Source organism: Prosthecobacter vanneervenii (assembly GCF_014203095.1).
GTDB lineage: Bacteria > Verrucomicrobiota > Verrucomicrobiia > Verrucomicrobiales > Verrucomicrobiaceae > Prosthecobacter > Prosthecobacter vanneervenii.
Map to the genome: position 1 here is coordinate 53695 of NZ_JACHIG010000002.1, position 56027 is coordinate 109721.

The window sequence follows — 56027 nt, forward strand, 5'->3', positions numbered from 1 at the left end:
CCCCGGCGCTTCCGGCCAGCGTGCTCACCACCCCTGCCGCTGTCACCTTGCGGATCGTGTGGTTGAATTGATCCGCCACATACACGTTGCCTGCGCTGTCCACCGCAACGCTGCTGGGGTAATAAAACTCTGCGGCGCTTCCCGTGCCATCGGCGCTGCCGCTCACCCCGGCGCTTCCGGCCAGCGTGCTCACCACCCCTGCCGCTGTCACCTTGCGGATCGTGTGGTTGAATTGATCCGCCACATACACGTTGCCTGCGTTGTCCACCACCACGCCGGTGGGGGTGTTAAAACTCGCGCTGCTTGCCGTGCCATCCACGCTGCCGCTCACCTCCGCGCTGCCCGCCAGCGTGCTCACCACCCCAGCCGTTGTCACCTTGCGAATCGCGCTGTTGATATAATCTGCCACATACACATTGCCTGCACTGTCCACCGCCACGCCGCCGGGGTTGTTGAACCTCGCAGCGCTTCCCGTGCCATCCGCACTGCCCCTTGCTTCAGCGCTGCCGGCCAGCGTGCTCACCACCCCTGCGGAGGTCACCTTGCGGATCGTGCTGTTGCCACCATCCGCCACATACACGTTGCCTGCGCTGTCCACCGCCACACCGCTGGGATTGTTAAACCTCGCTGCGCTGCCTGTTCCGTCCATGCTGCCCGTTGCTTCAGTGCTGCCCGCCAGCGTGCTCACTACTCCTGCCTCTGTCACCTTGCGGATCACGGAGTTGCCACTATCTGCCACATACACGTTGCCTGCACTGTCCACTGCCACGCCGCTGGGAATGTTAAAACTCGCGGCGCTTCCCGTATCATCCACGCTGCCGATCACCCCCGCGCTGCCCGCCAGCGTGCTCACCACCCCAGCCGCTGTCACCTTGCGGATCGTGTGGTTGCCCAGATCCGCTACATAAACGTTGCCTGCGCTGTCCACTGCCACCCCGCTGGGGCTAAAGAACCTCGCGGCACTGCCTGTATCGTCTGTGCTGCCCTTTACTCCAGCACTGCCAGCCAGCGTGCTCACCACCCCTGCGGAGGTCACCTTGCGGATTGTGTGGTTGTACTTATCCGCCACATACACGTTGCCTGCGCTGTCCACTGCCACGCCAGTGGGGTTGTTAAACCTAGCGACGCTTCCCGTGCCGTCTGCACTGCCCGATTCTCCCGCGCTTCCGGCCAGCGTACTCACCACTCCTGCCGAGGTCACCTTGCGAATCGTGTGATTGAATGTATCCGCCACATACATGCTGCCTGAGCTGTCCACCGCCGTGCCAAAGGGATAGTAAAAAGAAGCCTGTGCTCCGGTGCGATCTTGCGAGCCCACGCCACCCAGGCTTCCCGCCAGGGTCGTCCAGGTGTAGCCTCCTCCATTGGGTATCTGCGCGGTGCCCCCCACGCGCGTCAGGGTGATGTCGTTGCCATCCCCACCCACATAGCTGATGCGGAGAGTAAAGGTATTGCCGCCATAAGCCGCGCTCAGCTTGGCTCCCTCGGCCAGCCCGGTGAATATCCCGCTGATCGTACTGATTCCCGTATTGTTTACCACCGTCAGCACCTGGCTTGGGCTGGGCGAAAAACCCAAGGTCACCGCGCCCAGCGAACTGCCTGTGGCAGTGTAAGTCGTCGTCGTCACAGGCACTTCAGAACCGATGGTGTATGCTGGATTAATCACAGCAGCCCGCACCACGGCGGTGGTGAGGCACAGTAATATCAGCAAACGCTGGGAGAAGGAAGTGAGACACAAAGCAATCATAGTTCGCCAAAGCAATTTTAATGAATTGCCAATTTCGCAGAAGTTATAATCAATATGGAGAAGTTTTGTGAGTTAACTCATTAAGCTGTCAATTATGAGTCACAAAACAGCACAACCCAGGTACGCCTGTTCAATATCATCATCAGCAGCACAGGCGGAATGCTGGGCATTCCGGCAGGTTGATCCCATCTGCCTCTCATGCATCTACTTCACCATCACCTCTCGCTCTATTCCAGACGACTGTGCGCAAAAGCTCCAAGCCTCCGCAGGGCAGGCCATCACCAATCTGCGCCAAGTCTTGTGAAACAACGCCGTGTCTCCAGCGAAGCTTCTTGCGTAGCCTTCGGCGGAGCGGGATCGTCCCGGTCCCACTCGCGCACGCGAAGACCAGCGCGTACGCGCTGCCACCACACCATTCCACATCCCCATGCCACGTGAGGGCATCAGGATGATCCCCTCTGTCGTAGCCCTCGCGCTAATCCTTCTTTTGCTGCGCCAGCACCTCCAGTGCCTCCTCCTTCGACTTCACGTGCAGCTTCTGGTAGATCTTCTTCATGTGCACCCGCACGGTCTCGTGGCTCAGGCCCAGGGCGGCACCCACCTCTTTGGCGTTGCCGTGCTTGGCCATGGAGCTCAGCACCTCGCGCTCACGCGTGGTCAGGTTGCGCAGCGCGCTTTTTTTCTGCGCGGGCGAAACCGAGTTGTGGCGGAATTCATCCATCAGCATCTGCGCGATCACCGGACTCAGGCTCACGCCATCCTGGATGATCTGCCGCAGCCGCTCCGCAAAAATCTCCGGGTCCGCCGTCTTCACCAGATAGCCTGAGGCGCCGCTGCGCATGGCCGCAAAGACGTCTTCAGGCTCGCTGGAGGAGGTCAGCATCACACACAGCGGTGGGGTGGGCAGCTTTTGCAGATTCGCGGTCAGTTCCACACCGCTGAGCCCCGGCAGTTCCAGATCGATGAAGAGCAGGTCCACCTCCAGAAAGCGCCTGTCTGCCACCAGCGCCTCGGCGCTCTCCCAGGCATGCACCAGCTCCACCTCGGGTGTGTTCTTCAGCAGCCCTGAGAGGTAGGCACGGTAAACGGGGTCGTCCTCCACCAGTGCGATCCGCGTAGGACTGCCTTTGGCTCGACGTGTGGCTTTATTTCTCATTGATTTTTAAAAATACTACAATCCATTCTGCAGCACATCAGAATACAGCTCGTCAGCGCATTTCTCGCACACGGTATGGGAGCTGCCTTGGCCGGTGGTCATCAGCCGCAGGTCGTCCCAGTGCATCCACCCATGCTGTGGCGTATGCACTTTGCGGCAGCAGCAGCATGTCACGGGCTGGTTGGCCACCATGGGGGTGCTGGGGAAAGACGCTGGTTGTTCATAGGACGTCGGCATCCGGCTGAAGTAGTTCTTCAAGCAGCAGCGCAACCCGTCCATGATTCCCGAGCGGCGTTCGGTCATCTCATAGGATTTCTCAAACAGCATGCCAAGGACATACCAGGAGGGATCTGCAGCCGATCCTGCATAAAGCCCAGCAAAAAGGAGGGATCTCTGCTTCCAAGGCATCAGCATGATATTGTCCTCAGGGACACTTTTTGACGCAAGCTCCAGAAGGCTCACCAGCGGAGGCTCCAGTTCCATGTCTGCATTCAGCCTGAGCATTATCTTGCAAGTGTCTGCGTGATGACGCGTCACCCATGCATGGTTGCAGCCCAGCAGTCTGCTGGCTGTGTCGAGGGCATACAGTGCGATCCAAGGCAGGCTGCCGACATTGCCAGCATCAGAGATTTGCATCTCACAAACGGAATTCGGCGCAGGTGGAATGAACATAAGACGAGAGATGTTATAAATAACATACATAACATACAGCGCACTTTGCGATCCCGGCATTGAGGTAACCTGTTTCTTTCCAAGTTTGGGTTAACTCAACCCGTGGTTAGGCAAGGGGGAGAAAAAGTATGATCTTTGCCAGCTATCTCCGCACAAGACAGGTGTGCCTAGCTGCAGGAGTATCGGCAGGAGCGTCGCAGGAATGCCTACATGACTCAAGGTGCTGCAACGTCATCCCATGCAGCGCGCATGAGGTGACCTTTGCGGTGGATGAACTTCAGCCTGAGCATGGCAGGGGGTAGTAACTGCGCCAGAAGCTATAGCTTCCGAATTTGAGTTACCCCAATTGTTTAAAGGTGATCGGGAATGTTTTATTTATTGTTATTGTGGTTTTTATGCAGCATTCCAAATCTTTGCACCTCCTTATTCCCTGCCTCGTTCCACAACGAGCATTACTGTCTTTGCTGTGCATGGCTGCTTTGAGCTCAGGGCCTGCCCAGGAGACAGGGATAAAAGCGGAAGGCTTTTCGCCCGTTGCTGAGAGCGAAGGAAATTCGCCGATCAACGACAGCGCCTTGATCAAGGTCAATTTCCCGAGCGCCCCCATCCAGGCGATCATTCCGTTCTATACCAACCTCACGCGGAAAAAGCTCATTCTGGACTCCGCGCTCAAGGGGGAGCAGCTGCGCATCATTTCCCCCGAGCCGCTGACTAAAAACGACGCGATCGCCTTCATCGAGGCCACTCTGCTGCTCAATGGCTATGCACTCATCGAGGTGGATTCCACCACGTCGAAACTGATCAACAGCGGCGCAGGCAAAAGCCCGACCTCAGATGGCCTGAGGGTGTACCATAACATCCGCGACATTCCGAACCATGAGGAAATCTGCCACTTCATCCTCGCGCTGCGGCACATCTCCGGAGACGATGCCTCCAAGGCCTTTCAGGAGGTGATCAAAATGCATCCCTATGGGGCCATGTCGGTGGTTTCAAACAACACGGCGCTGATCATCACAGAAAACAGCGCCACGATCCGCACCATCTATGAGATCGCCCAAGTCATCGATGTGCCTTCTGCATCGGTGGAGAATGAAATGATCAAGCTGGAGAGGTCTGACGTGGAGCTCGTGGCCGAAATCATCAACGAAATTTTCGGAGAACAGGAGAAAATGGGAGGCGCTGCGCCGGAGGCACGTGCGAATGCCGGGGAAAAACTGGGTGCTCCAGGCTCCGGCGGCGCGGTGGAGACTTCTGGAAATTCCGGCGGCAGCAAGGTCAAGGTTTTCCCCTACCGACGCACAAACGAACTGCTCGTGATTGGGCGGCCGGTTGACATCATCTACATCAAAGGATTGGTGGAAAAGCTAGACCGGCAAAACCACAGCACCGACTTTGTGAAGCGGCGGCTGAAGTGGCTCAAAGTGGAGGACTTCATCTCCGTGGCATACAACGCACTGGCTAAAGACACGGACATTCAGAGCGGTGACGGCGGGGCTGTAAGCGGCGGTGGCGGACGGAGAAAAACAAAGCAGCCTGGCAGTGACGCTGATGCGCTGGGAGCAGGCGCCCTGACTGGCGGCGCAAGCGATGCCTCCCGAGGACTGAACGCCATGGCCATGGGAGCCAACAACGCTGCGGGTGGGTTGAATGGAAGAAGCGGCGGCAGCAATGCGAACCGCAGCCTGCTCTCCGCACCTGAAGAGGCCGGAGCTCCGGAGTCCATGGTGGTGGGCAAGACGCTCCTGATCGCAGACCCCCAGTCCAATAGTCTTGTTGTCTCAGGATCCCCCGAGCACATCGCACGCATTGACCAGCTGCTGCAGGAGCTGGATGTCCGTCCGCAGCAGATTTATATCTCAGCGATCATCGGCCAGCTGAGCCTCGGGCAAAACTACAATTACGGCTTCGATTTCCTGAAGATGCTGGATGACTTCAGCCTGCGTCAGACCAACGGCTCCTCCAGCAGTTCCGGTCTTGTGGGCAGCACTTCCAGCACCGGCGGGCTGTCCGCCTCCAGCGCCGTCAACTTTTCATGGAACCGCCTCAACCTCTACGGGCAGATCGGCTCTCTGAGCAGCTACATCAAGATGATCGACAGCAACAATGACTTCAAGATTCTGGCCACGCCCAGCGTCTATGCCAAGAACGCGGCCAAGTCTGTCATCTCCTCGGGGCAAAAAATCGCGGTGCCTGCCCAGATCCTGTCCAACAGCGGACTTCAGGCCGGCATCGTCAACAACAGCGTCAGCGTGGACTACCGGGATGTGCTGCTGAAGCTGGAGGTGATCCCCCTCATCAATTCTGATGACGAGGTCACCCTGCGCATTGCGCAGATCAACGACAACATCGTTGGCAGCCAGACCATCTCCGGCAACACGGTGCCGACCATCGGCACGCAGCAGCTGGTGACCGAAGTGGCCATCAAGAACAATGCGACCGTCGTTTTAGGCGGCCTCATCACAGAGCGCACGAGCAAGGAGGGCAAAGGCGCCCTGGGCCTGCGCCGGATCCCTGTGCTGAAGAATTTCTTTGGCACCACCACGACTGAGCACAAGCGGGAGGAGCTGCTGATTTTCATCCAGCCGCACATCATCAAAGCCGAGGACCCCAGCGTGACGCCCAACTCCATCGAATCCAGCCGCACCACCTTGTTCAAAGACACAAGGAATTTCGGCGGAGTCATGCTGGAGGATGTGCCCAAGGCCCTGCCGTTTCGAGAATAAGAACGGCCTGGTGATCAAACGACGCCCCCACAAGAAAGCCCCTGTTTACTGACCAATGAAAAAGAGTGAAAAGCTTCTGCTGACGGTGTTTTCCTTCATGTGCCTTGTCATTGTGGGTGGAGGGGCCATCAAGTACGCCTACTCCAATTACAGGGCCATCTGCGAAGAGAATGAATCTCTCGCGGACCAGATAGCCAACATGGAGCATGCGATCTCCACCGGCGCGGAGTGGGCCGAAAAATATGCCTGGATCGAAGAGCACCTCCCGGTTTTTGCCAGCCACCAGGAAGCTTCTTCCAAACTGCTCAGCGTCATCACCGCCCGTGCGGAAAAACGGGGCCTCAGCATTGGTGGCAAGGAATTTGTGGAAGACGATAAACAGACCGGTCCGGACGGCCTGCCACTGGATGGAAAGCAAAGTTTCTTCGACTGCACCCGGGTAAAAATCACACTGACCGGTGTGGTGGAAAAAGTCTTCTTTGAATGGCTGGAAGACATCCAGCAGGCTAAGCTTTTCATTGGCGTCACGCACATTTTGATCAATCCCACCGGGACCAACAAGACCGTTAATTGCGAAGTAGAGTTCACCCAGTTCTTCCGTGAAAACGTGGGTGGCAAATGAGCTGGCTTCATCAATACAGGGGGCTTTTCAAGGGCGTTTTTGCCCACGTGCCGGTCTAAATCGACCCGCATAAAAACCGAGATCCCGTCAAAAAGAACTTCCTAAAAGCACTTCATTAAGGGGCTGTTTTTCTTATTCCAACTAAGAGAGAGGGTTCCCGAGTGATGAAATCCTGCGAGAGAAAGCGCGATGCATTGAAAACGAATAACCGCGCAACTGAATAGAGGTTCAAAATTCAGAGTTAACCCATCCAATAATTAGCACCAAAAACAAATTCACCATAAATTCCACTCAAATTAGCTACGGATAATTATCAATAAATGCAAACTAACGCAGTCATTACAAATTCATCTCCCCGCTCCAGGTGGTCAGCCTGCGGGGTGTCTTTGTTTGGCTGTGGAGCCCACTGGCTCAGGGCCACGGGCCTTTGCTATCTTGTCTTGAGTTCATTTGGCAGCTGTCTGGCCCAAGGCTTTGTCCTTTCCAAGGAACTGCCAGAAACGGACGAGGTGATCATTGCCGCCGGCGAGCAGGCCAAGCTGCTGCGGAGTCTGAAAACGCTTCCTGTGCCGGGGCCGATGAACCTCGAAGAATTTGTCAAAGACCGCCGGCAGGCGCAGATTTTGGGCAAGGCCCTTTTCTGGGACATGCAGGTGGGGAGTGACGGAGTCACCTCCTGCGCGACGTGCCATTTCCACGCTGGTGCAGACACCCGTGTCACCAATACGCTAGCACCCAGCCTGCTGCGTGTGGATGAGAGCGGCCACCCCGCCCCCGTGACTGTGGTGGATGGCGGTGCCAACCGCACGCTGAAGACATCCGACTTTCCGTTTCATCGTCTTTCCAATCCGAATGACCGGCATTCGCAGGTGCTGAGCGACTCAGCACACATTGCAGGCTCTCAAGGGGTGACCAAGGAGCGTTTTGGCGGGGTTTACCCCAGACGATCCGAGGAGGTGCGTGATCTCGTGCCGGATTCCGCTTATCAAGTGGGCGGAGTGAACACCAGGCGCGTGGCTCCCAGAAACACGCCATCGGTCATCAATGCGGTGTACTTTTTGCGCAACTTCTGGGACGGCCGCGCCCAGGACGTCTTCAACGGCGTCAATCCTTTCGGCACACGGGACCCGAATGCGTTTGTGATCCAGGCTACCACACCGGACACGATGCAGGAGGTGCAGGTGAGGCTCAGATGCTCCAGCCTGGCATCCCAGGCGGTGGGACCGCCGCTGAGTGACGTGGAGATGTCGGCTGCGGGACGCAGCTTTGCAGACATTGGCAAAAAGGTTCTGGCCCTTCGTCCGCTGGCAAAGCAGACGGTCCATGCCGAGGACAGCCTGCTTGGAGAGCTGCTGCACCCGTCTGGCAAAGGCCTGTCTATTCAGACCTACTTTGATTTGGTCAAAGCCGCCTTCCACCCAAAATGGTGGCAGGGCATGCACTGGGTGGATGCCACCTCTACAGGTGCACCTGCGGTGGTGGCTGCTCCGGCCAGCCCGGGTGCCAGACAATACAACCACGCCAGCTGGAACTTTGCCCTCTTCTTTGGCATCGCCATCCAGATGTATGAGTCCACCTTGGTGTCTAATGACGCGCCTTTTGACCGCTATGCAGAGGGAAATGACGGCGCGCTCACGCCCCAGCAGAAGTGGGGGCTGAATTTGTTCAAAGGAAAGGCCAAGTGTGTTTCCTGCCATAATGGGCCCGAATTTTCCGCAGCCACGGTTTCAAAGCTGAATGACCTCGAGATTGCCGTGGCGGGAGATCCGCTGATCAAGCTGCCTGGCACGCGGGGCGCACGCGCCAGTGTGCCAGAGAGGATCGAGCGCATGGTTTTCGCCTCGCTGCCGCCCGTGGCAGATGCCTCAGGCATGGTGAATACGACCGGACACCATGTGGTGTATGACAACGGCTTCTACAATATCGGCGTGCGGCCCACGCATGAGGATCTCGGCGTCGGCGCGAATGATCCCTTTGGCAATCCTCTTTCCGAGTCCCGCTTGTTTTACGCCGGCAGGCTGCAGGAATTGGAGCTCCCGCTGCCAATCTTCGCCGTCGACCAGCACTATGCACCTTCTGCCGATGGCTCGTTCAAAACACCGTCTCTGCGCAACGTCGAACTCACGGCTCCTTATTTTCACAATGGCGGGCAGCTCACGCTGAAGCAGGTGGTGGACTTCTACAACCGTGGCGGAGACTTCCGCGACAACAACATTGCAGATGTGCCCGTGGACATCACCGAGCTGGGGCTGACTCCGGCGGAAAAAGAGGCCATCATTGCCTTTCTGTACAGCCTGACGGACCCCCGGGTCAAATATGAGCGTGCGCCCTTTGACCACCCCCAGCTGCTCGTGCCCAATGGCCACCCCGTCAATGCCGACGGCAGCGTCCAGACAGACGCGCGTGGACAAGCGCTCACCATTTTCCAGGAAATCCCTGCCGTAGGCCGCAAGGGAGGTCCTGGCACCCCAAACTTCACCACCAAATAAACACCCATGCCTGCATCTCCCGAACGATCCATCTTTTCTGAGAAACGCCACTTTGGCCAGCATGATGCCGCCATCAAAGCGCTGCGCGCCCGTGCGCTGGAAATGATGAGCAAGGTGGTGCGCGCCAAGGGTGTCTCCAACCCAACCGCCGAGGCCCGCTACCTGGCCGAAGCCAAGATGCTCCAGACGGCGGCCGCGTGGCTTGCCTCTCTCGAATACCCTTCCGTGCGCCGCAGGACCCAAGGTCTAAAAAGCACCAGCGCAGCCTGATTCCCCCAAAATAACAACCTGTGGGGGCTAACGCGCAAGCCAACCTCAGCTAATACCACAAAAGACCACAAAATAGTTACCATAAAACACCATAAAATAATACATAACAATGCAATCAGAATCCAAGCCTCAGACAAGCCGTCGTGATTTCATCAAGGCAGGGCTCACCGCAGCAGCCGGCACATCCGTTTTTGGAATCGGCAACTCCTCCCGCGCCGATGTCCCGCTGCCCATCCCCTCAACGATTTTCAAAGGGGCCATTGAAAACACCGTGGTGCCACGCTGGACGGATGAGATGCCCCGCCACCAGTGGGTGCCGCCGCTCAGCGCCGGCACTGAGCCTGCCGAATACAATGGCGTGGGCGTGGGCAAGGTCTTCCACGGCGTGGCTCCGGAATGGGATCCAGCCGTGCGCGGCAAGGACATTCCGCAGATCCCCGAGGCAGAGTGGAGCAAGTATCCCGTGCAGTACTACCGTATGCATGCGGATGTGGAAAACATGCAGATCCTGCCCACCAAGATGGGGCTGCAGACGCCGCTGTGGCGCTGGTGCGGCCGGGGTCCGGGACTCACCGACATCACGACGCCGCAGTTCCGCTTCCGCGTGGGACAGCCTGCGATGGTCCGCGTGACCAACAACCTGCCGGAAGAAACCGGCATCCACATGCATGGCGGCCACTGGCCGAGCCATTCAGACGGCCACGCCTCCTTCTTTGTCCTTCCTGGCGAAGAGCGTGACTACTATTACCCGAACGTGCTGCCACGCAAACCCGGCACCAACATTGCCGATGTCTCCGAAAGCCCCTCCACGATGTGGTTCCACGACCACGCCCAGGACATGACGGCCATCCACGTGGCCCGCGGTATGGTCGGCACCTGCAAAGGCTTCGATGATCTGGAGCTGGGCCTCATCACACGCGGTGTGCTGCCTGGCATCAAAGGCAAGTCCGATGTGGGACCGGAATACTACAACCCGTATGATGAATATCTCACATTTACGGACCGTGTCTTCACCCAGGCCGGTGCTGCCTGGTATGACTCCAACAGCCACAACGGCTACATCGGCAATGTGGAGACGGTCAATGGTCGTGCTTATCCGAAAATGACGGTGGAGGCGCGCAAGTACCGCTTCCGTCTGCATGGAGGATCCACAGCCCGCTGGCGCCGCATCCGTGTGGCTGATGCCGCCGGAGCCACCATCAGCTACCTGCACATCGGTCATGATGCCTGGCTTTTTGACAAGGCACAAACGACACAGAGCGTGCTCATCTCCCCGGGCAAGCGAGCCGATGTCATCATCGACTTCTCCAAGTTTAAACCCGGCACCAAGCTGTACATCGAAAACATCCTCGATCAGACGGCGGGCACCGGCCCAACGGGCACGCTGGAGTCTGAAAACGTGAACGTGGTCGTCGGCAAGCCTGCCTACAGCCATCAGCTTCTGGAGTTCAACGTCGTGGCCAAAAACGCCGCCTATCCAGATGCTTCCATCATCGCCGGCACACCGCTGCGTCCGCATGAGAAGATCCTTGATTCCGACATCGTGGCCCGCCGCAGCTTCCTGTTTGAGCGCAAGAACGGCGCCTGGTCCATGAACGGCGGCTTCTACGACAAGAACGTGGCCAACGCCTGCCCGACGATCAATACGGCGGAAGAGTGGACGCTGACCAACAGTGCCGGCGGCTGGTGGCACCCCATCCACATCCACCTGGAATCCCACCAGCAGGTGGCGAATCTGACGACTGGTAAAGTGCCGCCCTACTGGGATACGCAAAAGCAGGACATCACAAAACTCGGACCCAATTCGAGCATCAAGATCCGCCTGCGCTTCCGCACCTTCAAAGGCCCGTTCGTCTTCCACTGCCACAACAACGAGCATGAAGACTTCGAGATGATGAACCAGTTCGACCCGCGCGCCGTGGGCAGCCTGCTGCCACAGCCGCCTCAGCAGTTCTTCCCGTAAGACGAATGCAAACCCCCGCTCCGCAGGGAGAGCCATCTCCCTGCGGAGCACCCTCTGCATGGCCAGCACGCCGGCCCTGCGGGGTGCCCCATGTCCTTTTTTGAGCAAGCGCCTTCGCAGCTCCTCCTCCTCCCATTCATCCGCCGCCCCGGTTCGAAGCCTTCATTGGTGAAGTTTTTCCTCCGCCCTTCGTTTCTTTCATGCCTTCCTATTCCCCACTTTTTTTCAAGCGTTTTCAGCTGCTCCTTGGCCTGATAGCTTTGACGGCGGCCATGCAGCACAAGATGCAGGCCGCGCCACTCGCTGCAGGAGATGATCTGCAAAGCGAGAACCAGCGCCTCATGCGCCGGGGCTATGGCGACAAGCTGCCAGACATCCCTCTGGTGGACCAGCACGGCAGGCACTTCCGCCTGTTTTCCGATCTCATCAAAGACAAGGCGGTCATCATCAGCTTCTTCTACACCAACTGCGAAGACGCCTGTCCCGTGACGAACAGCAAGCTGGCGCAGATGCGCAAGGAGCTGAAGAAGAGCTTTGGCCGCAGCATCCAGATCCTCTCCATCACTGTGGATTCAGCCCGGGACACTCCGGAGAAGATCGCGCGGTACGCCCGCATGCAGAAGGTGGAGACGTCAGATCCAGACATGCCGGACTGGAAGTTTCTCACTGGAGATGCCGCCGACATCCTCAAGGTGCGCGAGACGATCGGTCTCGTCTCGAATGACATCACCCGCAAAGAAGACAGCAAGCCCAGCGCCCATGGCACTGTGCTCGTGGTGGGGAATCAGTCCACTGGACGCTGGACCCTCCTTTCCGCCACGGGTCCGATGGAACAGAACATGGAGCGCCTGAAGCGCATCGCTGGCTGGACCCAGCAGGTGCGCTATGAGGAGCATCGAAAATCCGTGCTGGAGACCCGCTCTGCAGCGGCCGGGCAGCCACAGGCTGAGGCAGCTGCTGCAGTCATCCCTGCAGGCACTGCCGCCACCATCCCCGTGCTGGGAAAGCTCACAGGAGATCTCACCGGCGTGGAGCGTGCGGGCCGTGGCGTCCGTCTCTCGGAGCTGAGCGGGAAAGTGACCGTCTTGAGCCAGCTCTACACTGTCTGCCCGCATGGCTCCAAAGCCGTCATCGCCGCCATGCGCGCACTGAATGAGGAGTTCGGCGGACGTGCGGACTTCCACCAGCTTTCCATGAGCGCGGCCAGCGAGCGCGAGACGCCGGAATACTTCCGCTCGTATGCCGAGGGCATCGGCGTGGGCACCGCGGCACCCTGGTGGTTTGTCACCGTGGAGCGTCCGCATCTCCATGCCTTTGCCAAAGATCAGCTCGGTCTGGCACCCGCAAGACTGATTCCTGAAGAGGAACGCCTGAACACCTTTGATCTCTACGAGAACGACCTCCGCCTCGTGCTGCTGGACCGTCAGGGCCAGGTGCGTGGGCGCTACCAGGTCTTTCATCCTGATCCCGACATCGGAGCCACGGCTGTCGAGATGCTCCGGCGGGATGTCCGCCACCTCCTGAATGAACCCGCCGCTGCTCCGCTGCGCAACCTCGACACCGCCTCCCTACGCCCATGAAAAAGCTCCTCCTTGTTCCTGCCGCCCTGTTTTGTCTTTTGCTGAACCAGTCTGATGCTGGTGATGCTCCATTCTGCTACCAGGGAGAAGTGGCCGGCGTCGTGTGCAACGTCTGCGCCACCAATGTGAAGACGGCCCTGCTCAAGCTGGATGGCGTGCAGGACGTGAAGATCACGCTCAACAAAGAAGGTGGCAATCCACGCCTGACGATCCTCTCCCAATCCCCGGCTCTCACACGCGAGATGGCAGTGAAAGCCCTCGGCAAGGCTGCGGAACATTACGACATCCGCAGCCTGGAAAAAACCTCCAAGCGCTGAGTGCGCCACCCTCACCTCAAGACTCCACGCTCATGCAGACTCTCCAGAGATTCATCTTCCTCCTCATCTTCCTCAGCGCGCTCTTCATTGCGGCGACCATGGCTCCGGCCCAGACCAATCTTGGCTGGAACACGTTTGACTATGGCAGCACCACCACGCTGGGACCTACGATCAGCACCTTCGGCGGTGTGCTCGACATCAGCAGCCGCATTGGCATCACAGACATCTATGGCGGCGCGGGCTCCCTCGGAAACGGCACGGCTGGCAATTTGGCCTACCTGCATGACAGCAACTGGCTCGTCGGCGGCATCGGCACTTCACTCGACGGCATTCGTGGGGATCTTGGAACTGCGAGCGAGCTGGTCTTTGACTTCCACGGAGCTGCGCGCCTGGACAGCCTGGCGCTGACCATCAGCGGGCTCACTTTTGGTTCCTCTGCTTATAACGCGCAGGGCTTCAATACGAGCAGCGATGACCCCATGATGTGGTTCAACACCAGCAACGGCGTCTACAGCATCTCCGAGCAGGAAATGACATCAGCTACCAGCTTCTTCATTGATGGCACCGCCGCCGGGGCGGAAAACGGCTACGTGGACTTTGCCTACTTCACTCAAAAGATGGGGTTCGACACCACCATCACCAGTTTTGGCCTGCGTGAGACGAACGGCAACCTCTGGGTCAAGGACATCTACGTGGGTGACTTCACTGACACCTATCCCGTGCCCGAGCCAGGTTCTGCGCTGCTCATGCTCAGCAGTGCCTTGGTGCTGCTGCGCCGTCGCCGCCCTTCACACGCTTCCTCAATTTTCTCCCGACTGGCTGTTGGATGAACCCGCGAGGCGGAGGCGGGACCCGGTTTGGCCCGCCTCCGCCGCCCTCACATTTTTTCTCATAATCACATGAAAAAGCTTCATTCTCTGTTCCTGCTGCTCTTGGCGTGCACGCTGCCCGCTTATTCGCAGGTGGTGGATCCCGGTGTGCCCCTGGTCACCATCGCCGAGGGGCCGATCAAGGGGCTCGTGCGTAATGCCGATGGCACGGTGCTGATGACGATCATGGGAGTGCCCGTGATCCTGAATGCGAACACCCGAGTGCGCACCCCGATGGCGGTGCTGACTTTCAACCAGCTCATGAGCATCACCAAGATGCCGGGGCGCAATCAGCGCGGATTTATGAACGGCACCGCACTCGCCAGAGGCTTCCAGGATGCCAATGGCGTCATGACGGCTGTGGATGTGCTCGTTCAGCCGGCGGAGAATGTGGTGGTGGGCATGATCACGAAAAACTCCGGCGGCCTGTTGGAGATGAACCAGATGCCCGTGAAGTTCTGCATGGATGCCCGCATGCCCAGCCGCGGGGCCATGAACGGCTTCGCTATTCCGATTGATCTCGCGTCGGTCACTGTCGGCTCCACGGCCAGCGTCGAAGGCTACTATGACGACGCCTCCACCTTTCAGTCGATCAACCTCTACATCGACACCCTGGCGCCGCCGCTCAGCAGGGCGCCGCAGGTGGCGTTCATCGTCACCCGTGCCGTCGAAAACATTCCAAACACCAAAAAGGGAGACACCCTCGACATTCGCGGCGGGGTGACCTTCTTTCATGACAAGGCGGCGCTCACCCAGAGCATCAACCTCTACCGCATCGACAACAATGTGGCCACCTTCCTTGGCAGTGCGGTGGCCACAAGAAGTCTGGTCTATCCCGACTACGGCCTCTGGCGGTTCAATGGGACGACGTTTCCCACCGCCGATCCCGTGCTCGGCAACGCACCGACCGTCATCCGTGCTGTGAACACCAGTGCCGGAGCCAACATGGCCTTCACCGAGGACATTGTGGATGTCCGCTGAGAAAAGCAATGAATACCATGACATACCATTTTAATCCCCGACTCCTCATTCTCTTGATCCTGGCCAGCGCGGCGGTGCCACGCTCCATACTCGCTGCCTTGGGCGGCTTTGAGGCGTCAGACGGCTACCACATCAGCCTCAACGGCGGCGTCTTGTCCGACCAGGTGCTGGTCAATGCAGGGGAGTTCACTCTCAACGGATACCTGCCCACTGCGGAGTACTACAACGTCACCCTCGCAGCTCTGGCGCCGGACTTCCGCTACGGACCCGATGTGAGCCGCTACAATGCGGGCGCTTATACTGGCGGGCTGCCGAGCGACATCAAAGATAACACCGGCCTGTGGACCTCCCTCTACGGCGGCCGCATTGTGGAGGATGACTTTGCCGGCCCCTGGGACGGCTGGGGCTCTGACTATGCGGCAGCCACTTCTGTGACAGCCCACAGCGGACAGCAAAGCCTGGCGTTGCGTGCCATGGATGACCGCATCGTCTATGGCTATGCGCTGGATGCGCTGGAAAGAGCCGCCACGGCCTCATCCTACCAGCTCAGCCTGTGGCTGGATCCCTCCGCGACTGACAACACCTACACGAACAACGTCTTTGACCTGGCGCTGAACGACGCCAGCGGGGCCGCATTCATCGAGATCGGCTACACCGGCAGTGATTTTCTGCAGTATCGCCTCCATGGCCAGAGCGCATGGATCACGACGGACCTTCATTTTGGCAATCACGGCTGGTCGGAGCTCTCTCTCCTCATCAATACTGACGCTGACACTTTCAGCCTGAGCGGCCAAGGCTTTGATGATGCGCAGGGCACACTGCAGGCAGACCGGACACTGATCGCGGACGCAGCCTTGGGACTTCATCCGGGGCAGCTCAGTTCCCTCAACTGGAACCTTGAAGGCGGTTACCTTAACGCCGGCAGCACGGACTCAGCCCACTACTTCGACGACCTCAACCTGATGGCTGTTTCGGTGCCCGAGCCCGGATCTGCCCTGCTGCTGCTCCTAGCCGGACTGGGACTCCTGCGCCGCCGCCGCTGAGCCATGCCAGCGCCTCTGAATTTGGTGCCTCACACGCACCCGACATTGCAAATGCAAACCACAAAACCCAATGAAACCAAACACCTCGTTCATCCTCGCTGCAGCCGTAGTGCTTGGCAGCCAATCATCCCATCTTAGCGCCAACGCAGCTGAGGTGGAAGTGCGTCGCGCCATCACTGACCGCATCGCTCAAGCGGTGACCAACGATGCCGCTGCCACGACCGACGTCCGTCAAGCACGCGGTGCTGACAACGTTGCCGCTGCCACGACCGATGTCCGTCAGGCACGCGGTGCTGACAACGTTGCCGCTGCCACGACCGATGTCCGTCAGGCACGCGGTGCTGACAATGCTGCCGCTGCCACGACCGATGTCCGTCAAGCACGCGGTGCTGACAACGCTGCCGCTGCCCGCCAAGCACGCGGTGCCGACAACGCTGCCGCTGCCACGACCGACGTCCGCCAAGCACGCGGTGCCGACAACGCTGCTGCTGCCACGACCGACGTTCGCCAAGCACGCGGTGCTGACAACGCTGCTGCTGCCACGACCGACGTTCGCCAAGCACGCGGTGCCGACAACGCTGCTGCTGCCACGACCGACGTCCGCCAAGCACGCGGTGCTGATCACGCCTCCGACTCCCGCAGAGGACATGGTGCTGATGATGTGATTGCCACCTCCTCAGGCGCTTTGATTCCTACCATCTCAGCCTTGACGGCCCCTGCCCAGTCTGCACCCCAGACGAATGGACAGGAGGACAGGGTGTCTTTTGGCGCGGCTCAGCAGGCAGCTCAGACATCAGGCCTCGTCCCGGAAGCCGTGCACCGGAATCAAGGAGGGCAGCACATTCTAGACGTGCGTGTGAACGGCTTTGAAAAGCTGCCTGGGACGGCCACGGCCGACCTCGAAAATGGCGAAATCATCGGCAATCTGCCGAAAAAGCAGCGTCTGCGCTTTGCCCTCTATGCCAATGCCGAGCAGGCCCGGGCCGCCGCCGCGCTATGGTCCGCACCTGCCGCCGATGACAAACGCGCCGATGGTGCCGTGGCTGCAGCAGAGACCGGAATCATCACCTGGGAAGAACAGTCCAGCGCCACCGATGCTCCGGCTTCTCAGCCAAAGGGCAGCATCAATGGGCTCTTTTTGAACAGCGCCCGCATGCCAGAACTGAATGACGATTTCCTGCGTGGCAAGGTCATCCAGATCTACGGCCCTCAAGTGAAGACCTTGGACGACTCAGGCAAGCCGCTTTCCAGCACCCGGCAGGTCTACTGGACCAGCGCTCCTATCCGCTGAGCCCATTGCCGCATTCACCACCCCACCCCTCCTTGTAATGAAAGCATTCGTTTCCGTGCTGAGCCTCCTGCTGGTCCTCATGACCGCGCAGTCGGCCCGTGCCCAGGTCACGCCAGTGCCAGCGACGACTCCAGGTTACACGGAGGGCCCCATTTCCAGCATCACACTTCAGCCTGATGGGAGTGTGGTCATGACCGTCATCGGCGTGACGGTGACGGTGCCAGTAGGTACGCCTGTGCGTTCTCCATCCCGCAGCTTGACCTTGCGCCAGCTGGCCTTGCGCACACGGCTGCCGGGACGTTCACAGCCTGGATTTATCGGAGGCACTGCACTGGTCAATGGGGTGGTGGATGTCGCTGCAGGCACCTTCACAGCCACAGACATGGTTGTGGAACCTGCGGAAAATGTGCTCATCGGCGTGGTCACCCAGGCCTCGCCGTTGTGCATTCTAAACAGTGAGATCGTTCCCGGCACCGATGCCCGCATACCCTTCAGCATGGTGAATCAGTTCGGCTTTGCCATCACGGCTCCGACGATACCGTTGGGTACGAATGCCGCTGCGGAAGGTTACTATGCCAGCGGCAAGTTCCAAACATTCCTTCTGGAGCTCACTGGGGATTTCCCCTTGGTGAACCCGAACTCTCAAATCAATATCATTCGTGCACAGTGCCGGGAGCGCGGCCCCAGCACGCAACGTGGGGATGAGGTGACCATGCGCGGCTTCTACCATGCTCGAAATGGTGGCCTGCCGGAAATTCAAATCTTCCGCGTGGATGGTCTTGTGGAGACGCTGCTCGGAAACGCCACCCCCATACCGGATGCCACTCTCCCCAAGTTTGGCGTGTGGAATTTCCGCATCGACACCCCTCTCACAGCCGCCCCCGTGCTCGGAACAGCTCCTGTTAAGCTGCGGGTGGTGATGGTCGCACCCGATGGCTCCCGTGCCTCCGCCGCCATCGAACCTGACCTCACACCCAATTAGCGCCCCGCTGCTGAGGCCCGGGAATGCGCGCACATGCCCCACACTTTTCCCCCTTTCCGAAATCTTCCTCCTTCGCCACGAAGAGGGAAGATCAAGAAAACCAAACCAAACCAAACAAAAAACCCTGATCAGTAGCACACAAACAACACGCCAATCGTCAGCTCACGCAATCACGCTCTTAAACTGAAATGAAATCAAAATATCAAACATCAGCGCGCAGCTTTGCCTGCTCGCTTCTCGCCATGGGCCTCACGGCCACGGTCTTCACGACCGCCAATGCCCAGCCTGTTAACTCGGTGATCTCCACTGGCGCCAATGTCGGCCTCCAGCGCTCGGGGCCCATCGATCCCATCAACGGCTTCCCACAGTGGTATCAGGATAAGACGGGCCTGGCTCTGGAACTGCTGACGCCCAAAAGCCTGGCTGAACTGACCGCCGGCTACGATGTACTCCTGCCCACGGACACCGTGTATCCCGAAGTCTTCCCCACCTCCTGGTTTGTGGAGCACTTCTACTACATGGCCCGTTGCATCATGAACGTCCCCGTCTCTGCGGGGGCTGGCGCTCAAACTGGCCGCTGCACGGTCAGCTGTGCTCAAGAAGCCAGCTTCGCCACCGGCGTCACCAAGCCGGGCGATCAGATCGCGTTCACCCGCATCCGCATCGACTGGCGCGGAGTACCCTATGATGGCGACTACATCATCGAGACTCCCTATAGCACCACCACGTTCACCACCATCAAAGCTGGAGACCGCATCTTCAACACTGAGGATGTCGGACTGGCCCCAGCTCCGGCGGGATTCCAGCTTTCGCTCAACAGCAAAGTGGGCCCCTACCTCACGGCCTCGGCCACCCCTGGTGGTGCAGAGCTGCCTCCGGTCACCTTTGAAGGCCGCAGCTACCTGGCAGACCCGGTCGCTCTGACCAAGGTCACCGGCAGCCCCCTGGGTGCCAACCGCAACGCCTGCCGCATCTGGTATGTGGGGCCTCCGGTGAACAACGTCACGCCTGCTCCGGTCCTCCTCAGCGAATCCACAGACTTCAACCTCTTTGGCCGCGTCAAGACCGGTGCCATGCCCAGTTTGACACAGATCATCCGCGCCTCCCGCACCTTCGTCTCGGCAGCACCGGGTGATCGTCGTGTGGACGTCTGCGCCATTGCGCCTAGCACGCTCGCCAGCCGCTTGCCCGGCGCCCCCGCCTCAACGGTGGCCCAGCCTACGCTGAATGTGTACTTCGCCCCTCCGGTGAATACGAACGGGGTCCTGAGCGCTCCGGCGGTTACGCCGGCGGTGATGAACAGAAGTGGCACCCAGTACTCTTATCAGAGCGCCCAGTATGCCACACGTGCAGCCATGCCGACGGCTGTGACCGTTACCGATGGACAGGGCGGGGTCTTCACCCTTCCGGTGACTGACAACATCGTCCTCGCATCCTGCGTGTACAACTACACGACGAAGGTGCTGACCGTGAATGCAAACTCCACCGACAACGGTGCACTGCTCACCATCAACACCGTTGACGGTCCGCTGACGACCACCAAGTCGGGCTTCAACTACACCACGGGAGTGCTTCCCTTTGCTCCGTGCGATGTGATCGTGACCTCCAACCAGGGCGGCATCAATACCATCGAAACTGCCACCACCAAGAAGTAACCCCGTCCTGTAAAATCGCGGGGGGGCGTCATGCCCCCCCGCCAACAGCAGTCTTTACAATTGTTTCATTGCAATGTTCCACCGATTCTCCGCCCCGCTTTTTGCCGCATTGGCGGCCGGCGCCTTGCATGCCCAGGAGACGGAACAGCCATCGTTTGAGCCCAAGCCACTGGCAGGCTACCAGGCACTCTGGACGCGCTCCCTCTTCACCACGCATGAGGTCAAACCTAACGTGCCCACGGTCGAAAACGCCGACTGGGCAGCCAATCTGCAGCTTTCTGGCTGGTCAGAGGTGGACGGGCAGCTTTACGTTTACCTGTATCGCACGGACACCACGCAGACCTTTATCGTCAAACAAAATGAGCCCGCTGAGGCTGGGGTGATGCAGGTCGTGGAAATGGAGAATGCCGAATCTATTGTCGATGCCCGTGTGCGCGTGCAACTCAACGGGCAGGGGGCCTGGATCGCTCAGCAGAAGGAATCCGAGGTCCCGCAGCCCCCGCAGTCTTCGCCACAGCAGCCTGCTGCTCAGCAAGCCGTGGCAGGGGTGCAGGCACCTACCTCTGTGGACTCCCGCGCCGCACTTCTGCGCCCCGGAGTCGTCTTGGACGCCGGAGCCACTTTCGAAAACAGCCTGGCAAAGCCCGGTACAACGCCCTCAGCCATGGAGTCCACCACTGCCGCACAAACCAGAAATTCAGAAGACGAAAGCCGATCCAATGCGGCGGTGCTGCTGCGGCTGCGGGAACGCCACGAGCATCTTTACCGCATGTTTCCGCGGCAGGGAGGGCCGTGAGAAAAATGCTTTCCCTCCATCGGATAGGGTGAGTGATTTGGGATAACCCATCAAGCTCTTGGCATGGATCGAACAGGCGATGCCTAGTTAGGAACTACAAAATGAATGAACGAGAGCAAGACGAAAATCGGATTCAAAAGCTGGTGGTCGAGGGAGCTTGTTATCCGATGGCCATGATGCTCTGGCAGCATTTGCTGCCGGATAGCGCAAAAGTTGCAGCTTCAGGCTTGTATGGAAGCCCCCTCTCATTTTCCAGCCTTGAAGAACGTGAGGGTGATGCTGATCCTTAGAGGATTGCACCTTCTAGTGATTCATAAGCCAATCACAGGGCCCCGAAAAAAGAGGTCGAAAATTTGCCTTCATCCTGTCAACGCAATGGGACCACCACCACCGCTTTCAGGGGGACTGTAAATGAAGCCGGCTTCTTGAAGAAGCGCTCATGGCCCCAGTGAAAGTCAATTGGCGGAAGCGCTATGGCATTGGGGGCACCCTCGATATAGAGCAATCTGTAACATGATGGATGACGCAGATCATGTCGGCATGTGTTCGTGATAACTTGACCGGGCAGTTCCACGCACATGGAGTTCTGGGAAAACAGCAGTTTTTTTCGACCATACAAACTCCATGCCATGAGTAAAAGCGTCTTGATCGTTTCAGGAGGTTTCCGGTTGTTACCTGTAGCTCAGGAAGAGACATGCGCATGATGTTGATGGCTGTTGTTTTGGTAGAGCCGGAGTGGTAGAACAACAGGCTGAAGAACCTCTTAGCCGACCAAGGTCCAGACAACGCGATGCGCAATGAACTGGTGGAGGGAAAGTGGTGGCCGGCGCACAAACGCGAAGCATTCGCGCATCTGGAACGCAAGCTCAGGCTGCCGCAGCGCCAGCACCTATGCAGCAGACGGGGCCGCTGAGGTAACAACACACAGCACCACAAACATCAGGAAGTTTGGAAGCAGCTTCACCCATTCTCTGCCTGATGAGCTGCTCCATTGAGGATGCACCTCATGTGAGCTGAGGCTGGAACGAATGCCCTCTCTCTCAAATGCTTTGTAGTAACCCAATCAACATATTGTTAGATAATATAAATTTAATAACAATGATATTCTATGGTATACATTTTCAGAACAGTTGTATTGAGTGCGCTTGTAGTAACTGGGTTGCCAACCCTGGCCCCGGCGGAACGACCCATGCCGAAAAATGAAATCGGTTTCTTTCGTGACTGGCTCAAACGAAACAGTGGGAAGCACATTGCCAAACAGTCCCCTGTGACAAATGAGCAGAGCCTGGGAGCCACCCTGTACTCTGACAAGAACCTCTCGCTGCTCCGCAATCAATCCTGCGCTTCATGCCACAGTCTGCAGCCTGCCAAAGACCACATCACACATGAGCCCTTGGGCGCGGCCGGATTTGTGGACCCCGCCAATGTGGAGCTCCTGACCCCTGTGTCCAAAGGATCGGTGCCAGGCAGGTTTGGCGGACTTAACGCCCCTGCATCCGGTTATGCTGCCTTCAGCCCTGCGTTTCAGTGGGACGGCACCCAGGGACTGTTCTTCGGCGGACAGTTCTGGGATGGTCGCGCACCGGACCTCAAGACCCAGGCTGGAATGCCCTTTCTCAATCCTGTGGAAATGGCCATGCCTAGCCAGTGGGCCGTCGTCTCGCGCCTGAAAGGCAACCCCTACTACCGGCGTGCGTTTGCCACGCTCTACAAATTAGATCTGGACTCAATACCCGAGCGGGAGGGAGCTGCAGCGTCTGCCCAGGCACCTGCAGGTGTGGCGGCCGTGTTTGCAGCCCTCACGCATGCGATCGCCGAGTTTGAAAAGAGCCGTCTGTTTAACCGCTTCACCTCCAAGTTCGACTTCTATCTTGCCGGCAGGATAGAGCTGGCACCGCAGGAGGTCCGTGGGCTGAACCTCTTTACCGGCAAGGCCAAGTGCGCGGGCTGCCACGTTTCAAACCCGACCGTCGCCACCGATGGCACGCCGTTCCCGCCTCTGTTCACCGACTTTTCTTATGACAATATCGGCGCGCCAAGAAATACCCGCATTCCTGGAAACCCGGAGCCAAACCTTGGCCTCGGCGGGCGTGCGGACGTCGCTGACATCACCTTTGGTGGTGAGGTGGGAAAGCACAAGGTCATGTCCCTGAGAAACATCGCCGTCACCGCTCCGTACGGGCATAATGGTGTCTTCACCACCTTGGAGCAGATTGTGCACTTCTACAATACCCGGGACGTGCTCGGCCGGGTGGCGTCCAATCAGGCAGCAGGTTTTGGCACCGCAGGGTGGCCCGCACCCGAAGTCCCAGCCAACGTAAACGATGTCGAACTGGGAGCCCTCGGTCTCACGGACCAGGAGGAGGCAGATGTTGTGTCCTTCCTGAAGACCCTGACAGACGATTACCCGACCTGGGGCAAAGATCCCAAGATACCTGCCGGGACACCGTCTCCCTTTGCAGCCACGCCCTTTCCTCCGATGCCCTAGAGAGCGCACGTTCAGCGCCCCCCACCCAAAACAAAACAGCAGAAGGTAATTTACTCTATGAGCATGGTCGCAGGCAGTCCCTATGTTTCGATGATTTCCAAACCGTCCCAAGGCGTGGACGAGACGTGGTTCAGCGCCGTGCCATCTGCCGGAAAAACGCGGGAGCTGGCCACGGCCTTCAGACAGTTCTGGCAGCACCAGGCCAGGATGGCGCTGGAGGCCGCTGCTGAAGGCGTGGGGCGGAGTCTTCCCCAGCTGATGGAGCGTGTGGCCCAGCTGGATACCCGGCGAAGAATTTCGCCCAAGATGTTTGCGCGGCTTGCCACACTGATGGAAGCGATGTCTTTTGAGGACGGGTATGGCGTCTTTGACACCCTCCAGGCCTGGTCTGGTGACAAGCCGGAAGACTGGTGCCACGATGAGCTCCCGGTGGAGTCCGTGGCCTCCCACGCCTGGGAGGCATCTTTGCTTCGAGAAATCCGCAACACCCAGGTGGCCGGCGTGGCACCGCTGGAGTTTTTCCCCCTTCTGGAGGCAGACCTGACTCCGCATCAGAATGCTTTGACACAGGCACTCGATTTCATCCGGCAGGTTGATCAAGACATGCATGACGAAATTCGGACTCATGTGGGCCTGATCAAGCTCTTTGACGGTTCCGGCATTGAAGGACTGAGCTCTCCGAAGGCCTTTGGGGCCATCTGGTTGAAGGTGCCTGCTCCGGAAAAGGCACTCGCCTGGTTTCTGGAGCACCTGGTGCATGAATGCTCTCACCTGCACCTCAATGCGCTGATGGCTTTCGACCCTCTGCTAACCAACCCCAATGAGATCAATCGCTCGCCGTTGCGACCAGATCCGCGTCCGATGTTTCAGGTGCTGCACGCCACCTTTGTGCTTTTCCGAAACCGGCGTGTGCATGCGCGGTTGCATGCCAGGTATCCAGACCTCGGTCTAGGGGCTGAAACGGAGGAATTTGCCATGCAGTTTGAATCGGGGGTGGCCATTTTGAATGAGTACATGAAACCCACGCCCTTAGGCCAGAAACTGCTCGACTCCATGATTTCAGACGGTGTGTAGCTGGCAGACACGGGCAGTGGCGGAAACGATGGCGTTTTTCTGAGAATGCCATCGCTTCCATACCATGGTAAGGCAGGCGCTGGTCACCCTGCCGACCTTTTCAGCCGGCATTTTTAGCAGACCGTGCTCAATGCAGCAGACTTGATGCAGGTCTTTTTGCTGATGGTAAATTGATGCACGGCAACAGTCCTCGCGCACAAGTTCAAATTAGATGAGCCTTTTTTTGAAAGGCATTCCCTGGGCCAATTGCGCAAACAATTCATACTCATGCGCGCTCAATGAGTCATGAAGCTTTTCACTTTGATAATAAACTATGCAGTCATTCAAGCTTTGCATCACCTCAAGGGAAAGGTGCATTCGACCATCAATCACTGTGTGTGTGGCGTTTGCAATCTCATCGCTTGAGCAAGTTGTGGTGACGATACTTCGTGGCGCCGTCACGAAGCACTCGATCCAACCAGTAGGATGAAGAGGGGAGTCAAATCGAGTTCCGCGCTGAACTCTCCGGCCTGGAGAAGATCACCCGCTGGGTGCTTAGCTGGGGTAGCAAGGCCCAGGTGTTGGGACCACCGGAGCTCAAGACGCGGGTGCAGAAAGAGCTGAAGGCGATGGTGGGAGCCTGTGGGTAAAGCCTGCCAGCTGCATTCCAGCTGCTGCTGCGAGTCAAATAGATCAACGCAAGCCAGTTTAGCAGTGATAGCTAAAAGAAAGAGGTCCGGCATCAGCCGAACCACTTTCCAATCTTTCTTCTTCAAGCGGCTAGCCCGACATGAGTGTCGAGTAGGCCGTGAAGCGCCTCAGTGCGCTTGGGCAATTCTGCCAGGCTGCCCTCCTTCAGAGCTTCCGTAAAGGCATTGAACAGGCTCCAGACGTTTCGGCTTTCGAAGGCTGCATGCCGAGGCTCGCGCCATTCCTGCAGCACGGGCGGGATGAGGCGGTTGCTGCACACGCCCACATCGGTGGCTCGGATGACGAGATCGTGGGCCTGCGTATCGCTGATCTCTGCCTCTTTATAGGCGGCGATGCGTTTGTCCTGGTCGTGCCACTTGGCCAACAGCTGTCCGATGGAACGGGATACCAGTTGAGGGAGGTCACGGTTGATAAACCGGGTGTGTTTGCGCCCGAATTTGATCTCGCCGCTGAACGACAAATTATCACAAACCAGAACCGCAGCTCCGGCGACGATGCCGGCGGGGAAGGTCTTGTCGTGGCTGTTGCGCAGGCCGAGCACCCAGCAGTAGTCGTCGCTGGCCTTCTGAGCGTGGACTTCCATGAGCCCGAAGTAGCGCTGACCTTCGTGGGACAGCGAATGGGCCTGGGTGCCGATGCGCAGATTGGTGGTGGCCAGGGCTTTTTGCACGGTGGTGATGAGCTGATGGTGCGGAATGGGACACCAGCTTGTGGTGGAGCGCGGTGTGCGGACTTTGCCGACTTCCGAAAGATCCACGCTGTGTGCACCGCAGTGAAGAATGAGGTTGGGATGCCTGGGGGTGGTTATTGGGGACTGAGGTTCAAGATTTGCGATCATGGTGATGAAATGGGTTTGATGTTGAGAGCGTCAGCAAAAGAGACGCTCGATTCTTTGGATGACGGGCACGGCGAGCTGCTTGGCTGGCAGCTCACCTGAGCTGGTCCAGTAGCGTTCACCGGCCACCTCCCGCCACTCGACCCTGATGGTGCCGAGCGGGGTGATGATGGTGGCTCGCTTGGGATGCTCGTGCCGGTCGAAGACAATGGACGAGATGCGTTTCATAAAACGACAGGAGCCAGGCGCGCTGATGAGGCACGCCTGGCTCCTTGAGGTTGAGTGTTGGATTTACAGCTTGAGGCCTTGCAGTGAGCGCAAGGTGGAGCGGACGGAATTCAGCTCCCGTGCGCTCGTCTTCTGGTCACGGTTGATGGCCTTCAGTTTGAGTGAGAGCTCACGCAGGAGGTTGAAGCCTTCGTTGAGCTTGTCCCGGAGGAGCAAGGTCAGGTCGATGACTTCTTCCGTGGCGCTTTTGGGCTCGCCCGATGCAGGCCCTTCGGAGGTGGGATGTGTGATCATGGGTTGGGGTGGTGGTGCAGGCGGAGGAACTGGCCGGGAAGGCGGCGGGTTTACCGGTGCGGGTTGTGGGGTTGCTGGCTTCCTGGAGGAAGGGCCATCTATCCGCAGGGGCATGACGATCATCTGCCTGCCTTTGTGGTGAAAACGCAGGGGATGGATCTCCTCATTGAGGCTGATGGTGTTGAGACCGTATTCGAGCGCCTTGATCAGATAGCGACGGCACAGGAAGATGGAAACCTCCTGGCCTTCGATCTTGGCATCGAGAACTGGAACCCGAGTCCATGGAGTGTCTGGGGTGTCTCTGCCGAGAAGCATGAACTGGCCCTGCTGACACTCCAGGCCGATGGTCTGGTATTTGTCGGGGTCGTGACAAGGCATGCGCTGGATGAGCTTGATGAGCGCGTCCAGTTTGGCCGGGTCGAGAGTAACGTGGGTTCTGGCGTCACTGGGATTGGGGACCGTCACGCGCCAGTCGGGGTATTTTCCGTCGATCTGTTTGGAGATGAACCGCCAGCGCCGGCTGCTGATCTGAACGGTTGTGCCGTCCGCCTTGAGCTGCCATTCCCCGTCATTGTCAAACTCCTTCCAGCCAAGGAATTTGTTGTTGGGAATGAGGACGGAGTTCTTCAACGGCAGCGCGAAGGAGTTGGCGCTGTACAGATGCCTGCCATCGGTGCCAACGATGTAGTTGGCCTTTGGGTTGCTGGCGTCGATGAACGTACCGTTGAGAACGTAGCGTGTTTCGTCAATGCTGGCGCATTCCATCGCTTCGTGGATGGAGTGGCGCAGTTCAGATGGCAGTGGGATGGACTCGCCGGGAAGGCGAGGCGTCACGGGGAATTCCGCCAGTGGAATGAGTTTCACCTTGGATTCGCCGAGGTTGTCAGCCAGGGCGAATTTGATGACGGGGCCTCCCGGTGTGGTATCAATGAGCAGACTTTCATTGCGGTCACTGTTCTTGGTGAGCTGAACGAGCTGCTCATGAGGGATAAACACCGTCATGGCAGGTCCGGTGGAGGGTTGTTCAAGACGAACGGTGACGAAGCGGTCGAGATCGGTGCTCGTGAGAGCGACCCATCCATCGGTCGTACGCTCGACTTTAACGTATTGCAGAACGGGCAGCGTGGATCGTGAATTGATCACTTTGCCGAGTCCCACAAGGGCGGGCTTCAATTCCGCAACGGGCAGTGAGATGGGGTTCATGGGCGTGATGGTTGAGGTTGTTCGCCGGATTTTTGCGGCGGTTCCGGCGTGGTCTGGGTTTGAGGAACGACGATGATGATGTCCTGCCGCAGTTCCTTGATCGCTGGTTGCGAAGAGGAATGGGGGCAGGCGGTGCCTGCGAGGACGAGCAACACGCAGGCTGCCAGCCGGATGAAATAAACAATGTGCTTCATGAGTGTGTACTTTGGGGGTTGTACGCAAACAAGCCCAGGCACCGGTAAAGATGCCTGGGCTTGCGCGTGGGTTGTGGTTCTATGCCTCCGCCTCAGTTTTGTATTTGAGCTGGGCGGTGGTGCATTCGGCGGCGCGAATGTCGGGACGCGGCCCCAGGTAAACCGGCTGGTAGATGCTGCCGGATTCCTTGAACGCGTACAGGTAACGACACTCCACCACGGTTCCCGGTTCAGGAACATCGTGGTTGGATGGAATGGTGACGTTGCCAGCGGGGCGCACTTTCTCGCCGTCGAACAAGATCAAGGAGACGCTGCGCTTGCCGTTCAACTTGGTGACGATGAACGAGGCGGTCTCGTGGAACTTGTATTTAAACTGGCTGCCGCCGCTGTTGGGACGTCCGGGTGTGTACGGCGCGTCCTTGTGTTTGAACACCACGCCTTCTTTGCCTTCCTGCTTGAACCGCTGGAGCTGGCCAGCCGTTTCAGATGGGAACATCACCTGAACCAAGCGGATGTGCGGATGATCGAAGACGTTGAGCATGTTGCGCATCCGCAAATAGCGCACCGCGAAGCCCAAAGGACGCATGTCCTCGGGGCCGATGGTGAGCAAATCGAAGGCATGGAAGGTGTCTCCCACGGCTTCACCATCGAGGATGAAGTCGCGGGGATATTGGGCGGCTTCGTGGGCGATGGGTTCGGGGACGGCCGTGGGAAATCCCAGGCGGTTGATACCGGTGATCTGATCGCCGGCTTTTTTGATCAGCAACCGGCGTCCGTCGAGTTTCTCCTGCATCCAGTAGTCCGGATTGAGCAGCATCTGGTCGAGTTGCTGCTCATGGAGGGGATTGAGCAGCTGACAGTGAATGCCGGTGTGCTTGTTGGGGGACTCCGGTGGTGGGGTAACGGCACCGGCGACTCCAGGCTTGTAGCCCTTCGCCATTTTCTCCCGGATCAATTTGTCGTAGATGCCCTTGGCAATTGGGTAGGCGACCGGCGTCTGCGTTTTGCTGCCGGTGTTAAGGGTGGTGCCGCGACGGCCATACGCGAAGTGCACGTGGTAGCCGTCATCTTTTTGGGAAATGCTGGCTTGGTACACTTTGTCTGAAGGGCCTTCGCGGAAATACAAAGTGATGCTTTCCATGGGGTGAATTTCCTTTCTTGAAATGAAAAGAGCCGGACGATCCTGCGATCATCCGGCTCTGGGGTTGGGGTTTTGAGACGTGGGTGCCGCGTCAGTAGTTGTAGGGATCCCGGCGTTGCTGATGGCGCAGGCGCATCGACAGAATGGATTTCGCGATGGAAACCAATCCGGCGATGAGCCCCACGACCAGCAGCACTGAGAGCGGCACCAGGACGAAATTGGACGTCGATTTGCTGATGAGGTCGATCCAGAGGTTGAATCGTTCCAAGGCCAGCGTGACCAGAGGTGCCACCAGCAAGGCGGGCACCGCGATGCCGATGGCAAGGCGCAGGTTGAACTTCAGCCACTCCCGCAGGGTTCCCTGCGGTGAGAGCCAGTATTCAGCCCGGCGGCAGGTGAAGCTGATCACCTCGGCCGAGCGCTCAATGGCGCTGAGGTTCGGCAGTTCTTCGTCGATGACGGGTTCGCTGAGCGGTTCAGGCTGCCAGCGTCGAATGACGATCTGGCGGGCCTGTTTCGCCCAGGTGGTGGCGGGCACCGTTGGGAGCTGCTGGGGCAGCGGTGGGTGGGACTGTTCGTCCCAGTCGGGTTCTTCCATCATAATGTTGGCGTGTTTTGGCCCCGAGGGCGGTTCCGATGACAAATAACAGCACGCAGCCCACGGCGAGAGTGCCGGTGGCGATCTCCCAGCGTGTGGTGACGGCGTGCTGTTCCGAGAGGCGATCTTCCAGGCTGACAATTTTGGCCCGGTATTCCGGGCCGAGATCAGGCGGTGGATCGTCGAAGAACCAGCCTGCATGCATGTTCGGTGCGAACAGCATCAGCAGGCCGGTGATGAGGATGAGATGTTTCATGGTGGGTGTGGGGATGGGCCACAGGCCGGCGCCCGGGCTGAGCGCCGACATGCAGCAGGGTTAACTCCATAGTCGGCATTCGTTGAAGAACTCGCAGCTTGAGCAGTGCATCCCAGGCGAAGGGATGAAGTCGCGGCGCTGCAATCCTTCGAGGTAGGCTTCCATTTGCCGGAACAGCCGGGTTTCCTGGCCTGGGCTCATGGGAGGCAGTGTGGTAATGACCACCTTGGGGTTCTTGAGTTTGACCAGGTGATGCAGCTGCATGCCTGCTTCCTGTGCGCCGGTGTTGTGCCGGTACAGGATGGCGTAGCTGCAGGTTTGGATTTCCGTGGTGTGGGAGACCTTGTCGGCATTGGGAGTGGTGGCGCTGGTCTTGTAGTCGATAATCTGGCGTTGCTGCACCAGATCGAGGATGCCGATGAGACGGGGCAGCCCATGCTGCTGCAAATCGGCCTCTACCGGGACTTCCACGGCGTCAGGTTTGATGGCGGCAGGGAGGTGGCTTTCACGCAGGTAGGTATCGAGCAGACGCCAACCGGTGGTTTTGTCGGCCTCTTCCTCCCCGGGTTCCCATGCTACCGATCCTTCGGTGTTGTCCGCCCAGGCTGTCTGGTAGGTCTCGTGGACCACCTTGAGCGAGAGCGGCTGCTGCACCCAGCGTGCCTTGTTCCAGGCCTTCAACACGGCGTGAACCGCATTGCCGAGATGGAGCGAGGCTGTCTTGGGCTTTTTGAGCTTGAGCACGTAGCGGAAGTAGAACTTCAACCGGCATTGCAGGAACAGCGACAGCCGTGAAGCTGACACGGTTGCCTGCAATGCGGTGAGGACGTCCTGCTCGCTGCGCTCAGGTGATGAGGCAGCGAGCGTGTTCATGCGGCTTGGGCGTTGGTGGGTTGCTGCTGCCAGCGGGTCTGGCGTGGAGTGGGCTTCCCCGCCAGGACGAGCAGATCCTCGATCAACTGGGAAGCCTGCATCTTGTTGAGCTGCTTGACGCCGATGCCGAAAAGCTGCTGGGACAGCTCCTCCGCCACCTGCTTGGTGATGCCGGGGTTTTCATTGACGATGCGCAGGATGAAGCCGCGCTGACCGTCGGTGCAGTTCCAGCGGTCGGCGTTGGGTGGTGCAGATGGGTGACCACTGCCATTGACCGGCTGGGCACGTCCTTTTTGCTGGGGCGCTGGACGGCTGTTGCCGTTGGTGTTGGCAGTCGGGACGAAGCCAGGTTGTTGGATTTCCTGATCGACGGACTGCTGCAGGAGCTGGTAGAGCTTCTGCACTTCGGCTTCGACCTGGGTGATGTCGTTGAGTTCGACTTCAACCGAAGCGCTGAAGCTGTGGCTGCTGTACTGGGGCAGCCCGAGTTTTTTGCTGTAGTTGGCGCTGAGTTTGATGGCCATGGTGGTGTTTCTCCTGATGTGGGGTGGGTGTGCTTGGGTGGATGAAGAAGCCGCCACATGACCCGGAAACAAAACACCCGGCCTCTCGTGGGAGGGAACCGGGTGAATGAAGTGGGATGCTGTGACGACGTGGTGCGGCTAGCTGGTGGTGCCAGCCTCCTGAATGCGGCCCTGAGCCGGGACGCTCATCTGCGTGGCAGCGATGCTCCAGCCCTGAGTGTTTTGCAGGGATGAGGTGAGCAGATCGTTGACCAGTCGCGTCATGGGACGGCGGAGCCGTCGGCCTTCATGATACAAAGCGCAGACGATGACCCGGTCGATGCAGGGCGAATAATGGGTTCGCCGTGGCATGGTGGGTGGATGAGTGAGCCAAGAATAAACCCCGGTCGCTCAAGTTTTTATAACGCGGAAAAGCGGGGAATTGCAGTCCCTTCAGAATTCAAAAACTAGTGTTCGAATTTGATTGAGTCATGGAGACGCACGCACAGTCAAAAAAGTGTGTACATATTGCGTACACTCAAAAAAAGAAGCCCCGCCTTTGGGGCGGGGCTTTTGTCTTTAACTCACTCAGAATGAAGGTGGTGGGCAGGGCTGGATTCGAACCAGCGTAGGCGTAAGCCAGCAGATTTACAGTCTGCCCCCTTTGACCGCTCGGGTACCTACCCATTCTCCTTTCGAAGTGGGCCGCGATTATGGTGTGTGGTTGAGGCTTTGCAAACGCTTTGTTCCTCTCTTTTGCATTCTTCTTCCATCTTCTCTTCAGCGGCGGCGTTTGCCACGCTGTGCGCGGCTGTGCTTAACGATGGGATGACTGGCGTGCAGCACCTTGAATCCACCAGTTTCGACCACCTTTTCCATCTGCGCAAAGGTCTCGGTGAGGAGGTTTTCATACGGGAGCTGGCGGTTGGCCACCAGCCAGAGATGGCCTTCCGGACGCAGGGCCTGCGCGGCGGCGGCGATGAACTTGAGCCCGATGAGGGGATCGGCCTCCTTGCCCTCGTGGAAGGGCGGGTTCATGACGACGGCATCAAACTTGGTGCGGTCAAATCCTGCAGTGATGTCCTGCCAGTGCGGCGCGGCCTTGGTGCGTGTGGGCACCAGGCCGAGATTGCGCCGCGCACACTCAAAGCAGTCGGCATCGGCATCGTAGATGTCGAGGGAGTCGATGTCGTGACAGTGCCGCAGGAGATGATCGCTCAGGAAGCCCCAGCTGCAGCCAAAGTCAGCCACGTTTCCGGAGAGCGTGAGAGGCAGGTGCTTGGCCAGAAGGGCGGAGCCTTCGTCGATGCGGTCCCAGTTGAAGAGCCCTGGGCGCGACCAGAAGCGGCCTTCCAGGATGCGGCGCATGGCGGCACCTTGGCGCCAGCGCTCCAGCATGTCGGCTTTCCAAGGTCTGGCTTCGTCCTTGGTGGCCCAGAAGACACGGCTGTGGTGCTTGGAAAGAGTGTCGGCATGTCCGGCCACCTCGCGCAGGTGCTGCTCGCAGCGTTTGCTGCCGGCGTCATTATGCACGGCGGCCATGAGCACGCCGCCAGGGGCCAGGTGGTCATGCGCACGGGCGAGATCGGCCACCATGAGATCGCGTTGCGGATCTGGGAGCACGAGCACGAGGTCAAAGAGGCCATGCGCCTCGCGCTCCACGCGATGGCCTGCGGCCTGGAGCTGATTGGCAAAGGGCTTCCAGGTCTGCTGACAGACGAGGCGGCCCTCAAAGTGCTCTAGCGCGGGATGCGCCTGCGCACGGAGGAAAAGCACACGCCCCTCAGTGCTGATGTCTGGAGTAACGTCGAGGGCGAAGATGAGGGCGTCGAGAGCGTGGGACATGCAGGAAAGTGAAACGAAATATCAAAGCGCCCACCGCAGCAGATGCGGCGCGGTGAGGGAGGAGATTTGCAGCAAAACGAGGCCGATGACCACAGCGACGATGCCGATGATGAGCACCTCGAGCACCTTGACCGTGATAAGCGAGACACGAGAGACGCCGACGTCTTCGAGGGTGGCGAATTCACGCGCACGCAGCCGGAAAGAGAGCGCAAAGACCAGCGCAGTGACGAGCAGTGCAGCCGTGGCAGTGAGGAGGAGCGCGCTGGCGGCAAAGCCCTCCAGCCGCACCAGTTGCGTGAGCAGCGCCTCCATCTCATCTCGCGGGCGGATGAGCTGCTGCTCTTTGGACCGGGCGTAGCGGCCTGCCAGCAGGGCCTCGGCCTTGGCATCCTGCGGCAGCACGATGATGGCGCTGATGGGATAGGTGGAGACATCGCCATGAAAATGGAAGGAGGCGATGTTTTTGTCCGTGACCTCATTGAACATGCGCACGGCGGCATTTCCCACGATGTTGCCATCTTCCTCTTTCTTCAGCACCACGGACTGGTCCTTTTGCAGGTCGTCATGCCCATGCGAGCGGCCCTCGATGAGCCAGGCGGTTTTCAGGTCCACAAAGACAGCCTCGTCATCCGGTGTGCCGCTGGGGGCCAGAATGCCAGTGATGCGCATCTTCAGCGGATACACGCCCGCCATGTCAAAGGCCTGCTCGGGCGAGGAGAAAACATGACCGCCGGGCTGCAGGCCGCGCTGCTTTGCGACGGTGGCTCCGAGCACGCAATCTCCCAGGCGGCTGAGTTGTTTCCCGGCAGAGAGGTGCAGACCGCGAAAGGTGAAGTACTCCAGCTCGGTGCCCACGATGGGCGCCCCCTGCGCCTGAAAGCGCACATGCAGCGGGATGGCGGCAGCCGAGTGATTTTGACGCAGCTCGGTCAGCACACCCACAGGCAGAGGCAGGAGATTCTCGCGCTTGAAATAGAGCGCGGTCATCATGAGGTCCAGCGCACTACCTCGCGTGCCCACGATCTGCGGCGTGGCGGCGGCACGGGCGCGCAGCTCCTGCTGGGCGTGGGAGATGAGCACGCGCAGGCACAGCGGCAGGGCAAAGACGAGGCCCAGAGCCCCCGCGAGCAGCGCACTCTGCAGGCGGTGACGCAGCACGTAGCGCGCAGCCAGATGGAGTGCAGCTCTCATGCGGCGGGCAGATCCTCCATGCGCAGGGTTTGGTCAAAGAGCGGCAGCAGATTGGGATCATGCGTGACCATGACGAGGCAGGCGCTGCGCTGGCGTGCATCCTCCAGCAGCATGTCCACCACGATGCGTCCACGTGCCGGATCGAGCGATGCGGTGGGCTCATCGGCAAAGACAAACTGCGGCTGGTGCACCAGCGCACGCGCCACGGCCACACGCTGGCGCTCCCCCTGCGAGAGCTGGGAGACGCGCTTGTCCAGGTAGCGGTCGATGTGCAGTCGCTGGGTCAGGTCCTGCATCCTGGTGCGGGCAGTGACACCGGCATCACCTCGGAACTGATGCGGCAGGAGGATGTTTTCAGACACCGTCAGGTAGTCGAGCAGGGCGAAGTCCTGGAAAACGAGGCCGATATGCTGTAGGCGGAAGGCGCGGCGTGCCTCGTGCGTCATGGCGCTCATCTGCGCAGCGCCCAGGCTGACCGTGCCTGCCGTGGGGGCCAGCAGCCCCGTGAGCAGTCGCAGCAGGGTGGACTTCCCTGCCCCGCTGGGCCCGGCCAGCGCCAGCGCCTTGCCTGCGGCCAGCTCCAGGCGCGGCAGATGCACACGGAAGTCCCCTGCCGGATAGGCAAAGCGGAGGTCGGAGACTTGAAGGCCGGTGGTGGCGGACATGCAGGCCCATTCTTTAAAGAGACGCCGGTTGAATCCAACGAGAAAAAATCACCCGCTGGGTAGGTTGTGTAGAAAGAGGACGGCTGAAGAATGCGCGCGCATGATCACATAGCAGCGCGCAGCCCATCATCATTCATGAAAATTCGCGGCTATTCGCGCTCATTCGCGTTGGAGATCAAACGAGCGGGCGCTTCATCATGCGAACGCCTCTCCGCCAAACCGCCCGACCACGAGGACGCTCGTACGCCATGGTGTTTGCAGCACGCTGACGGACGGGCGGGCTTACGCCACACCCATCCCACGGGCCAGCATGCTGGCCCATTCTTTAAAGCAGCAATCCCGCGATACAAGCGGTGCAATAACACGCCAGCAGCCCGCCGGCCATGGCCTTGAGGCCGAGCTGGGCCAGCTCTCCGCGCCTCTGCGGGATCAGCGCGCCGATGCCGCCGATCTGGATGGCGATGCTGCCAAAGTTGGCAAACCCACACAGAGCGTAGGTGGTGATCTCCACGCTCCGTGGCGAGAGCGTGCTGCTCTGCTGGCTGAGGTGCAGGTAGGAGAAAAATTCGTTCAAGACCACGCGCTCTCCCAGCAGCGCGCCCACCTGGCCGCACTCCGCCCAAGGCACGCCCATGAGCCAGGCGCAGGGCGCATTGATCCACCCGAGGATGAGCTGCATGGGCTGCGGTACATTCTGCCCAAAGGCACGCAGACCCAGCGACAGCAGGTAGTTAAAAAGCGCCACCACCGCGACAAAGGCGATGAGCATAGCCACCACATTGATGGCCAGCTTCATGCCGTCGCTGGCTCCGGTGCAGAGGGCGTCGATGCCGTTGGCGGTTTCGCGTTCGATGGGCTTGTTGGCTCCGTGCGCGGTCTCGCTCTCCTCAGTTTCCGGCAGCAGGATCTTGGACATCATCAGCGCAGCCGGCGCGCTCATCACGGAAGCCGTGAGCAGATGCCCCGCTGAGATGCCAAAGGACACATAGGCCGCCAGCACACCACCGGCGATGGTGGCCATGCCGCCCACCATCAGGCACATGAGCTCGCTGCGCGTCATGCGTGCGAGGTAGGGCTTGATCACGAGCGGTGCCTCGGTCTGGCCCATGAAGATATTCGCCGCAGCCGCCAGCGTCTCGCTGCCGCTGGTGCGCATGAGGCGACGCATGACCCACGCGGCCTGCTTCACCACCCACTGCAGGATGCCGTAGTGGTAGAGAAAGGACGAGAGGGCCGACACGAGGATGATGGTGCCCGTGATCGTCAGCGCCAGGATGAGCCCGTTTCCTTTGCCAAAGGCCCCCTCCAGTGTGGTGGCCCCGCCCAGCGGTCCAAACACCAGCCCGATGCCCTCATTGGCAAAGCCCAGCAGGCGGCGGAAGACTTTGTCCATCAGCGCAAAGGCATCGTGCCCCATCTGCGTGCGCAGGATCAGCAGGCCAAACACGAGCTGCAGCCCCAGCCCGGAAAGCACCGCCCGCCACGGGAAAAGCCGCCGCTTCTCTGAAAGCGCCCACGCCAGCGCCACAAACACCACGAGACCAAGGAGACAGATGAGGCGGGACATTCGGTGTTAAGTTACAAGTTGAAGGTTCAAAGTTTCAAGTTGGGAGGCGCTCTCTCGATTCCATGCTGGACTTTCGTCATGCCCAGGAGCGTCCGCCCTTCCAAGTTTAAACTTGAAACTTTAAACTTGGAACTCCCCCCGCCCCTTTCACCGCCGGTCGATGTCCCAGCTGCTGTGGCTGACCTGGAAGGACTCGTCAAAACGGCCTTTTCCGGGTGTCCAGTCGGCAGGATAGCTACGCTTGACCATCTCGTGGTATTTTGAGGGATGATCTGGCAGCTGAAACGGCACGCTCGCGCTTTCAAAGATCTCTCTCGGTGTGCTGCTGAGAACGGTGGGCTTCACCTCCCAGTTCTTGCCATTGGGATAGTAAAACTGCTTGGACTCGCGATGGTAGTAGGCCTCAAAGCGTGGGTAGTAGGTGTAGTTCCCCGCACCGCCCATGCGCGGTGCCAGAGATGAAAGCCCAGGCGGGTAGCCGTAGCCAGGCGTGGGCAGGCCGTACTGGACATTGCAGGCGGTCATCCCCCCCAGGAGAGCGGTGCCAAAGACAGCGAGAGTACAGCAGCAAAGAAAGCGCATCTCATACCCATAGCCAGCATATCCATTGCTGTAAAGACAAGCCGAAAGCCTATTAAAGCAGAGAAAAACATATATAAACAGAAAACTACTTATTGAATTTTAATTAATAACCTAAACAATGACAATGCCCAATATTAAATACCTATTATATTCCCAATGAGTCATAGCAGACATCTCTCGGCAGCGAAGCTTTTCACAATCAGCATGCTCCTGGCCATATCACTAGGCATCAGCTCGTGCACCATCGTTACCGGCCCCCTTTCGCATTACACCCATAGACCGTGGCGCATGGACGCGCCCGTCATCCCCGTGACAGATACTGTCTGCGTAAACGGGCAAAAGAAGGAAAAGAAAGTGGCCACGCTGGGCTTTGTGGAGTTTGACGACCAAGGGCAGCTTTGGCGGGACAACTACAAAAACAAAGACCCAAAGGATCCAGGCCACTCCGAGCTGGCTGTGGTGCTGAAGGCTCTGCGCGAGCGTGTGGCGAAAGGCCCCGTCCAGTTGGTCATCTTTGTGCACGGATGGAACAACAATGCCAAAAGTCTCGACGCGGGGAACCTGCAAAGTTTCCAGGAGACGCTCAAGAGCATCGCAAAGGTGAACCCCAATCCCTTTGGCGTCTTCATCAGCTGGCGTGGCATGGCCATGAGCTTCCCCACGCTGATCGATATTTACAATCGTGAGGCCGCCGCGCTGAAGATCGGGCAGTTGGAGGCGGCTGCCGCCATTGAGGCACTCTGCACCACTGCAAAGACGAATGAAAAAAGCCGTGTCATTGCCGTGGGGCATTCCCTGGGGGCCGTCATCCTGCTGCGCTCCGTGGCTCATACGCTGGCCACACAGATCGCCCAGGCTTCTGTGGAAGGCGCAGCCAAACAACCACGCTCTCATAAGCGCCCGTCAGTATCTCCCTCAGCCGACACCGTGGTGCTCGTCAACGCTGCAGACACCGCCGTGCAGGCATCCCAGCTGGTGCGGGTGATGCAGGACTATAAAGTCAGATTTGAGCGCAACGGCAGGGAGGCACCGCTTCTCGTGAGCTTCACCTCGGAGGGAGACTGGGCCACCGGCTGGCTCTATTCAAGCGTCACCTGGATCAGCCGCTATCTGCTCGGCTCCTTCATGACGGCCTCATCCGGCGCCACCTCCAGCAGAACGCAGGCAAGTGCCACCGTGACCTCTGTAGGCTGGCATACCGCCATCCACAGCCACAAACTGGAAAAGATCCCCTCCATGAGGCCAAAGCCCTGTCCGACCAACACCACGAAGGTGTGCGATGCGTCACTGGCCCAGCGTGCCGAGCAGCTCATGAAGGAGAACCTCCAGCCAGCTGGACCGAGAGATCCAGACGTCACCGTATGGCTCGATCCCAAAATGAATAACGGCAAGGGCGGCTCCGGCGTGCTCGAGGCCTACCAGCTCGTACGCACGCCCGGTGCACGCAATCAGACCCCCTACTGGATCTTCCCGGTACCAAAGTTTGTTGTCTACAACCACACAGACGTCTGGAACCCAAATTTCATCGGCCTCGTCACCGCCATCCACAACGCAAGCCGTGATCACGCTGCAAGCGGCAGGAAATCAGACCCGAAAGCACCGCAGCCCCCCTCCAGGCAGCAGCCCATCATGAAAGGCCAGCTGTTTGCCCTCCCGCCTCAATAACCCCCGCCCCCACCTCCCATGTCCCCGAGTCTCCCTTCATCCATCAGATGGCTGCTGCTCATCGCCCTGCCGGCCTTTCTCATTTGCTTTCTCTCCAGCTGCGGGTGCTGTGGCAGAGGCTCCTGCCACCCTAAAAACGCCCCCTGCATCTCCAGCTTTGAGGAAAGGCCGATCAAGGCGCACCGGCGCACCTACCCGGTGGACATCACCCGGACCGAGGGCCGCGTGGTGCTGCTCATGCATGAAATCAACGGCCAAAGCCCCGGCGTCCTCTGGCTGGCCAAAGAGATGGCAGAGGCCGGATGCAAAGTATACGTGCCACGTTTCTTCGGCAGCTACGGGGCCAACCATGGCCTTCTCTACACCGTCTCGGTGCCCCTTTTCTGCCGGGACTGGCATTTCTTCAGCCTGACCGACACCGGCCCTATACGAAAAGAAGTGCAGGCTCTGACCACCGCGATCGCCAAGGAGAATCCGGGGCGCAGCATCACCGTTATCGGCAGTTGCATGAGCGGCAGCCTGCCTCTGGAACTGCTGCAGCTCGACTGTGTGGACACGGCTGTCATCTGCCAGCCAGCCGTGCCCTTCCTGGCGAAATCTTCTGCTGCCAAAACATCCTTTGGGCTGCCTGAAAAGGTGATCGACCAGTCCATCGCCACGCTGAAAAAGAACCCCAAAAAACAGCTCATCAATTTCAACTACCTCGATGACCACATAGGCGTCATCGAGCGCTGTGCAAACCTCGCCGAGAGAACGAAGAAGGCTGATGTAGCAAACCAGCACCACATGTTCATTGGCGCAGGCCCATGCCAGTCCACCTGCTGTCGCTCCTCAGACTGCAAGAAGCTGCCTACAGGCGCAGCTCCCCTGATCACCTCCACCGCATCCGGGCACTCCACTGTCACCGGCGCGAAAGGCGAGGATCTGAAGATATTTCGGCAGCAGCTCTTCAAAGTGCTAGGCTTGCGCTCACCTGCCACGCCTTGATTGCCAATCTTGGGGCTGGCAGGTCTCAACCGCCCTAAAGACATGCCAGCCCCCAGCTCCGCCGCACCACGCACCGTCCTTGTCACTGGAGCCTCCACGGGCATCGGCGCGGCCTGTGCGCGCACGCTGGCGGCGCGCGGCTGGCGGGTTTTTGCCGGAGTGCGCAAGCTGGCCGATGGCGAGGCGCTGGCCGCAGGCAGCGAGGGGCGCATCATCCCGCTGCAGCTTGATGTGACCAACCGTGACCAGATCCAGTCTGTGGTGCGGGAAATCAGCGCGCAGTGCGGCGAGGCCGGGCTGCAGGGCGTGGTGAACAACGCCGGGATCGCCCTGGCAGGGCCGCTGGAGTTCATGCCGCTGGATGCCTTTCAGCGGCAGTTTGACGTGAACGTCTTGGGCCTCGTGGCCGTGACGCAGGCGGTGCTGCCGCTCATCCGCAAATCACGCGGGCGCGTGGTGCTCATGGGGTCCAATTCCGGCTTCATGTGCGAGCCCTTTCTGGCAGGCTACGGCGCCACCAAGCACGCCGTGGAGGCCATCGCCGACTCCCTGCGCATCGAGCTGCGCCCCTGGGGCATCGAGGTGGCGCTGATCGAGCCCGGAGCCATCAAGACGCCCATCTGGAGCAAATCGCGCGAGGCCGCCGAGCAGCTCTTTGTGGGCATGCCGCCGGAGTGCGAAAAGCTCTACGCCGCCCCCATTTCCGCGCTGCGCAAGATGGTGGAAAAGATCCCCTCCAGCGCCATCCCGCCCGAGCGGGTGGCAGGTGCCGTGGCCCACGCCCTGGAATCCCGCAGGCCTCGCACCCGCTACCCGGTGGGGCTCGACTCCATCGCAGGCTCCCTGCTCGTCCGCATCATCCCCGACCGCTGGCTGGACTGGATCATCCGCAAGGTGATGGGGCTGTGAGGGTACGGGCCCCCGGAGACTTCCTCATTTCCTCCATTTCCACGGGAGCGTGTACACGCGCGAAGCCTGCCCATTGGAGAAACTTCTCCAATTTCTCCAACTTCTCCGCAGGGGTGTACACATGCCCAAGGTGGGTAGGGCGGCTGGTCCTCCAGCCGCCGGGGTCTGTCGCACGGAGGCCGCCCCGGTGAGACAGCCACAGCCTGCCGCCCGCAGACTTCCTCATTTCCTCCATTTCCTCACCAGGGGGTACACGCACACCGCCCACTCATCAGAGAAACTTCTCCAACTTCTCCAATTTCTCCGGAGGGGTATGCACAAGGCGGAGCTGCTGGAGGAGTGGGATCGTCCCGATCCCACACGCCCACGCATCGCCCAGCGCCTGCGCGTGTCCAACACATCACACTGCTGAGCTGCTGAGCTGCTGAGCGCACAACCCCACCCAATCCATAAACCCACCCCATGGACCGGGGATCAAGATGATCTCCCTCCGGCGGTGGGGCGAATGCCCAGCGGAGAAACTTCTCCAACTTCTCCAATTTCTCCGGAGGGGTATGCACACAATACTGCCGGTGGCGGAATGCCGCAGGCTGTCATCTCGGAAATCAGGTCATGAAAATGCCATCAGCCATCTCATGCTGACCATTGATGGCAGCCAGTGGTAGAATCTGTCTTTTGGCACACCTTGGAACAGATGTAACACACGGCAGTGACAGGCAGAGGTAAAACAAGTCAGGTCATGGCACCATGAAACCATGCTGGCCATCAACTCGTAGAAAACCATTCTTCCAGCATTCTACTGATGAATGGAATGCCACCATCAAAACATCCTATACCATGATTAACCATACCTGGAATACGATGAACAGATCTGGCAACGGAGCGCATGAACGTGATGCTGGCAGCCATGAGTCTAAAATGGGGTAAAGAGAGTGATAGCCCGCCTCACGCTCCGTGCCGCAGCAGCCATAGTTGGAGGGGGGCATCTTGCCCCCGGGAAGGGCCATGTGCGTACACCCCTCCGGAGAAGTTGGAGAAATTGGAGAAGTTTCTCCCGAGCATGCACCACATGTGCGTACACCCCTCCGGAGAAGTTGGAGAAATTGGAGAAGTTTCTCCCGAGCATGCACCACGTGTGCGTACACCCCTCCGGAGAAGTTGGAGAAATTGGAGAAGTTTCTCCTGAGCTTGCACCGCGTGTGCGTACCCCCCCCCGGAGAAGTTGGAGAAATTGGAGAAGTTTCTCCCGAGCATGCACCACGTGTGCGTACACCCCTCCGGAGAAGTTGGAGAAATTGGAGAAGTTTCTCCTGAGCTTGCACCGCGTGTGCGTACCCCCCCCCCGGAGAAGTTGGAGAAATTGGAGAAGTTTCTCCGGTGGGTTGCGTGTGTGTACCCCCTGGCGAGGAAATGGAGGAAATGAGGAAGTCTGCAGGCGGTGGTGCTGGCGGCAGCATCGTGGTCCGCACAGTCCTTTGTGCGGCTCGTGCCCCCCAGCAGCACATCCTCTGCCCAAAACTCCGCAAAGAAGCCTGTTCCATCACAAACAGGATCAGCCTTGGTTCTGCGCACACAGACGGTGATTCGCACATCAGCGTGCTTGCGCGCCGCACAGAGGACTGTGCGGACCACGATGGAAGACCAGCCTGCGGCGCTGTTTGTCCTACCAGCGTGCCTGCCACCCGGCAGACCACGGCGGCTGGAGGACCAGCCGCCCTACATGCGCTGGGCCTGCGAGCGCCCAGCGCGAGAAGGTAGGGAGGGCTGTCCCCAGCCCTCCGCCTTCGGAGCCCTGTGCCTGCTAGAAACCCACTCGCACTGAGAGCCGGTCATCCTTCTCTTCCTCCTACTCTTCCTCCTACTCCTACTCTTCCTCTCGGAAAGGGAGGAGGAGTAAGAGTAAGAGTAGGAGGAAGAGGAAGATGGCAGCTAGCGTTGAGGGATGACCTACGTGGGTGCTCTCCCTGCGACAGACCACGGCGGCTGGAGACCAGCCGCCCTACCTGCGCTGGGCCAGAACGACCAGCGCCGGGCATGCGGGTGCTCTGGACTTGCTCCGCCTCAGATAATCCCAAGTTCCTTGCCCACCATCTGGAACTTCTCCAGCGCGCGGTCGATCTGCGCAAAGGTGTGCGTGGCCATGAGGCTGACGCGCAGGATCTCCTCTCCGGGCGGCACGCCGGGGGGAATGACAGGATTGACAAACACGCCTTCGTCCTGCAGGCGGCGGCAGAAGGCGAAGGTCTTCATGGTATCGCGCACATAGACGGGCAGGATGGGCGTCTCCGTGGCACCGAGCGTGAACCCAGCGCTGAGCAGCCCCTGCTTCATGCGGGCGGTATTGGCCCAGAGCTGCTGCATGCGCTCGGGCTCGGAGATCATGATGCGCAGCGCAGCGAGCGCGGCGGCCACGTTGGCGGGGCTCATGCTGGCGCTGAAGACGAGCGGGCGGGAGTGGTGGCGCAGGTAGTCGATGGTGTCTGAATCCCCCGCGATGAAGCCGCCCAGGCTGGCGAGCGATTTGCTGAAGGTGCCCATGATGAGGTGCACATCGTCCACCAGGCCAAAGTGGGACGCGGTGCCGGAGCCGTGCTCACCGAGCACGCCGAGACTGTGCGCGTCGTCCACCATGATGACGGCATCGTACTGCTTGGCCAGTTTCACCAGTTCGGGCAGCTTGATGATGTCTCCCTCCATGCTGAAGACGCCGTCCACCACGATGATCTTGGGGGCCTCCGGGGGCAGATGCGCCAGGCGGCGCGCCAGGGAGGTCATGTCATTGTGGGAAAAGAGGAAGGTCTTGCCTGGAGACATCTGGCAGCCAGCGGCGAGGCTGGCGTGGTTGGCGCGGTCGGCGAGGATGCAGTCCTCCCGCCCCACGATGGCGCTGATGACACCCAGATTCACCTGAAAGCCGGTGCTGTAGAGCAACACGTCTTCTTTTTTCATGAGCTGCGCCAGCTCGCGCTCCAGCTGCACATGAATGTCCAGCGTGCCATTGAGAAAGCGGGAGCCCGCACAACCGCTGCCGTACTTCTGCACGGCCTCGCACACGGCCTCCTTGATGCGCGGGTCATTGGTCAGGCCCAGGTAGCTGTTGGAGCCCAGCATGAGCACCTGCTGGCCATTGATGATGACCTCGGTGTCCTGCGCGGAGGAGATCTCCCGGAAGTAGGGGTAGATGCCTGCTTCACGCACAGCCTGAAGGTCTCCCACCGCTCGGAATTTACGGACCTTGTCAAACAACGGCAGGGAGGAAGGAGCGTGAGATGTGGGCATCGGGGCGTAGTTAGAGACCGAAAATGCCACTGGAACGCCTGCTGTCCATGACCTCCTGATAGGAACAAACCACTACCCCAAATCAAGACATAGGCTTAATGCCCATTTTAATCCAGCGACCGCTTAGGCGGCGCAATGATCACTGCGGGTGCGGTGCCATTGGGCGCAGGCGGCGGAGGCGTGGGGGCGGTGCGCTGGATCTCGTAGCCAGTGATGTTTACGGTCAGATCCAGCTTGGCCAAAAAGTCCCAGGTGGCTGCCACTCCGACGTCATCGGCGATTTTTCGCGCCTCCAGGTAGGTGTCAAAGGCATCCTTCATCACCTGAAAGATGGCCACGCCATTGGGGTCGGCCTTGATGTCCCGCAGCAGGCGGATGTAGGCGGAGTTTGGCTGCTTCATGGCCTCCACGCTCTCACCACCGCCACCTTTGGGTGTGAGCGCCAGCTGCACATAGGGCAGCGTGGGCAGCACCTTGGGCTCAAAGGCATAGGAGCCTGAGAGCAGCGGGCTGGTGGCCGCGCGCTTCAGCATGGCCATGATGCGTGTGGCATCATAGATGGTGCGGGCCTTGCTCACATTTTCGATGCTCGGCACCTTGGCCAGATCGTGGAAGTATTTAAGCACATCCTTCGGCGTGGCCTTGACCTCCTGCGTCAGTGCCCCCCAGGAGAAGCTGATCTTGCCATTGGCGGCGCTGGCTTTGATCACCGGCTTGGCGGGATCGGCGGAGGGTTCCATCTTCACCCACTTCGTCACGTCCCCCTTGGTGGCAGTGGCGATGGCATCAGCCACGGCGGCCATGGGCTTGCGAGTGACCACGGCCAGGTCCGCGATGGCCCCTAGAAGCTGCTTGGTGGGCTGCACGCCGCCTTCTGCCAGCGCCTTGTAGGCCAGCGCCAGATACTCCATCTGCACATGATCCACCAGCGGGGCGATGTCCGGCCAGGCCTTCTGTGCCGCACCTGCATTGCCCAAGATGCCCTCCAGCAGCTTGGCAAAGGGCGCGTACTCCACCTTTTGATATTCGAGCTGTGACTTCACCTTTTCCATGCCATCGAGGATGGGCTGGAGGAACTTGCCCTGGTGAAAGCTCAGGATGCCCTGCCGTGCCACGAGAATGCGTGTCTCGTCCGGTTTTTCAGGATAGGCGCGCGGATTGGGCAGGCGTACATATTTGGGCGGCTGCGGCACATAGACGGGCGTCTTGTCCAGCAGGGCCTTCAGGCGCTCCACCTCGGCCATCATCTTGTCTGTCTCGGCCTTGCTGGCGGTGCGCTCCTTGCGGCGCTGGTCCAGCTGCTTCTGGAAGGCGTCCAGGTCCATGAATTTGACCTTGGCCTGCGTGTCTGCGGTGTCCACGGTCTTCAGCTCTTCGACGACCTTCTTCAGCTTGGCCTCGGCCTGCTTCTGGTCTTCCTCCAGCTTTTCAGGATCGATTTTTTCAGGCAGCTTCTGCACATCCTGCTGGATCTGCTGAAACTCCTCTTTTGTCACAGGCGGCAGGTCTGAGAGCACCTTCTTCACCGCGTCTGCCACGCTAAGTCCCACCATGACGAGCACGATGATGAGCACGCCCACGACGTTGGTCATCGTGTCCATCAAGGCGACGAACGGCAGTTCCTGCTCTTCGTGTGGTTTGCGTTTCGACATGGCGCTTCAGGCGGCTTTCTTGGGTGGCGGATTTCCGGGGGGAGGAGGCGTGGGCTTGGGGGTGGGAGTGGGAGCGGGTGCCGGGGCCGGAGCTGGAGCCGCAGAGGGTGGCGGCGGAAGGGTGCCACGGAATTTGCTGAAGAGCGCCAGATCTAGCACACCGCGCCCGGGGATGGGCAGCTTGCCCACGCGCACCTTGTAGTCGTTTTCAGCGCGGCCAGCGCCGTTGTTAAAGGCCCCCTGCCCGTCATCGCGGATGAGGAAGAGCACCAGTGACTTGGGGTCTTTGGCCAGTTCGGTCAGAAAGTAATTATACACCGGGTCTGCCACCACCACGGCGGCGGAGGCGCTCAGCGGGTAGTCCTCTCCCCACGCGCCTAGAATCTTGAGCCCGCTGCCGGAGGCCTCCACAAAGTACACCTTGGTATCTGGAGCCATGCCGCTGCCAGAGGGCTGCACCACCACGGGTGGCAGGCGCTTCTCCGGAGGCACATCGCGCTTCTTCAGCTCGGCCATCAGCGCGGCGATCTCCTTCTTGCTTTCCGCCTGCTGCTTCTTCATGCCTTCAAGTTCCAGCATGAGGTCATCCAGCTCCTTCTGCATGCGCTGGCTGATCTTTTCATTCTCCTGCTGCATCTCCTTGGAGGTGTCCAGCAGCTTGCGCAGCTTGATGAAGCGCTGCTCCTTTTCCTCGATCTGCTCCTGCAGCTTTTGCAGGGAGGCGATCTTCTCCTTGAGAGACTCCGCCTGCTCTTTGCGCTCGGCGATCTCCTTGCGCATGCGGCGGGCGTCTTCGGCCATCTGCACCTCCTCCGGCGTGCGCCCCTCCACCTGCTGCGTCTGGGACACGCACAGCACCACGATGAAGAGGATGAGCACCCCGATCAGCGAGCAGAGGATGTCCAGAAACGGCACCAGCAGGATCTCGTCTTTGGCACCATGTCGGCGTTTGGCCATGATCTCAGAGGAGGAAGATGAAAAGGAGGAGTGGGAGGGATGGGGTGGCGGTTACTTGCTGCTGAACCAGCCCTTCTTCTTCACCTGATGAATCAGGATCTGCTTGCCGCCGAGCTCGGAGAGCAGCGAATTGAGAGACTGGATGCCGCTGGCCAGCGCACGGGTGTAGTCGGTGGTGGTCTTCACGCTGTCCTTCACCGCATTGGTCATGTCTTCGCGCATGCGGTTCAGCGTCATGGCAAATTCCGCATCCACGCGCTGCTGATGCGCGGCGGCGCGCTTGTCCAGATTGTCGGCCTGCTCCTTGATCTGCCTGGAGAGCGCATTGAGGTCCACCAGGAAGTCCTTCTGCGCATTGGCCACCGCCTTCACCAGCGTGTCCATGATGCCTGCGGTGTCACCGCCGGCGATGCTGCCGCCGTCATTCAGGCGCGGGAGCAGCACCTCATTGCAAAAGGCGTCGATGTCATTGAGGCAATCGTCCTCAGACTTCATCATCGCATTCAGCGGGAAGTTCAGGCTCATGGCCAGCACGAGGCCGAGCAGCGTGGCGTCAAATGCCGTGCCCAGACCACCCGTCACGGCACCCAGCGTGGACGTCACCTGCTTGAGGTCCGTCATGTTGCTGAAGTTCATCCCGCCGATGGCGTGGGAGAGACCGATGACGGTGCCGATGAAGCCCAGGATGGGGATGGCCCAGAGGAAGGCCTTGAGCAGCGAGTAGCTGCCGCCGATGCGCATGCTGTCGATGTCCGACTGGCTGGAGAGCATGTTGGAGACATCGCCCGTGTTCTGCTTCACCTCAAAGAGCTCCAGCGCCTTGCGGATGCGGTTCACCATCATGCTGTCGCGCAGGCGGTGCGGCAGCTTGTAGAGGTTGTCGATGAAGTGGCCCACGTTGTCGCGGTTGATCTCCGCGCCCAGCTCCCACGGCAGCACGTCCAGAAGCAGGGCTTTGCGCTGGTGGCGCAGCTTCTGCAGCTTGAGGTAAAGGATGGACATGGACCACGTGAAGAAGAGCGTGTTCGTAAAGCTCACGAGCATGTGCTTGAAGAACAGCGATGCCACAAACTGCATTGTGGTGTAGGTGGCGGGCGCGGTGCTCTCTGGTGCCTTGAAAGGATACAAAATGGCGATCCAGAGGGCAAAGAGCCCGAAACCGATGCCAAAGCTCAGCAGTGCATTCGGATTCGTGGGATCGATCTCCTCCCACCCGCCGCGCTCCCCCTGATGCTGCTGCGTTGTGGTGTTGCCAATGATCGGCTGGGGCGGTGCGCTGGCACCATGCTCATACTCGGCGCCAAAGGCATCGTTCTCCACCGGGGCCGGAGGCGTGATGCCGCCGCTGGGCGCAGGCAGACCGGAAGGCGAAGGCAGGCCCGAAGGTGCTGGCAGCCCTGCTCCCGCCATGGCCGGAATGCTCAGCTTGGTGTCGCATCCAGGGCAGCGTACAATTTTACCAGCCATCTCGGGCTCGGCCTTGAGCTGCATGTCACATGTAGGGCATTTGAACGTCACTGATGATTTCCTCCTGAGTGTGTTTTGAAATGAAAGCGCTGGGGTCTGACGAGAACGTACTCAAACCCATGATCATTTCTTGGGGTGAAATCCAGTGAAGCTGTAAAGATACCAGTGTACCTGACAAAAAGGTACCAGAGAACCGGCCAAATGTATCACTTTTGACCAAGCCTCATGGAAGCTCGAAAAAGGAGGTGGTATTTGGCGCTACGCACATGCCCAAAACAGGCAGGGCGCTTGGTCCTCCAAGCACCGTCTCTCGCAGGCTGATGGACACTCTTGATGCCACGTGACCAGCTTCACCACGCAGACCTCTCGCGGCTGGTTGAGGACAACCAGCCCTACCCATCGCGTCATGCACGCTCAACGCATCGCGCATGCCCGGCGCAGGTAGGGCGCTTGGTCCTCCAAGCGCCGTCACCCTCAGGCTGATGGGTTCTCTCGATGCCTCATACCACATCCACCTCGCAGACCTCTCGCGGCTGGTTGGGGACAACCAGCCCTACCCATCGCGTCATGCACGCTGAACGCATCGCGCATGCCCGGCGCAGGTAGGGCGCTTGGTCCTCCAAGCGCCGTCGCTCGCAGGCTGATTGGTTCTCTCGATGCCTCATACCACATCCACCTCGCAGACCTCTCGCGGCTGGTTGGGGACAACCAGCCCTACCCATCGCGTCATGCACGCTCAACGCATCGCGCATGCCCGGCGCAGGTAGGGCGCTTGGTCCTCCAAGCGCCGTTTCTCGCAGGCTGATGGGTTCTCTCGATGCCGCATGACTGCTCCACCTCACAGACCTCTCGCGGCTGGTTGGGGACAACCAGCCCTACCCTGCAACCAGCCCTACCCTGCAACCAGCCCTGCCTTGCCTACAACAGCTCCTCAACAAAACGCTTGGAATCAAACGGCTGAAAATCCTCCGCCTTCTCTCCGAGGCCGATGAACCTTGTGGGCACGCCGAGTTCCTGCTGAATGGGCACCAGCACGCCGCCTTTGCCACTGCCGTCCAGCTTGGTGACGATGACGCCGGTCAGGGGAATCGCTTTATGGAATTCGCGTGCCTGCTGCAGCGCATTGCCGCCTGTGGTGGCATCGCAGACCAGCAGCACTTCATGCGGTGAGCTGGTATCTTTGCGCCCGAGGATGCGATGGATCTTCTTGAGCTCCTCCATCAGATTGTGCTTCGTGTGGAGGCGGCCTGCGGTGTCGCAGATGAGGAAGTCGGCTTCTGTTTTCACCGCTTTTTCGTAGCCGTCAAAACACACGGCTGCGGGGTCGCAGTTCGGCGGTCCTTTGACCAGCGGGATCTGCAGGCGCTCAGACCAGACGGTGAGCTGCTCCACAGCAGCGGCGCGGAAGGTGTCTGCAGCGGCCAGCACGATCTTGTAGCCGCGCTTGTGCAGCAGGTTGGCCAGCTTGGCGGTGCTGGTGGTCTTGCCGGTGCCGTTCACTCCCACGATCAGGAGCACCTTGGGCTTGCCTGGTATGGGCTCCAGCGGCGGCACGGTCTCAGGCAAAATCTTGCGCACATGCTCGCGTGCCACCTGCACGATGTCCGCACCGTGCAGCGTGCGCTGGCGTGACTTGAGGTCCTTCACAATCTGCAGCGCCAGACGCGGGCCCAGATCTCCGGAGATGAGGGAGGCCTCCAGCTCGTCCCAGTCGATGTCGGGCTTGGTGAAGCGCTGAAGGAGGGATTTGAAGAAACCGGCCATGCAGAGGGTCTAGGAAGGTTGCGGAGCAGAAGCGGCGGGAGATCCCGGTTTACGCAGAGACTTGGCCAGCTTGTCCAGCACGCCATTCACAAAGGAGCCGGACTCTCCAGCGCTCAGCGCCTTGGCGATGTCGATGGCCTCGTTCAGGATCACCGGCGTGGGCACCTCCGGGCAGTAAAGCAGCTCGTAGGACGCCACGCGCAGCACGTTGCGGTCCACGGCGGCCAGACGCTCAAAGCTGAAGTTTTCGATCTGTTTGGAGATCCCCGTGTCGATCTCCTCCTGATGGGAGAGCACCCCCTGGATCAGGCTTTCGGCAAAGGCACGTGTGGAGGTCTTGGCGCTGTGCAGCGTCCAGAATGCAGCTGCGTCCTCGGGTTTGGCTTCAGCCCCCTGAAGATCACGGGCAAAGAGAAATTGAATGGCGGCCTCGCGGCCTTCGCGGCGTCTTCCCATGGTTAGGCTTGGTCGATGGGTTCGCCGGCAAAGGTGGCTTTCATCTTGCCGAAAAGGTTGATCATCTTCACGCAGGTCTGCGCGGCTTCCGTGCCACGGTTGATGGTGGCGCCGAGGCAGCGCTCCTCTGCCTGCTCTTCGCTGCTGACGAGCAGCACCTCATGAATTACAGGGATGCAATGCTTGACTGCCATCTGCTGCAGGGCGTCCGTCACAGAGGCACCCACCAGATCCGCATGCTCCGTGCTGCCACGGATGATGACGCCGAGCGTGATCACAGCGTCCGGCGTGCTGCCACGCAGCACATGCTCCACACACACGGGAATCTCAAAGGCTCCGGGCACACGATAGACATCCACTGAGGCATTGGGCGCGATGACCTCGATCTCTTCACGGGCGGCATTGAGCAGGCCCTGGACGAACTGGTTGTTATAGAGGGAGGCGACGATCGCGATATTGACCGGCTCCTGGGTGGGTCGTGGACGACTGGAGGCGTAATTGGACATGAGAGGGAAAAATGAGGAATGAACGGGAAGAAGGCGGCGGGCTCAGAGCTTGTGCCCCATCTTCTTTTTCTTGGTTTCGAGGTAGCGGGCGTTTTCGGGCTTGGGGGTGGACTTCACCGGCACCTGCTCCACGATCTCCAGCTTGTGGCCTTCCAGGCCCACCACCTTGCGGGGGTTGTTGGTCATGAGCAGGAGCTTGCGCACGCCCAGGTCGGAGATGATCTGCGCGCCGATGCCGTAGTCGCGCAGGTCCATGGCAAAGCCGAGCTTCAGATTGGCCTCCACGGTGTCCAGCCCCTGCTCCTGCAGCTTGTAAGCCATGATCTTGCCGTGCAGCCCGATGCCGCGCCCTTCATGGCCGCGCATGTAGATGATGATCCCCTTTCCTGCGGTGGCGATCTGCTTCATGGCAGCATGCAGCTGGCTGCCGCAGTCGCAGCGGCGGGAGGCAAACACATCGCCCGTGAGGCACTCGCTGTGCACCCGCACCAGCACCGGAGAGTCAGGGGTGATGTCCCCCATGACCATGGCCACGTGGTGGATGCCGTCGAGGTGGCTCTTGTAAAGGTGCAGCTTGAAGGTGCCGAAGTCCGTGGGCATGTCCACCACCTCCATCTTTTCCACCAGCTTCTCGCTCAGGCGGCGATGGGCGATGAGGTCGGCGATGCTGCACATCTTGAGCTTGTGCTTTTTGGCAAATTTCTTCAGGTTCGGCAGCCGTGCCATGGTGCCGTCCGGGTTCATGATCTCGATGAGCACCCCGGCCTCCCGCAGTCCGGCCAAGCGGGCCAGATCCACGGCCGCCTCGGTATGCCCGGCACGGCGCAGCACACCGCCGGGCTTGGCCACCAGGGGATTGATATGCCCGGGCTGGACCAGATCATCCGGCCTGCTTTTGGCGTCTGCAAGCAGACGGATGGTGTGGCAGCGATCGGCGGCGCTGATGCCGGTGGTGATGCCCTTGGCCGCGTCCACCGTCACGGTGAAGTCCGTGCGGAAGGCCTCGCGGTTCTCCGGCACCATGCTGGCCAGGTTTAGACACTCAGCGATCTCCAAGGAAACCGGCACGCACAGCATGCCCCCTCCCTGGCGCACCATGAAATTGACCATCTCCGGCGTGATCTTCTCCGCCGCACAGATCAGGTCGCCTTCATTTTCACGGTCTTCGTCATCGGTGACGATGACCATACGTCCGGCGCGAATGTCTGCGATGACAGACTCCACGGAGTCGAAAACGGATTCCTTTTTGCGGGGCATGAGAGAGGTGGGAAAGAGCCAGTGCCGCAGGGGAGCGGCTTCAGGGGTTAATGACTTAGCTGATGGACGACTGTTTTCCAGTGCGAGTTGGTTTTTCGTTGCTGAAAAGGACCGGGCTCGCGTAATGTCAAACCATGCCGCCACCCGCCAAAGTGAAACGTCCGTCATCGGTGACTGTGGGCGAGTTTTTCAGTCTCAATGAAAAAAGCCTCAAGCTGAAGCTGGTGGGCACAGATGTGGGCTTCTCCCGCAAGATCAACGAGCCCTCCGTCAACCGCCCCGGCCTGGCCCTCTCCGGCTTCTTCACCTACTTTGCCTACAAGCGCATCCAGGTCATCGGCAATTCCGAGCACTCCTTCCTCGAAGGGCTGGACCCCAAGCTGCGGGAGGCCCGCTTCAGCCAGCTCTGCTCCTGGGACATCCCCTGCATCGTGGTGGCACGCGGCCACCGGCTGGAGGACGCCCTGGTGGATCTGGCCAACGAGGCCGGCATCTCCGTCTTTCAGACGAGCATGATGACCATGAAGTTCCTCAACGCCGCCACCATCAAGCTGGAGTGGGCCTTTGCCCCCACCCTGCTGGTGCACGGCTGCCTGGTGGATGTACAGGGGCTAGGCGTGCTCATCCAGGGTGAAAGCGGCTGCGGCAAGAGTGAAAGCGTGATCGGCCTGCTACAGCGCGGGGCCAGCCTCGTGGCGGACGACGCCGTGCGTCTGCGCCTCATCGAGGACCGTGAGGTCGTCGGCTCCGCCCCGGACATCACCCGGGGGATGATCGAGATCCGCGGCCTGGGCATCCTCAACGTGGCGGCCCTCTTTGGCGTCAGCGCCGTGCGCCTCAGCAAGCGGCTGGACCTCATCGTGGAGCTCGTGCGCGGGGCCAAGACCGAGGACCTGGAGCGCGTGGGTGTCAGCAGCGATACCAGCGACATCATGGGCATCAAGATTGGCCGGGTGGCCCTGCCCGTGGAGCCTGGGCGGGACGTGGCCGGGCTCATCGAACTGGCCGCCATCAACTTCAAGCTGCGCACCTTTGGCTACAACAGCGCGGTAGAGTTTGACCAAAGGTTGTTGAAAAAGATGACGGATGATCAATTAGGTTAGTCCCAGCCCAGCATTCCCTTTCCACCATGAGCATCCAAAAAGAACTCACGATTCGCAACAAAATGGGCATGCACGCACGTCCGGCGGCGCAGTTCGTCAAACGCGCCAGCAAGTACCAGTGCGATGTCTGGGTGGAAAAGGACGATGAGCCGGTGAACGGCAAGAGCATCATGGGCCTCATGATGCTGGCCGCCGGCCGAGGAGAGACCATCAAAATCATCGCCGACGGCTCCGACGCTGAAGCCGCCGTGGCGGATCTGGAAGAACTGGTGACGTCCGGGTTCGGGGATTCGGAATAAAAGAGGACTCACTCCTCGAAGCGCTGCTTTATCCTGAGCCAGGTGATCGTTTTCATCAGTGCCTCCGGAGAAAAACCGACCTTTTGACGTGCGCGCCTGCGCAAATACAGCGGCAGCGCGTACGGCAGTGAAAGCAGCGGCAGCCAGATGAAAGCCGCCAGCTTTGGCGAGATGGCATCCCAGGACCAGCCGATCAGGGGCGGGACGTGGATCAAGGCCGCCACATAGGCGACGCAGAGCGCAATGAACCCATAGAGCATCAACACCTGTCGCCAGTGCAGCGGGATGCGCTCAACCAAGATTACGGACTTGGAGGAAAAGGCCACCGAATCCACGTCCCCCTTTCGATGGCGCATCAGGCGCACACTTCTGAGCGGGAATAGTGGCAGGTAAAACAACGAAACCCACTCCGTGGTGACGTAGGAGCCATCGGGCCTAAAGTCGCACTCACCGTAATAAGCAGTGCCAATTCCATTGAAGGTAAAGGGCATGGGAAGCCGCAGGGCTATGCCAAGGGTTTACTTCTTCCCCACCGACTCCTTGATCCGTGGAGACACCCGGATGTCGCTGCCATCCTTCACCTCGATGGGTGCTGGCTGCTGCGGAGCTGGCTCTTTGAGCGCCTGCACCAGCATCGTGCCCACAAAATAGATCAGCCCGCCCCCCAGCCCAGCCGCAATGGCGATCAAATGCCGCTGCCACACATGATCACGGTCGATAATATACCAGAAGCGCATGCAGAAGAGGATCCACATGATGCTGGCGGCTAGGACGAGGAGGAGGCCGGAAGACATGGCGGAAAGTGTGGCGTGAAATACGAATGCCTGCGACAGAAAAAACAAAACCCCGCACAGGGCGGGGTTTTGCACACATCGAGCTGAAAAAAGACGATTAACGCTTGGAGAACTGGAAGCGCTTGCGGGCACCTGGACGGCCGGGCTTCTTACGTTCCTTGGCGCGGGAGTCACGGGTCAGCAGACCGTTCTGCTTGAGGACGCCGCGAAGCTCAGGATTCACGCCGATCAAAGCACGGGCAATGCCCAGACGCACTGCACCGACCTGGCCGGTGGAACCACCGCCGGTGGCGTTCACCTTGAAGTCATAGGTCTGACGGGAATTGGTGAGAGCCAGCGGGAAAAGGATCTGGTTCTGCAGGGCGACGGTGGGGAAGTACTCCTCGAAGTCGCGGCCGTTCACGGTGATGCTGCCGGAGCCTTCGGTGATGAAGACGCGGGCGATGGCGGTCTTGCGGCGGCCAGTGGTGGTTTTGAGAGGCTTGCTCATGCGATGGGGTGAACGGTAAAAATTAGGCGACGGCGAAAGGCTTCGGATTCTGAGCCTCATGCGGATGCTCGGCACCGGAGTAGATCTTGAGCTTGCCCAGGATGGCACGGCCAAGACGGTTGTGGGGGACCATGCCCTTCACTGCACGCTCAACAAGAAGCTGAGGGCGGCGGGCGCGCACGCGCTCGACGTTTTCGACCTTCTGGTTGCCGACGTAGCCAGCCTTGGAGGTGTAGATCTTCTGCTCTTCCTTCTTGCCGGTCAGACGGACTTCAGCGGCGTTCAGAACGACCACGAAATCACCCGTGTCCACATGGGGGGTGAAGGTGGGCTTGGTTTTGCCGCGCAGGAGGTTGGCGGCTGCGACTGCGACGTCTCCAAGAACCTGGTTCTTGGCGTCGATGACCCACCACGTGGGGGTATGCTCCTGGGCTTTGGCTGAAAACGTCTTCATGAATGATGTGTACGAAAAATCTTCCGTTCTGGGGAAGAAGGGGGGCCGCGATGGTAGGAGGTTTGGTCAAAGAGTCAAGGCAGAAACAAAGTTATTCACAATGAAAATGCATCTGACTCGCGTTTTTGGGTCCGATTTCCCACTTTCGAGAGGCCTGCAGCCCATGCTTCACTTCCTCCACAGCCATTTCATCGCCTCGGGGAAGAGGCTCGCACCGTGCTTGCTGTTGTGGGCACCCGTCCCGAAGGAGAAGGTATAATCATACTTCTGGTAGGCCAGCGCGGCGGCCATCTGCTGATTGGCCAGCGGCCAGTTGCCAAAGGGGTTGTCCAGGTCGCTGCTGCCATCCTGCAAATACACCCGCAGCGGCTTGCGCTCCGTGAGGCGGATGATGGAGGGGTACACATGCCCGCCCGCCAGATCCACATAGCTGCCGATGGTGGAGAAGACCTTGCGAAACTTGTCCGGGCGCTCCCACGCCACAGTAAAGGCGCAGATGGCTCCGCTGCTGGCACCTGCAAGCGCCCAGCCCTCGGGGTTTTCAGTCAGCTTGTAGTCCTTCTGCACCTGCGGGATAATTTCTTCGAGGAGGAAGCGCGCATAGG

At 59.6% G+C, this 56027-nt stretch carries 55 protein-coding genes, 1 tRNA gene and 1 pseudogene (1 of these 57 running past the window's edge); 23 read left to right on the top strand and 34 right to left on the bottom strand.

Going from position 1 to position 56027, the window contains the following annotated elements; translation table 11 throughout:
* The 3 genes from HNQ65_RS05440 to HNQ65_RS05450 all read right to left on the bottom strand — a co-directional run.
* The coding region (locus HNQ65_RS05440; RefSeq protein WP_184338484.1) for an NHL domain-containing protein at positions 1–1711 on the bottom strand (1711 nt) is incomplete at its 3' end.
* A gap of 511 nt (positions 1712–2222) precedes the next feature.
* Entirely contained in the window at positions 2223–2903 is a 681-nt protein-coding gene (locus HNQ65_RS05445) for a response regulator (RefSeq protein WP_184338485.1), read from the bottom strand.
* Positions 2904–2918: 15 nt separating this feature from the next.
* Positions 2919–3539, bottom strand: a complete 621-nt coding sequence (locus HNQ65_RS05450; protein ID WP_184338486.1) for a hypothetical protein — start codon at positions 3537–3539, stop codon at positions 2919–2921.
* Between the two features lie 506 nt (positions 3540–4045).
* On the opposite strand from HNQ65_RS05450, the gene HNQ65_RS05455 reads away from it, so the two are divergent.
* From HNQ65_RS05455 to HNQ65_RS05500, 10 genes are all read left to right on the top strand, one after another.
* On the top strand, positions 4046–6298 hold the full coding sequence (locus HNQ65_RS05455; protein ID WP_221306047.1) for a secretin N-terminal domain-containing protein: 2253 nt from the start codon (positions 4046–4048) through the stop codon (positions 6296–6298).
* A 55-nt stretch (positions 6299–6353) separates the two neighbouring features.
* Entirely contained in the window at positions 6354–6920 is a 567-nt protein-coding gene (locus HNQ65_RS05460) for a hypothetical protein (protein WP_184338488.1), read from the top strand.
* 440 nt (positions 6921–7360) lie between these two features.
* The gene (locus tag HNQ65_RS26810; RefSeq protein WP_184338489.1) at positions 7361–9409 is read left to right on the top strand and encodes a cytochrome-c peroxidase; all 2049 of its coding nucleotides are present in this window, start codon (positions 7361–7363) and stop codon (positions 9407–9409) included.
* 6 nt (positions 9410–9415) lie between these two features.
* Entirely contained in the window at positions 9416–9679 is a 264-nt protein-coding gene (locus tag HNQ65_RS05470) for a hypothetical protein (protein WP_184338490.1), read from the top strand.
* A gap of 109 nt (positions 9680–9788) precedes the next feature.
* Positions 9789–11642 (top strand): multicopper oxidase family protein, encoded by a 1854-nt coding sequence (locus tag HNQ65_RS05475; RefSeq protein WP_184338491.1) that lies wholly within the window; start codon positions 9789–9791, stop codon positions 11640–11642.
* A 200-nt stretch (positions 11643–11842) separates the two neighbouring features.
* On the top strand, positions 11843–13222 hold the full coding sequence (locus HNQ65_RS05480; protein ID WP_184338492.1) for an SCO family protein: 1380 nt from the start codon (positions 11843–11845) through the stop codon (positions 13220–13222).
* A complete protein-coding gene (locus HNQ65_RS05485; RefSeq protein WP_184338493.1) occupies positions 13219–13539 on the top strand; it encodes a heavy-metal-associated domain-containing protein in 321 nt (106 codons plus the stop codon). The genes HNQ65_RS05480 and HNQ65_RS05485 overlap by 4 nt, the downstream gene beginning before the upstream one ends.
* 32 nt (positions 13540–13571) lie before the next feature.
* Positions 13572–14369 carry a PEP-CTERM sorting domain-containing protein gene (locus HNQ65_RS05490; RefSeq protein WP_184338494.1) on the top strand — a complete coding sequence of 266 codons (798 nt, stop codon included), beginning with the start codon at positions 13572–13574 and terminating at the stop codon, positions 14367–14369.
* A 69-nt stretch (positions 14370–14438) separates the two neighbouring features.
* A complete protein-coding gene (locus HNQ65_RS05495; protein WP_184338495.1) occupies positions 14439–15389 on the top strand; it encodes a hypothetical protein in 951 nt (316 codons plus the stop codon).
* Between the two features lie 17 nt (positions 15390–15406).
* Positions 15407–16432 carry a PEP-CTERM sorting domain-containing protein gene (locus tag HNQ65_RS05500; RefSeq protein ID WP_184338496.1) on the top strand — a complete coding sequence of 342 codons (1026 nt, stop codon included), beginning with the start codon at positions 15407–15409 and terminating at the stop codon, positions 16430–16432.
* Positions 16433–16556: 124 nt separating this feature from the next.
* Here the strand turns inward: HNQ65_RS05500 and HNQ65_RS05505 are convergent, their stop codons facing one another.
* Entirely contained in the window at positions 16557–17081 is a 525-nt protein-coding gene (locus HNQ65_RS05505) for a hypothetical protein (protein ID WP_184338497.1), read from the bottom strand.
* Between the two features lie 57 nt (positions 17082–17138).
* Here HNQ65_RS05505 and HNQ65_RS05510 point away from each other — a divergent pair, with 57 nt between their 5' ends.
* The 8 genes and pseudogenes from HNQ65_RS05510 to HNQ65_RS27095 all read left to right on the top strand — a co-directional run.
* Entirely contained in the window at positions 17139–17723 is a 585-nt protein-coding gene (locus tag HNQ65_RS05510; protein ID WP_184338498.1) for a hypothetical protein, read from the top strand.
* Positions 17724–17760: 37 nt separating this feature from the next.
* Entirely contained in the window at positions 17761–18705 is a 945-nt protein-coding gene (locus tag HNQ65_RS05515) for a hypothetical protein (RefSeq protein WP_184338499.1), read from the top strand.
* A gap of 188 nt (positions 18706–18893) precedes the next feature.
* Positions 18894–20360, top strand: a complete 1467-nt coding sequence (locus tag HNQ65_RS05520; RefSeq protein WP_184338500.1) for a hypothetical protein — start codon at positions 18894–18896, stop codon at positions 20358–20360.
* A gap of 73 nt (positions 20361–20433) precedes the next feature.
* Positions 20434–21156 (top strand): hypothetical protein, encoded by a 723-nt coding sequence (locus tag HNQ65_RS05525; RefSeq protein WP_184338501.1) that lies wholly within the window; start codon positions 20434–20436, stop codon positions 21154–21156.
* Positions 21157–21257: 101 nt separating this feature from the next.
* The gene (locus HNQ65_RS05530) at positions 21258–21446 is read left to right on the top strand and encodes a hypothetical protein (protein ID WP_184338502.1); all 189 of its coding nucleotides are present in this window, start codon (positions 21258–21260) and stop codon (positions 21444–21446) included.
* 899 nt (positions 21447–22345) lie between these two features.
* Complete coding sequence (locus HNQ65_RS05535; RefSeq protein ID WP_184338503.1) at positions 22346–23644, top strand: cytochrome-c peroxidase; 1299 nt, start codon at positions 22346–22348, stop codon at positions 23642–23644.
* A 90-nt stretch (positions 23645–23734) separates the two neighbouring features.
* Positions 23735–24718, top strand: a complete 984-nt coding sequence (locus HNQ65_RS05540; protein WP_184338504.1) for an aKG-HExxH-type peptide beta-hydroxylase — start codon at positions 23735–23737, stop codon at positions 24716–24718.
* A gap of 479 nt (positions 24719–25197) precedes the next feature.
* A pseudogene (locus HNQ65_RS27095) lies at positions 25198–25347 on the top strand (WYL domain-containing protein); the annotation flags it as partial.
* Positions 25348–25469: 122 nt separating this feature from the next.
* Here the strand turns inward: HNQ65_RS27095 and HNQ65_RS05550 are convergent.
* From HNQ65_RS05550 to HNQ65_RS05625, 16 genes are all read right to left on the bottom strand, one after another.
* Complete coding sequence (locus tag HNQ65_RS05550; protein WP_184338505.1) at positions 25470–26246, bottom strand: DUF932 domain-containing protein; 777 nt, start codon at positions 26244–26246, stop codon at positions 25470–25472.
* Between the two features lie 30 nt (positions 26247–26276).
* Positions 26277–26471, bottom strand: a complete 195-nt coding sequence (locus HNQ65_RS05555; protein ID WP_184338506.1) for a hypothetical protein — start codon at positions 26469–26471, stop codon at positions 26277–26279.
* 63 nt (positions 26472–26534) lie between these two features.
* On the bottom strand, positions 26535–27968 hold the full coding sequence (locus HNQ65_RS05560; RefSeq protein ID WP_184338507.1) for a DNA polymerase III subunit beta: 1434 nt from the start codon (positions 27966–27968) through the stop codon (positions 26535–26537).
* Positions 27965–28162, bottom strand: a complete 198-nt coding sequence (locus HNQ65_RS05565) for a hypothetical protein (RefSeq protein WP_184338508.1) — start codon at positions 28160–28162, stop codon at positions 27965–27967. Before HNQ65_RS05565 ends, HNQ65_RS05560 begins: the two co-directional genes overlap by 4 nt.
* 79 nt (positions 28163–28241) lie before the next feature.
* Positions 28242–29303 carry an RNA ligase family protein gene (locus HNQ65_RS05570; protein ID WP_184338509.1) on the bottom strand — a complete coding sequence of 354 codons (1062 nt, stop codon included), beginning with the start codon at positions 29301–29303 and terminating at the stop codon, positions 28242–28244.
* Positions 29304–29394: 91 nt separating this feature from the next.
* Entirely contained in the window at positions 29395–29841 is a 447-nt protein-coding gene (locus tag HNQ65_RS05575; RefSeq protein ID WP_184338510.1) for a hypothetical protein, read from the bottom strand.
* Positions 29780–30157: a hypothetical protein gene (locus tag HNQ65_RS05580; RefSeq protein ID WP_184338511.1), complete on the bottom strand. Its 378-nt coding sequence runs from the start codon at positions 30155–30157 to the stop codon at positions 29780–29782. The genes HNQ65_RS05575 and HNQ65_RS05580 overlap by 62 nt, the downstream gene beginning before the upstream one ends.
* Before the next feature lie 60 nt (positions 30158–30217).
* The gene (locus HNQ65_RS05585; RefSeq protein WP_184338512.1) at positions 30218–31030 is read right to left on the bottom strand and encodes a RecB family exonuclease; all 813 of its coding nucleotides are present in this window, start codon (positions 31028–31030) and stop codon (positions 30218–30220) included.
* A complete protein-coding gene (locus tag HNQ65_RS05590; protein ID WP_184338513.1) occupies positions 31027–31554 on the bottom strand; it encodes a hypothetical protein in 528 nt (175 codons plus the stop codon). Before HNQ65_RS05590 ends, HNQ65_RS05585 begins: the two co-directional genes overlap by 4 nt.
* A gap of 138 nt (positions 31555–31692) precedes the next feature.
* Positions 31693–31905, bottom strand: coding sequence for a hypothetical protein (locus tag HNQ65_RS05595; RefSeq protein WP_184338514.1), 213 nt, complete (start codon positions 31903–31905; stop codon positions 31693–31695).
* A 228-nt stretch (positions 31906–32133) separates the two neighbouring features.
* A tRNA-Tyr gene (locus HNQ65_RS05600) sits at positions 32134–32219 on the bottom strand.
* 94 nt (positions 32220–32313) lie between these two features.
* Entirely contained in the window at positions 32314–33378 is a 1065-nt protein-coding gene (locus HNQ65_RS05605) for a class I SAM-dependent methyltransferase (RefSeq protein ID WP_184338515.1), read from the bottom strand.
* A gap of 21 nt (positions 33379–33399) precedes the next feature.
* Positions 33400–34569 (bottom strand): ABC transporter permease, encoded by a 1170-nt coding sequence (locus tag HNQ65_RS05610; RefSeq protein WP_184338516.1) that lies wholly within the window; start codon positions 34567–34569, stop codon positions 33400–33402.
* A complete protein-coding gene (locus tag HNQ65_RS05615) occupies positions 34566–35234 on the bottom strand; it encodes an ATP-binding cassette domain-containing protein (protein WP_184338517.1) in 669 nt (222 codons plus the stop codon). Before HNQ65_RS05615 ends, HNQ65_RS05610 begins: the two co-directional genes overlap by 4 nt.
* A 325-nt stretch (positions 35235–35559) precedes the next feature.
* Positions 35560–36801 (bottom strand): NupC/NupG family nucleoside CNT transporter, encoded by a 1242-nt coding sequence (locus HNQ65_RS05620; RefSeq protein WP_184338518.1) that lies wholly within the window; start codon positions 36799–36801, stop codon positions 35560–35562.
* Between the two features lie 147 nt (positions 36802–36948).
* Positions 36949–37326 carry a hypothetical protein gene (locus tag HNQ65_RS05625; protein WP_184338519.1) on the bottom strand — a complete coding sequence of 126 codons (378 nt, stop codon included), beginning with the start codon at positions 37324–37326 and terminating at the stop codon, positions 36949–36951.
* Between the two features lie 345 nt (positions 37327–37671).
* Here HNQ65_RS05625 and HNQ65_RS05630 point away from each other — a divergent pair, with 345 nt between their 5' ends.
* The 3 genes from HNQ65_RS05630 to HNQ65_RS05640 are packed head-to-tail and all read left to right on the top strand — an operon-like array spanning position 37672 to position 40944.
* Positions 37672–39048 carry an alpha/beta hydrolase gene (locus HNQ65_RS05630; protein WP_184338520.1) on the top strand — a complete coding sequence of 459 codons (1377 nt, stop codon included), beginning with the start codon at positions 37672–37674 and terminating at the stop codon, positions 39046–39048.
* Positions 39049–39066: 18 nt separating this feature from the next.
* On the top strand, positions 39067–40035 hold the full coding sequence (locus tag HNQ65_RS05635; RefSeq protein WP_184338521.1) for a hypothetical protein: 969 nt from the start codon (positions 39067–39069) through the stop codon (positions 40033–40035).
* Positions 40036–40077: 42 nt separating this feature from the next.
* Positions 40078–40944: an SDR family oxidoreductase gene (locus HNQ65_RS05640; RefSeq protein ID WP_184338522.1), complete on the top strand. Its 867-nt coding sequence runs from the start codon at positions 40078–40080 to the stop codon at positions 40942–40944.
* A gap of 765 nt (positions 40945–41709) precedes the next feature.
* On the opposite strand, the gene HNQ65_RS05645 is transcribed toward HNQ65_RS05640, so the two are convergent.
* The 9 genes from HNQ65_RS05645 to HNQ65_RS05685 all read right to left on the bottom strand — a co-directional run bounded on the left by HNQ65_RS05645 (position 41710) and on the right by HNQ65_RS05685 (position 52282).
* Positions 41710–41853: a hypothetical protein gene (locus HNQ65_RS05645; RefSeq protein WP_184338523.1), complete on the bottom strand. Its 144-nt coding sequence runs from the start codon at positions 41851–41853 to the stop codon at positions 41710–41712.
* Between the two features lie 1152 nt (positions 41854–43005).
* Positions 43006–44223, bottom strand: a complete 1218-nt coding sequence (locus HNQ65_RS05650) for an aminotransferase class I/II-fold pyridoxal phosphate-dependent enzyme (RefSeq protein WP_184338524.1) — start codon at positions 44221–44223, stop codon at positions 43006–43008.
* A 107-nt stretch (positions 44224–44330) separates the two neighbouring features.
* Positions 44331–45875: a hypothetical protein gene (locus HNQ65_RS05655; RefSeq protein ID WP_184338525.1), complete on the bottom strand. Its 1545-nt coding sequence runs from the start codon at positions 45873–45875 to the stop codon at positions 44331–44333.
* 6 nt (positions 45876–45881) lie between these two features.
* Positions 45882–46832, bottom strand: a complete 951-nt coding sequence (locus HNQ65_RS05660; protein ID WP_184338526.1) for a hypothetical protein — start codon at positions 46830–46832, stop codon at positions 45882–45884.
* Positions 46833–46883: 51 nt separating this feature from the next.
* Entirely contained in the window at positions 46884–48323 is a 1440-nt protein-coding gene (locus HNQ65_RS05665; RefSeq protein WP_184338527.1) for a MotA/TolQ/ExbB proton channel family protein, read from the bottom strand.
* Between the two features lie 894 nt (positions 48324–49217).
* Positions 49218–50063, bottom strand: a complete 846-nt coding sequence (ftsY, locus tag HNQ65_RS05670; RefSeq protein WP_184338528.1) for a signal recognition particle-docking protein FtsY — start codon at positions 50061–50063, stop codon at positions 49218–49220.
* 9 nt (positions 50064–50072) lie between these two features.
* Positions 50073–50519, bottom strand: coding sequence for a transcription antitermination factor NusB (gene nusB, locus HNQ65_RS05675; RefSeq protein ID WP_184338529.1), 447 nt, complete (start codon positions 50517–50519; stop codon positions 50073–50075).
* A gap of 2 nt (positions 50520–50521) precedes the next feature.
* Complete coding sequence (ribH, locus tag HNQ65_RS05680; RefSeq protein ID WP_184338530.1) at positions 50522–51025, bottom strand: 6,7-dimethyl-8-ribityllumazine synthase; 504 nt, start codon at positions 51023–51025, stop codon at positions 50522–50524.
* Positions 51026–51067: 42 nt separating this feature from the next.
* Positions 51068–52282, bottom strand: a complete 1215-nt coding sequence (locus HNQ65_RS05685; RefSeq protein WP_184338531.1) for a bifunctional 3,4-dihydroxy-2-butanone-4-phosphate synthase/GTP cyclohydrolase II — start codon at positions 52280–52282, stop codon at positions 51068–51070.
* Positions 52283–52416: 134 nt separating this feature from the next.
* On the opposite strand from HNQ65_RS05685, the gene hprK reads away from it, so the two are divergent.
* Together hprK and HNQ65_RS05695 are read left to right on the top strand one after the other, a co-directional pair.
* Positions 52417–53385: an HPr(Ser) kinase/phosphatase gene (hprK, locus tag HNQ65_RS05690; protein WP_184338532.1), complete on the top strand. Its 969-nt coding sequence runs from the start codon at positions 52417–52419 to the stop codon at positions 53383–53385.
* A 26-nt stretch (positions 53386–53411) separates the two neighbouring features.
* On the top strand, positions 53412–53684 hold the full coding sequence (locus HNQ65_RS05695) for an HPr family phosphocarrier protein (RefSeq protein ID WP_184338533.1): 273 nt from the start codon (positions 53412–53414) through the stop codon (positions 53682–53684).
* An 8-nt stretch (positions 53685–53692) separates the two neighbouring features.
* On the opposite strand, the gene HNQ65_RS05700 is transcribed toward HNQ65_RS05695, so the two are convergent.
* The 5 genes from HNQ65_RS05700 to HNQ65_RS05720 form a co-directional block, all read right to left on the bottom strand.
* Entirely contained in the window at positions 53693–54175 is a 483-nt protein-coding gene (locus HNQ65_RS05700) for a hypothetical protein (RefSeq protein ID WP_184338534.1), read from the bottom strand.
* Between the two features lie 27 nt (positions 54176–54202).
* Positions 54203–54478 (bottom strand): hypothetical protein, encoded by a 276-nt coding sequence (locus HNQ65_RS05705; protein ID WP_184338535.1) that lies wholly within the window; start codon positions 54476–54478, stop codon positions 54203–54205.
* A gap of 97 nt (positions 54479–54575) precedes the next feature.
* Positions 54576–54968: a 30S ribosomal protein S9 gene (rpsI, locus tag HNQ65_RS05710; RefSeq protein ID WP_184338536.1), complete on the bottom strand. Its 393-nt coding sequence runs from the start codon at positions 54966–54968 to the stop codon at positions 54576–54578.
* Positions 54969–54990: 22 nt separating this feature from the next.
* Positions 54991–55422, bottom strand: coding sequence for a 50S ribosomal protein L13 (gene rplM / locus HNQ65_RS05715; RefSeq protein ID WP_184338537.1), 432 nt, complete (start codon positions 55420–55422; stop codon positions 54991–54993).
* A 168-nt stretch (positions 55423–55590) separates the two neighbouring features.
* Positions 55591–56027, bottom strand: the 3' portion of a protein-coding gene (locus HNQ65_RS05720) for an alpha/beta hydrolase (protein WP_184338538.1). 424 nt of this gene lie beyond the right edge of the window; 437 of the gene's 861 nt are visible here — the last part of the coding sequence; the start codon falls outside the window, past its right edge — the gene reads right to left on this strand; it ends in the stop codon at positions 55591–55593.

What these genes read in the sequence shown, in the direction of transcription:
- HNQ65_RS05445 (WP_184338485.1), bottom strand. Translation starts at nt 2,903, where the DNA reads ATGAGAAATAAAGCCACACGTCGAGCCAAAGGCAGTCCTACGCGGATC.
- HNQ65_RS05450 (WP_184338486.1), bottom strand. Translation starts at nt 3,539, where the DNA reads ATGCAAATCTCTGATGCTGGCAATGTCGGCAGCCTGCCTTGGATCGCA.
- HNQ65_RS05455 (WP_221306047.1), top strand. Translation starts at nt 4,046, where the DNA reads ATGGCTGCTTTGAGCTCAGGGCCTGCCCAGGAGACAGGGATAAAAGCG.
- HNQ65_RS05460 (WP_184338488.1), top strand. Translation starts at nt 6,354, where the DNA reads ATGAAAAAGAGTGAAAAGCTTCTGCTGACGGTGTTTTCCTTCATGTGC.
- HNQ65_RS05470 (WP_184338490.1), top strand. Translation starts at nt 9,416, where the DNA reads ATGCCTGCATCTCCCGAACGATCCATCTTTTCTGAGAAACGCCACTTT.
- HNQ65_RS05475 (WP_184338491.1), top strand. Translation starts at nt 9,789, where the DNA reads ATGCAATCAGAATCCAAGCCTCAGACAAGCCGTCGTGATTTCATCAAG.
- HNQ65_RS05480 (WP_184338492.1), top strand. Translation starts at nt 11,843, where the DNA reads ATGCCTTCCTATTCCCCACTTTTTTTCAAGCGTTTTCAGCTGCTCCTT.
- HNQ65_RS05485 (WP_184338493.1), top strand. Translation starts at nt 13,219, where the DNA reads ATGAAAAAGCTCCTCCTTGTTCCTGCCGCCCTGTTTTGTCTTTTGCTG.
- HNQ65_RS05490 (WP_184338494.1), top strand. Translation starts at nt 13,572, where the DNA reads ATGCAGACTCTCCAGAGATTCATCTTCCTCCTCATCTTCCTCAGCGCG.
- HNQ65_RS05495 (WP_184338495.1), top strand. Translation starts at nt 14,439, where the DNA reads ATGAAAAAGCTTCATTCTCTGTTCCTGCTGCTCTTGGCGTGCACGCTG.
- HNQ65_RS05500 (WP_184338496.1), top strand. Translation starts at nt 15,407, where the DNA reads ATGACATACCATTTTAATCCCCGACTCCTCATTCTCTTGATCCTGGCC.
- HNQ65_RS05505 (WP_184338497.1), bottom strand. Translation starts at nt 17,081, where the DNA reads ATGTCCTCTGCGGGAGTCGGAGGCGTGATCAGCACCGCGTGCTTGGCG.
- HNQ65_RS05515 (WP_184338499.1), top strand. Translation starts at nt 17,761, where the DNA reads ATGAAAGCATTCGTTTCCGTGCTGAGCCTCCTGCTGGTCCTCATGACC.
- HNQ65_RS05520 (WP_184338500.1), top strand. Translation starts at nt 18,894, where the DNA reads ATGAAATCAAAATATCAAACATCAGCGCGCAGCTTTGCCTGCTCGCTT.
- HNQ65_RS05525 (WP_184338501.1), top strand. Translation starts at nt 20,434, where the DNA reads ATGTTCCACCGATTCTCCGCCCCGCTTTTTGCCGCATTGGCGGCCGGC.
- HNQ65_RS05530 (WP_184338502.1), top strand. Translation starts at nt 21,258, where the DNA reads ATGAATGAACGAGAGCAAGACGAAAATCGGATTCAAAAGCTGGTGGTC.
- HNQ65_RS05535 (WP_184338503.1), top strand. Translation starts at nt 22,346, where the DNA reads ATGCCGAAAAATGAAATCGGTTTCTTTCGTGACTGGCTCAAACGAAAC.
- HNQ65_RS05540 (WP_184338504.1), top strand. Translation starts at nt 23,735, where the DNA reads ATGATTTCCAAACCGTCCCAAGGCGTGGACGAGACGTGGTTCAGCGCC.
- HNQ65_RS05550 (WP_184338505.1), bottom strand. Translation starts at nt 26,246, where the DNA reads ATGATCGCAAATCTTGAACCTCAGTCCCCAATAACCACCCCCAGGCAT.
- HNQ65_RS05555 (WP_184338506.1), bottom strand. Translation starts at nt 26,471, where the DNA reads ATGAAACGCATCTCGTCCATTGTCTTCGACCGGCACGAGCATCCCAAG.
- HNQ65_RS05560 (WP_184338507.1), bottom strand. Translation starts at nt 27,968, where the DNA reads ATGAACCCCATCTCACTGCCCGTTGCGGAATTGAAGCCCGCCCTTGTG.
- HNQ65_RS05565 (WP_184338508.1), bottom strand. Translation starts at nt 28,162, where the DNA reads ATGAAGCACATTGTTTATTTCATCCGGCTGGCAGCCTGCGTGTTGCTC.
- HNQ65_RS05570 (WP_184338509.1), bottom strand. Translation starts at nt 29,303, where the DNA reads ATGGAAAGCATCACTTTGTATTTCCGCGAAGGCCCTTCAGACAAAGTG.
- HNQ65_RS05580 (WP_184338511.1), bottom strand. Translation starts at nt 30,157, where the DNA reads ATGAAACATCTCATCCTCATCACCGGCCTGCTGATGCTGTTCGCACCG.
- HNQ65_RS05585 (WP_184338512.1), bottom strand. Translation starts at nt 31,030, where the DNA reads ATGAACACGCTCGCTGCCTCATCACCTGAGCGCAGCGAGCAGGACGTC.
- HNQ65_RS05590 (WP_184338513.1), bottom strand. Translation starts at nt 31,554, where the DNA reads ATGGCCATCAAACTCAGCGCCAACTACAGCAAAAAACTCGGGCTGCCC.
- HNQ65_RS05595 (WP_184338514.1), bottom strand. Translation starts at nt 31,905, where the DNA reads ATGCCACGGCGAACCCATTATTCGCCCTGCATCGACCGGGTCATCGTC.
- HNQ65_RS05605 (WP_184338515.1), bottom strand. Translation starts at nt 33,378, where the DNA reads ATGTCCCACGCTCTCGACGCCCTCATCTTCGCCCTCGACGTTACTCCA.
- HNQ65_RS05610 (WP_184338516.1), bottom strand. Translation starts at nt 34,569, where the DNA reads ATGAGAGCTGCACTCCATCTGGCTGCGCGCTACGTGCTGCGTCACCGC.
- HNQ65_RS05615 (WP_184338517.1), bottom strand. Translation starts at nt 35,234, where the DNA reads ATGTCCGCCACCACCGGCCTTCAAGTCTCCGACCTCCGCTTTGCCTAT.
- HNQ65_RS05620 (WP_184338518.1), bottom strand. Translation starts at nt 36,801, where the DNA reads ATGTCCCGCCTCATCTGTCTCCTTGGTCTCGTGGTGTTTGTGGCGCTG.
- HNQ65_RS05625 (WP_184338519.1), bottom strand. Translation starts at nt 37,326, where the DNA reads ATGACCGCCTGCAATGTCCAGTACGGCCTGCCCACGCCTGGCTACGGC.
- HNQ65_RS05630 (WP_184338520.1), top strand. Translation starts at nt 37,672, where the DNA reads ATGGACGCGCCCGTCATCCCCGTGACAGATACTGTCTGCGTAAACGGG.
- HNQ65_RS05635 (WP_184338521.1), top strand. Translation starts at nt 39,067, where the DNA reads ATGTCCCCGAGTCTCCCTTCATCCATCAGATGGCTGCTGCTCATCGCC.
- HNQ65_RS05640 (WP_184338522.1), top strand. Translation starts at nt 40,078, where the DNA reads ATGCCAGCCCCCAGCTCCGCCGCACCACGCACCGTCCTTGTCACTGGA.
- HNQ65_RS05645 (WP_184338523.1), bottom strand. Translation starts at nt 41,853, where the DNA reads ATGGCTGCCAGCATCACGTTCATGCGCTCCGTTGCCAGATCTGTTCAT.
- HNQ65_RS05650 (WP_184338524.1), bottom strand. Translation starts at nt 44,223, where the DNA reads ATGCCCACATCTCACGCTCCTTCCTCCCTGCCGTTGTTTGACAAGGTC.
- HNQ65_RS05655 (WP_184338525.1), bottom strand. Translation starts at nt 45,875, where the DNA reads ATGTCGAAACGCAAACCACACGAAGAGCAGGAACTGCCGTTCGTCGCC.
- HNQ65_RS05660 (WP_184338526.1), bottom strand. Translation starts at nt 46,832, where the DNA reads ATGGCCAAACGCCGACATGGTGCCAAAGACGAGATCCTGCTGGTGCCG.
- HNQ65_RS05665 (WP_184338527.1), bottom strand. Translation starts at nt 48,323, where the DNA reads ATGCAGCTCAAGGCCGAGCCCGAGATGGCTGGTAAAATTGTACGCTGC.
- ftsY (WP_184338528.1), bottom strand. Translation starts at nt 50,063, where the DNA reads ATGGCCGGTTTCTTCAAATCCCTCCTTCAGCGCTTCACCAAGCCCGAC.
- nusB (WP_184338529.1), bottom strand. Translation starts at nt 50,519, where the DNA reads ATGGGAAGACGCCGCGAAGGCCGCGAGGCCGCCATTCAATTTCTCTTT.
- ribH (WP_184338530.1), bottom strand. Translation starts at nt 51,025, where the DNA reads ATGTCCAATTACGCCTCCAGTCGTCCACGACCCACCCAGGAGCCGGTC.
- HNQ65_RS05685 (WP_184338531.1), bottom strand. Translation starts at nt 52,282, where the DNA reads ATGCCCCGCAAAAAGGAATCCGTTTTCGACTCCGTGGAGTCTGTCATC.
- hprK (WP_184338532.1), top strand. Translation starts at nt 52,417, where the DNA reads ATGCCGCCACCCGCCAAAGTGAAACGTCCGTCATCGGTGACTGTGGGC.
- HNQ65_RS05695 (WP_184338533.1), top strand. Translation starts at nt 53,412, where the DNA reads ATGAGCATCCAAAAAGAACTCACGATTCGCAACAAAATGGGCATGCAC.
- HNQ65_RS05700 (WP_184338534.1), bottom strand. Translation starts at nt 54,175, where the DNA reads ATGCCCTTTACCTTCAATGGAATTGGCACTGCTTATTACGGTGAGTGC.
- HNQ65_RS05705 (WP_184338535.1), bottom strand. Translation starts at nt 54,478, where the DNA reads ATGTCTTCCGGCCTCCTCCTCGTCCTAGCCGCCAGCATCATGTGGATC.
- rpsI (WP_184338536.1), bottom strand. Translation starts at nt 54,968, where the DNA reads ATGAGCAAGCCTCTCAAAACCACCACTGGCCGCCGCAAGACCGCCATC.
- rplM (WP_184338537.1), bottom strand. Translation starts at nt 55,422, where the DNA reads ATGAAGACGTTTTCAGCCAAAGCCCAGGAGCATACCCCCACGTGGTGG.